Below are 57671 nucleotides of genomic sequence, written 5' to 3'. Positions count from 1 at the left end.
CCCCGCTGACCCTGGTGAAGCCGACCGCGGAGCTGAAGGTGCCCCGCCTGGAAACATATTGGCAGTCGCTCTCCGCAGAGGCGCATGGGGAATGGACGCTGCACCCGCTGTGGCGCCCGTCGAAATCCTTCGGTATGACCATAGGCTGGCTCAAAGCTGTCTTCGCCGGGCACCGGCAGGTCTACCAGGGGCTGGACCTCGACGTACCCGTGCTGGTGCTGCTGTCGACCAAAACCGTCTACCGCGCTCAGTGGACCCCGGAGCATCAGGAGGCCGACAGCGTGCTGGATGTGGAGCTGCTGGCCCGCCGTGCCGTCAAGCTCAGCCGACGTGTGACGGTGGTTCGGGTGGCCGGGGCGATGCATGACGTCTTTGCCTCCGCGGAGGCGGTGCGCACTGCCGCGTTCGAGGAGGCCATGCGGTGGCTACGCGCCTATGGTGAGCCGCTGACCGAGTCCACTGCTCCGCCGAACCGGCGGTCACGCTTAGCGTAGATCTCGATAGCCTCCCACAGGGTGGTCCGGTCGACGTCGGGCCAGAGGGTGTCCATAAAGACGAACTCCGCGTAGGCGGACTGCCAGAGCAGAAAGTTGCTCAGCCGCTGCTCTCCTGAGGAGCGCAGGAAGAGATCGACATCCGGCACATCGGGCTGCTGCAGGTGTGCTCCGATCGTGGACTCGCGGATGCGCCGGGGATCGATGTCTCCGTGTGCGGCCTTCTCCGCGATCCTGCGTACCGCGTCGGCGATCTCAGCGCGGCCCCCGTAGTTGACGCACATGGTCAGCGTGGCCCGGGTATTGTGCCTGGTCAGTGCCTCGGCAGCCTGCAGCTCCTTGATGACTGAGCGCCAGAGCCTCGGCGTCCGGCCGTTCCAACGGATCCGCACCCCCCAGGAGTGGAGCACATCGCGCTGGCGGCGGAGCACATTGCGCGAATAGCTCATGATGAACCGCACCTCCTCTGGGGAGCGCTTCCAGTTCTCCGTGGAGAACCCGTAGACGCTGACATGTTCGACGCCGGCCTCTATCGCCCCGGCCATGACTTCCATCAGACTGCGCTCACCTGCGCGGTGACCCTCGGTGCGCGGCAGGCCACGCTGATTGGCCCAGCGCCCATTGCCGTCCATCACCACAGCCACATGCCGGGGGACGAACTCGGCCGGAAGCTCGGGTGCGGTGGCACCCTCGGGGTGCGGCCAGGGGTCCTGGTACTCGGATGCACGGGAGGTCACGGTGCTCATTGTGCCAGTGGTGACAGCTTCAGTGTGCGTAGGCCCGCAGAGAGGTGAGTCTGCGTTCCAAGTGGTGCTGGGCGTAGTCGGTGATCACCGCCAGTGCCTCGTGGCGGATGTCGGCGGCGGCGTCGGTGGACTCCCACTGACCGTGCTGCAGGGCGTGCAGGAACTCTGCGGTGCCGGACGGGAGGCTCCGGGTGCCGGGGGGCCTGCAGTCGGGGCAGACCGGCCCCCCGGCGGAGGCGTGGAACCCGGTGTGCGGACCCGGCTCACCGCAGCTGACACATACCGACCAGGTCACCGCCCAGCCCGCTGAGCTCATGGCCCGCAGCAGATAAGAGCCCAGCACCAGGTCCGGAGCGTGCACCCCCCTGGCCAGCGCTGAGCACGCCCCGTGCAGCAGGTCGAAGCTGCTGCGGTCGGCGGTGTCCCCGGTGTCGGTGAGCCGCTCAGCGGTCTCTGCCATGGCGGAGGCCGCGGTGTACTTCTCGTAGTCGGCGGCGATCATGGTCCCGTAGGCGCTGCGCCCCTGGGCCTGGGTGATGATGTCCAGGCTGCGGCCGTGGACGAACTGCATATCGGCCACCATGAAGGGCTCCAGGGTGGCGCCGAACTTCGAGCTGGTCCGGCGCACACCCTTGGCCACGGCCCGCACCAGCCCGTGGAAGGCGGTGAGCACGGTGATGATCCGGTCTGCCTCGCCCAGCTTCTGGGTGCGCAGCACAATCCCGATGTCACGGTAGCTGCGGGAGGAGAAAGTGGATCCGGCCATGGACCAAGGCTACTCCCAGAGGTGGGTGGGCACCGTGAGGCTCAGGCGGAGCGCTGCCGGGTGAGGAGCGCAGCGACGACTGTAGGCGTGATGTCGGGCAAGGCCTTGCCCGCCGAGAGCGGCCGGGACATGCGCCCGGCCGCGGAACTAGCGAATGGCGCGGTTGACCGCCGAGATCACCGCCTGCAGGGAGGCCAGGGTGGTGTTGTGGTCGATGCCCACCCCCCACAGGACGCGTTCGCCGATGGCCAGTTCCACGAAGCTGGCGGCCTGGGCGTCGCCGCCTGCGCTCATGGCGTGCTCAGTGTAGTCCAGCAGACGCACATCCACACCTTCGGCGGCCAGAATCCTCAGCAGCGCGTCGATCGGGCCGTTGCCGGCTCCGGTGAGCCGGCGGAGCTGGCCGTCCGCGTGCAGCTCAAGGTCCATGGAAAAGTCGCCCTCGGCGGTGGAGGAGGTCTCCACGGTGCCCAGCCGGTAGTGCCCCCACTTCCGGCCGTTCTCCTCTGCCGGGAGATACTCGTCCTGGAACAGCTGCCAGATTTCATTCGGGGAGACTTCCCCGCCCTGGGTGTCGGCCCGGCGCTGAATCACGCCGGAGAATTCGATCTGCGCCCGGCGGGGGAGGTCGATGCCGCGCTCAGCCTTGAGCACATAGGACACGCCGCCTTTGCCGGACTGAGAGTTGACCCTGATCACGGCCTCGTAGCTGCGCCCGATGTCCTTGGGATCGATCGGCAGATAGGGCACGGCCCAGGTGATCTCATCACGCGAGGCCCCTTCATCCTCGGCGCGGGCGTCCATATGGCTGAAGCCTTTGTTGATGGCGTCCTGGTGGGATCCGGAGAAAGCGGTGAAGACCAGGTCCCCGCCGTAGGGCGAGCGCTCCGGCACCGGCATCTGGTTGCAGTATTCGACGGTGCGGCGGATCTGGTCCATATCCCGGAAGTCGATCTGCGGGTCCACGCCCTGGCTGAACAGGTTCATGCCCAGAGTCACCAGGTCCACATTTCCAGTGCGCTCACCATTGCCGAACAGGCAGCCCTCGATGCGGTCCGCCCCGGCCTTGTAACCCAGCTCCGCGGCGGCCACACCGGTGCCACGGTCATTATGCGGGTGCAGCGAGAGGATGATCGCCTCCCGCGGGTGCAGGTTGCGGTGCATCCACTCAATGGAGTCGGCGTAGACATCCGGGGTGGCCATCTCCACGGTGGCCGGGAGGTTGACGATGACCGGCTTCTGCGGGCTCGCGCCGAAGATCTCGACCACCTCGTTGGAGATGTGGGCGGCGAAGTCCAGCTCGGTGCCGGTGAAGGACTCGGGGCTGTACTGGTAGACGATCTCGGTCTCCGGCTGCTCGGCCAGCAGCTGCTCCTCGAACTTCTTGCACAGCCGGGCGCCGGTGGTGGCGATGTCCACGATCCCGGCCCTGTCCTGTTTGAAGACCACCTCACGCTGCAGCACTGAGGTGGAGTTGTACAGGTGGACGATGGCTCGCGGGGCCCCGGCGATGGCCTCGAAGGTCCGTTCGATCAGGTGTTCTCTGGCCTGTGTGAGCACCTGGATGTACACGTCGTCGGGAATTTTTCCCTGCTCAATGAGCTGGCGGACAAAGTCGAAGTCGGTCTGGGAGGCTGCGGGGAACCCCACCTCGATCTCCTTGTAGCCCATGGACACCAGCAGATCGAACATGCGGTGCTTGCGCTCGGGGCTCATCGGGTCGATGAGCGCCTGGTTGCCGTCGCGCAGGTCGACCGCGCACCAGCGGGGGGCTTGGGAGATGGTCTGGTCGGGCCAGGTGCGGTCCGGCAGCGAGACAGTGATCTGGTCCTGGAACGGGATGTACCGGTTGAACGGCATCGGTGAGGGTTTCTGCAGAGTGCGCATGATGAATTTCCTTTGAGTCAGGGCGGCTGTGCGAAAGGCCGAAGGGGCCGGATCAGATACCGGTGAGACTCCGCAGCGGGGATTCGGCCTTGGGAAACTCTTGCGCTGTGTCAGGCGCGCAGGAGCTCTTCCCCGCTGCGGCGGAGAAGTAGTAGCTCTAGCTGCGCGTATATGACGATGTCCTGCACATCACCGAACCTAGCACAGATCACGACGCCGCCGGGACCTGTGCGGCGAAGCTGGATATGATCGGGCTGCTCGCGCTCCGCGGCTTCAGGCGTGAAGCCCGGCGCAAGCCGGACGAGAGTGGCCGCCACATGTGCGCGGCCACGGGACAAACTCAGAAGCCGAGCCGGTTGAGCTTCTTGGGATCGCGCTGCCATTCCTTGGTGACTTTGACGTGCAGGTCCAGATAGACCGGGGTGCCCAGCAGCTTCTTGATACCGGTGCGGGAGGCGCTGCCGATCTGTTTGAGCCGTGAACCGCCGCGGCCGATGATGATTGCCTTCTGCGAATCGCGCTCCACATGGATGGTCGCGTGGACATCCAACAGGGGTTTGTCCTCGGCGCGGCCCTCACGCGGGAGCATCTCCTCCACCGTCACCGCGATCGAATGCGGAAGCTCGTCGCGCACATCCTCCAGCGCTGCCTCACGGATCAGCTCCGCGACCATGACCTGCTCGGGCTCATCGGTCAGCTCTCCGGTGGGATACAGCGGTGGAGACGCAGGCATCATGGCGATGAGCTCGTCGGCGACGACGTCGACCTGTTCACCGGAGACCGCCGAGACCGGGATGATCGCGGCGAACCCCTCGGCCTGCTGTCCCTCACCTGCCAGGTGATTCTGGCCCAGCTGGTCGACCGCGATCAGCTGCTGGGCCAGATCGGCCCGGGAAATCTTGTCGGTCTTGGTGACCAGAGCGACCACCGGCTTGTGCGGCAGTTTGGTCAGCTGTCCGGCGATGAACTTATCACCGGGTCCGATCTTCTCATCGGCCGGTAGGCAGAGCCCCACCACATCGACCTCACTGAGGGTGTCGATCACCAGATCGTTGAGCCGGGAGCCCAGCAGCGTCCTGGGCCGGTGCAGACCGGGAGTGTCCACCAGCACCAGCTGGGCACCGGGAGAGTCCTGAGTCTGTTCCCGGTGCACGATTCCACGTATCGTGTGCCGTGTGGTCTGCGGCTTGGAACTGGTGATCGCCACCTTCTCCCCCACCAGCGCATTGGTCAGGGTGGACTTGCCGGCGTTGGGGCGTCCCACAAAAGAGGTGAATCCTGCCCGGTAGTTCTCGTCATGGTCGGGGAACTGCGGCAGGTCTGGGAGATGCTGGATCATGGCCCGAGCCTACACAGGATCACAGGTGCGCTCTTCGCTGTTCGGGCATGAGATCGGCCCCAGGGGCCAACAACAGACCGCCTATCTGCGAGCATCGGCGGGCTCGAACTCATTGAGCTCACGGGTCGCCTCGTCCTCGTCCTCGGTGCCGACGCCGCCGCGAGCACCCCGCCGCTCCTCCGACTCCCAGGCCAAGACGTGGGAGACCCGGTTGCGGCGTCCGCCGAGCCGGTCAGCATGGAGCACGACACCGTCGATCTCCACCTCGGAGCCGGCGATCGGCACCCGGCCCAGCATCTTGGCCAGCAGACCCCCCACCGTGTCGACCTCCTCCTCATCATCGAGGTCGAGTCCGAACAACTCGGCGAAGTCGCCCACGTTCATTCTGGCAGAGAGCCTCAAGCGGCCGTCGTCGAGTTCTTCGATCTCAGCGTCCTCACGGTCGTACTCATCGACGATCTCCCCGACCAGCTCCTCGATGAGATCCTCCATGGTCACCAGACCCGCGGTGCCGCCGTACTCGTCGATCACGATGGCCACATGGGTGGACTCCCGCTGCAGTTCGGAGAGGAACTCGCCGACGGTCTTAGACTCGGGCACATAGCGAACGTCGCGCTGCAGCTCCTCCACCCGGATAGCCGAAGAGGTCCGCCCGGTGAACTCAGCGGGCACGCGCCCTATCCGCAGCATATGCTCCAGGTAGGCAATGTCCTTCAAATACACCATACCGGTGATCTCATCGGCCGATCCACGGGTCACCGGCATCCGGGAATGTCCCGAGTTCAGGAAAAGCGTCATCGCACCGTCGAGATCGGAATCGGCTTCGACGGTGACCATATCGGTGCGTGGGACCATCACGGCGCGCACCCGGGTGGTTGACATATCCAGCACCGATTCGATCAGCTCGGCCTCGGAGTCCTCGATCACATCGGACTCGTTGGCACGTGCGATGTACTCCAGAAGCTCGTCATCGTCGAAGAACCCTTGGTCCCCGGCGGTGCCCGGGAGGATCCTCCCGCCCACCGCCGAAAGCCCCGCAGGCACCGGTCCCAGCGAGATCCGCAGGCCGCGCACCATACGAGCGGTGGCCGAGGCGATCGGCAGATGATGCGCACGGCCGATTTTCCGCGGTGAGACTGCCGCCGAGAGCACGCCGATCACAGTCAGCGCCGCGGCAGCTGTCAGGGCGCCGAGCTCCACGTCTCCGGTGAGGCCGATAGCGGAGACAGTGATCAGCACGATGGACACAGTGGTCAGCACCCAGCGCCAGATCTGCAGCGCCAGAGTATGCGGGACCGGTTGCCGCAGGATGCGCTCCACTGCTTGGGAACCGTGCCTGGCGGCGATCTCCTCGGCCTCCTTGCGGGTCAGCCGGAGGAATGCCGCCTCAGCGGTGGCCAGCAGAAAGGCCAGGAGCCCAGCCGCCGCGCCGGCGCTGATCAGCAATGCGGTGGTCATGCCTCAGTCTCCGTAGGCACCGGTGCCGGCCTGCCCAAATAGGCCGAGAGCAGCTGGGACTGCAGGCCGAACATCTCTGCACGGCCGGCGTCGTCGTGATGGTCGTAACCCAGCAGGTGAAGCAGTCCGTGGGTGGTGAGCAGGAACAGCTCATCGAGCAGCCGATGCCCCGCGGCCTTCGCCTGGGCAGCCGCCACTGCCGGGCAGAGGACGACGTCGCCCAGCGTCCCTTGGTCTGTGGGGGCCGCTGCGGTGCCGGGGCTCAGCTCGTCCATGGGGAAGCTGAGCACATCGGTGGGCCCGGGCAGGTCCATCCATTCCCGGTGCAGGCGTTCCATCTCGGACTCATCGACCAGGGTCACCACAAGCTCCACCTCAGAGCCCAGATGCAATCCGGCGTAGAGGGAGGCCACCAGGTCGGTCAGCTCTGCGAGGTGCTCGGCGGTGATGAGCGGACTGGCTGAGGCCTCGTCGAGGGTGAGGGTCATCGCCGCTTCCTGCTCTGGTGCCTCTCGTAGGCGTCCACGATCCGGCCGACGAGCTCGTGACGAACCACATCTTCGGAGCCGAAGCGGGAGATGGAGATGTCCTCGACGCCTTCCAGGATCTCCAGCACAGTGCGCAGCCCGGAGTCAGTCCCCCGCGGCAGATCCACCTGGGTGATGTCTCCGGTGACCACGATTTTAGAGTTGAAGCCCAGCCGGGTCAGGAACATCTTCATCTGCTCGGCGGTGGTGTTCTGCGCCTCGTCCAGGATGATGAACGAGTCGTTCAGCGTCCGGCCGCGCATATAGGCCAGTGGGGCCACCTCAATGGTGCCGGCGGCCATCAGCTGCGGGATCGATTCGGGTTCGATCATGTCATGCAGGGCGTCGTAGAGCGGCCGCAGGTAGGGGTCGATCTTCTCGTGGAGCGAACCGGGCAGGTAGCCCAGCTTCTCACCGGCCTCCACCGCGGGGCGGGTGAGAATGATCCGGTTGATCTCTTTGGCCTGCAGAGCCTGAACCGCCTTGGCCATTGCCAGGTAGGTCTTGCCGGTGCCAGCCGGGCCGATGCCGAAGATGACGGTGGACTCATCGATGGTGTCCACGTAGGCCTGCTGGTTGGCTGTCTTGGGCCGGATGGAGCGTCCGCGGTGGGAGAGGATGTTGGTGGCTACCATCCGTGCGCTGGTAGGCGCGTCCTGAGCACGGACCATGGTGGCGATCTGCGCGACGACGTCCTCTGTGGCGGTAGTGCCCGAGGCCGCCAGGGTCTTCAGCTGAGTCAGAATCTCCACGATCTGATTGGCGTCCTCGGCCGCACCTGAGACGGTGACCAGCTTCTCCCGCAGCCCGATGGAGGCCTCCGGGTAGAGCCCGGCGAGGATACGCAGCGCCATGTCCTGGACGCCGAGGGTGCGGAACATGGTCTCGGCGTCGGCGAAGTGGACTTCGCGCTCAACAAAGGTCGGAGTAACAGTCTCGGTAATCAGATGCCTCACTTGCTCGGGTAATCGGTGGTACTAGGATACGTTGCTTCTGCGGAGATTGGCACGGACCCCTTGCCCGCACGCCTTTTCATGCACCTGTTGGGGTATCAGGCAGCTATAGGGTCGTGAAAACCCAACAGCCCCATGAGGTTCGGCGGGATCAGCCTGAGCTGAGCGCTCCCCAGTCTCCGCGCAGCAGCTGGATGGCCGCGATGGCCGCCGGGCCGGCGGTGGATGAGCGCAGCACGTTCTTGCCCAGCAGGGCCGGCTTGGCCCCGGCCTGAGCCAGCTGATCAATCTCCTGGTCACTGATGCCGCCTTCGGGCCCGACCATAATGTGCAGCTCCTGGACCTCCTGCTCAGCAGACCACTGGTGGTCGCTGTCCATCAGCCCCAGGTCCCAGCACAGCACATCACGCAGGCTGCGCTGCCCCCGCTCGTGCAGCACCAGGACAGCGATGCGCGGCGGATGCTGGCCGAAGCTGGTGAGGCCCTCATTCGCCGCCAGAACCTCCTGGCAGTACTGCACTGTGGTGTGCAGCGGGCGGACCTCGGGGATGGCAGTGCGTCGGGTCTGTTTGGCTGCAGTGCGCGCCGTGTTAACCCACTCGGCGTGCTTCTTGGCCTCGCGCCCGGGTTTCCACCTGGCCACCGACCTCTCAGCGTTCCAGGGAATGATCTGGTCGACCCCCAGCTCTGTGACCGACTCCACAGCCTGCAGGTCACGTTTGTCCTTGGCCAGAGCCTGCACCAGCACCAGTCGGGGCAGGGCCTCGGGCTCGTCCTCCGCCCAGTGCACCTCAATGCTGAGCTGACCGGGCTCGGCAGTACGCACCACACCGCCGACCCGCCTGCGCCTGGTATCGGAGAGCTGGATCTCCTCCCCGGCCCCCAGCCGCAGCACCGTGGCCGCGTGGTGCCCTTCAGCGCCGTCCAGCTGCATCTCCTGGCCTGGGGCGGCGTCGTCGAGTGCTCCCGGAGCAAGGTGGAACAGCGGTGCGGTCACACTGATTCCCAAGCCTCTCGGAGCTTGGCGAAAACGCCCTTATGCTCCGTGCTGGATTCGTTCGGCGCTTCGCCGCGCTCCTCGGCCAGCAGGCGCAGCAGCTCCTTCTGCTTGTCCGTGAGCCTGGTGGGGGTCTCCACCTTGAGATGGGCCTTGAGGTCACCGCGGCCCATGCCGCGCAGATGCGCCACCCCCTTGCCGCGCAGGGTGATGACCTCACCGGACTGGGTCCCGGGCTTGACCTCGATCTTCTCCTGGCCGTCGAAGGACTCCAGAGTCACCGTGGTACCCAGCGCCGCTGCAGTCATGGGAACGGTGATGGTGGCGTGGAGGTCATTGCCCCGCCGGGTGAACACACTGTGCGGGCGAATGTCGACTTCGATGAACAGATCACCGGCCGGCCCCCCGGCGATACCGGCTTCGCCCTGCCCGGCCAGATGGATGCGGTTTCCGCGGTCCACCCCGGCAGGAATCTTGACCTTCAGCGTCTTGCGTTCGCGGACCCGGCCCTGTCCGTCGCACTCCTGGCAGGGATCCTCGATGATGTTTCCGAAGCCCGCGCAGCGTGCACAGGTCTGGGTCTGGATGACAGTGCCCAGGATGGACCGCATGGGCCGCTGGGTCTGTCCCGCACCGTGGCAGTCCGGGCATGTGGTCGGCCTGCTGCCGGGCCGCATGCAGGTCCCCTCACAGTCAGAACAGGTCACCGCTGTTTCGACCTCCACCTCTTTGGTGATGCCGAAGACGGCATCGCGCAGGTCGATCCGCACCCGGATCAGTGAGTCCTGGCCGCGGCGGGTGCGTGAGGCCGGCCCACCGGCCCCTCCCCCGCCGAAGAAGGTCTCGAAGATGTCGCTAAACCCTCCGAAGCTGCCTCCGCCTGCGCCGCCGAAGCCGGCGGGCCGCCCATCCGGGTCTCCGGTGGCGTCGTAGTTCTGCCGCTTCTGGGGATCAGCGAGCACCTCATAGGCGCGGCCGAGCTGCTTGAACTGCTCCTCGGCGTCCGCTGCCTCGTTCACATCCGGGTGGAGTCTTCGGGCCTTCTTGCGGTAGGCCTTCTTGATCTCCTCCGTTGATGCGCTGCGGTCTACACCCAGTGCCTCGTAATAGTCAGTTGCCATCTGGTGGGGTTCTCATCCTTCGGACAGTATGCGGGACAGATAACGTGCCATGGCGCGCACAGCAGACATGGTGGAGCCGTAGTCCATGCGGGTCGGGCCGACCACACCGAGCTTGGCGCCGTCACCGCCGGAGGTCACCGGGGCGTACTCGGCGGCCACCACAGAGGTCTCCTGCAGCGACTCGTGGGAGGTCTCCTGGCCGATCCGCACCGAGAGCCCCCGCCGGTCCTGCTGCATCTCATGCAGCAGTCTCAGCAGCACCACCTGCTCCTCAAGCGCTTCGAGGATCGGCCCGATCGACGGTCCCAGGTCACCGCCCGACCTGGCGAGGTTAGCAGTACCGGCCATGATGATGCGATCCACACGCCCAGCCTCCAGGACGGTGGCCACCGCATTGGCGATGACGGCCATGGTAGGCCGCAGGGTCGGTTCGACCGCTGAGATCAGCGCATCCACGGGGATCGGCAGGGCGGAGGCAGACCTGCTGTGCAGATGCTCGGAGAGCTTGGTCCCCAACCGGTGCAGGTCCTCTTCGTCCACCGGCTCAGCCAGGGTGAGCATCCGCTGCTCGACCTTGCCGGTGGAGAGGATGACGATCACCAGTGCCTTCTGCGGGGTCATCGGCACCACGTCGATGTGCCGGATTCTGGCGGAGGTCTGCTGCGGGTGCTGGATGACGGCGACCTGATTGGTCAGCATGGCCAGCAGCCGCACCGTCTGCTCCAGCATGGCCTCATGGTCATCGGCGGTCTCTGCCAGAATATCCATGGCGCGGCGCTCGGCCTTCGACAGCGGGCGGACCGCACTGATCCGGTCCACGAACAGCCGGTAACCGCGGTCGGTGGGGATGCGTCCGGCGGAAGTGTGCGGAGCGGCGATCAGCCCCTCCTCCTCCAGCTGGGCCATGTCATTGCGAATAGTGGCCGGGGAGACCTCAAGATTGTGCCGTTCGACCAGCGCTTTGGACCCGACCGGCTCGCGGGTCTGGACATAGTCCTCCACGATGGCGCGCAGCACTTGCAACCGCCTGGTACTGGTATCGGACACGGCACCTCCTTAGCACTCTCGAAACTCGACTGCTAATTGTATCGAAATGTTAGGCTCTCAACCGCTATGAGCGCATACTTCCCCACCGACTGGAGCTCTTGGGGCGGCCAAGACCTCACAGAACGACGACGCCAGCAGCACCGCTCGCTGCCCCAGGTGCCTGCCGCGATCGGCACCGAGGTGGAGGAGCGGGCCTCCGGCTGGGTGGGTGTCATCGTCGGCGTTGAGGCCTCCGGCGGGATCCGGCTGGTGCGGCTGCGCGACTATGACGGCAAGGAGCGCTCCTTCCCGCTGGGCTTCGGGTTTCTGGTCGACGGGCAGCCGGTGGAGCTGGTCGTCCCGGTCACCGCCCCCGAGCGCGCCGGGCCCAGGCGCACCGCCTCAGGGTCTTTCGCCGCGGATCAGCCGCGGCGGGCACGTACTGCTCGTGCTTCTCGGATATGGGTGGAAGGCACCCATGATGCCGAACTGGTGGAGAAGGTCTGGGGCGATGATCTGCGCGGTGAGGGAATCGTGGTCGAACCGCTGCACGGCGCCGATGACTTGGCGGCTGCGGTCCACGACTTCCAGCCGGGACCGCAGCGGCGGCTCGGGGTGCTGCTGGATCATCTGGTCACCGGGTCCAAGGAGTCGCGGATCGCCGCAGAGACCATGGACCTCACCGGGGCCGCCGGTAATGTGCTGGTGCTGGGCCACCCCTATGTGGATGTGTGGCAGGCTGTGAAGCCAGAACGCCTGGGCCTGCGAGCATGGCCGCAGGTGCCCCGCGGCACTGATATCAAGGTCGGCACACTGCGGGCACTGGGCTGGCCGCATGCCGACCAGCGGGACATCGCGCAGGGCTGGAAGCAGATCTTAGGACGGGTGCGCAGCTATGCGGACCTCGAGCCGAGCCTGCTGGGCCGGGTCGAAGAGCTGATTGATTTCGTGACGTGACGTGCTGGTCCCGCCGGCGGGCGGAGCCCGCTCGGCTCTCGGCACGCTGACGCGCGCCATCACGCCTGAAGAGCCCCGCTGGTCCCGCCGGCGGGCAGAGCCCGCTCGGTTCGCACCTTGATGGTGATCGAACACGCCCTGGCTGTGTCAGCTGGCATCAAGGTCGGCAACATAGAATTAACGTACGACTGAGCCGTCGAGAAACCGCCAGACCCACTAGATAGGACACGAGAACGTCAGTGACCACGCAGAACGGCAAGCCGAGGACCTCCTCCGGCGGCACCCGCCCCGCCCCTTCAGCTTCTATGCTGACCCGTGAGGAGGACACTCGCTGGGCGATGATCTCGCACTTCGGCGCTGTCGCCGGGTGCGTCCCCTCACTGATCATTCATCTGCTGTTCCGCGAACGTGGGCCCTTCACCGCCCAGGAGTCCAAGGAAGCGCTGAACTTCACCTGGCCGCTGACAGTGATCATGCTGGTGTTCTACGGTCTGGCGTTCATCCCTTCGATCGCCGCTATCGCCGGCATCGGCGGTGTGGTGGTCTGGGCCTATATGGCGGTCTCCGGCGTCATCGGCGGAGCTGAGTGCAATAAGGGCCGGCCCTACCGCTATCCGGTCAATCTCCGCCTGATCCGCTGATCAGGCCGCGAAGCTTCGGATGTCGACGCCGGCATCGGTAAGGGCTTCCCGCACTGCCCGGGCCATGGCCACCGCCCCGGGACTGTCGCCGTGGGTACAGATGCTCTCGGCCTCCGTCTCGATGCGGGTGCCGTCGTGGGCCATGAGCACACCGTCCTGGGTCAGGCGCAGCATGTTCTCTACCACTTCTGAGGGATCATGCAGCAGGGCTCCGGGTTCGCGGCGGGACATCAAGGTGCCATCGGGATTGTAAGCGCGGTCCGCGAAGGCTTCCGAGACCCCGCGCAGGCCCTGGGCCCGGACGTACTCCAAGGCGTATCCGCCGGGCAGCAGCAGGATCGGCAGCTGGGCGTTGTACTCGGCGATGGTGTCGACAACCGCCTTGGCCTGGTCCTTGTGGGTGGTGATGGCGTTGTACATCGCCCCATGGGGCTTGACATAGCTGATCCGCGATCCTGCGGCGGCGGCCATGGCCTCCAGCGCGCCGAGCTGGAACAGCACTTCTGCGGCGAGCTCATCGAGATCGTAGTCGATGAACCGGCGGCCGAAGCCGGCCAGATCACGGTAGCCGATGTGGGCACCGATGGCGACCCCGCTCGACGCCGCGGTGGCAGCGGTTCTGCGGATGGTCAGCGGATCTCCCGCGTGGGATCCGCAGGCGATGTTCGCACTGGAGACCACATCCAGCATCTGCTCATCGGAGAGCCGCCAGGTGCCCCAGGACTCCCCCACATCGCTGTTGAGATCGATTGTGCTCGCCACAGTTGACCACTTTACGGTTCCCTGAGGGTGCGACGCCAGGAGCATGCACCCAAGGGCGCACCCACTACGGCCCTCAGCGCGCCAGGAAAGCCAGCAGCGCGGCGTTGAACTCTGAGGCGTGGCTGACATTGAGCCCGTGGGGCGCCCCCTCGATCACCACCAGCTCGGAGTCCCCAAGGATCTGGTGTGTGCGCTGCCCGGAGCCCTCCACCGGGACGGTGGCGTCACTGTCGCCGTGGATCACCAGGGCGGGCACGGTGATGTTCTCCAGGTCGGCCCTGAAGTCGGTGGTGCCCCACGCATCCATACATCCCAACGCTGCGGTCTGGTCGGACTGGTGTGCCAGTCGCAGTGCCTGCTGCCGATGGTCCTCGCTGACCTTAAGCTGATCACCGGCGGAGAAGAACCCTGTGGTGAACTCTTCGAAGAAGCTCTCCCGGTCCTGCGCGAGGCCGTCGCGGAGGCCCTGGAACGTTTCGCTGTCCAGCGGACCCTCGGGGTTGTCCTCGCTCTTGAGCAGGTACGGGGGAACTGCAGCGGCGAAGACCACCGAATGCAGGAGCCCGGTGCCGTGGCGCGTGACGTATCGGGCGACCTCGCCGCCTCCCATGGAGAAGCCCACCAGTGTCACCTCCTGCAGGTCCAGGGAGCTGAGGACACGGTGCAGGTCGTCTGCCAGCGTGTCGTAGTCGAAACCGCCCACCGGCTTTTCCGAGCGGCCGAAACCGCGGCGGTCATAGGCGATCACCCGGTAGCCGGCCGCGCTGAGCACCTCTGTCTGTTCAGCCCATGATTCCGCTGAGAGGGGCCAGCCGTGGATCAGCACCACGGGGCGGCCGGAACCGCCGGTGTCATCGATATGCAGATCGACTGTGTGAGTGGCCATGGTCATCTCTCGCTTTCCCGTTCTGCCCTATTCCGACAACGCCGCACTCGCCGCGGCGGTACCTCACCACCGTAGTGATGTTTCCCGGACGTGGGGTGAACGCCCAGCGGTCAACGCTGGAGAAGATCGGAGGCTGACGCTCCAGGTGTGCTGACGGTGACCTGAGAGCCCCACGGATCCTTTGCCGTGATCGAGGTGGTGTTGTCGGCGAAGCTGATGTCTCCCCTGCGGAGTCGCTGCCGCAGACCCTCGAGGTCGTCTACCCCGGGTACGGTGATGGCCACGTTGCCGAGCCCCAGGCGGGCGGCCCGTGGCCCGGCACCGGCGCTGTTCCAGGTGTTCATCGCCACATGGTGGTGATAGCCCCCGGCAGAGGCAAAGAGCGCACCGGGGTAGCTGCGCACAGTGGTTTCGAATCCAAGGATGTCGACGTAGAACTCACGGGCTTGGTCAATATTGCCGACCTGAAGGTGCACGTGGCCCACCTTTCCCGGCAGGGCAGGGCCTGCCTCGACGGTGCTCTCGGTGAGGTGGCGGCGCAGGTATGCCTGGGGGTCGAGGTACTCGGTGGCCATCTGCAGTTCTCCGTCTGCGGCGTAGCTCCATTGTGAGCGGTCGCGATCTGTGTAGAGCTCTATGCCGTTTCCCTCGGGGTCGGTGAAGTAGAAGGCCTCGCTGACCAAATGGTCGGCGGAGCCGGCGAACCGGCTGCGGTCATCCTGTGCGGCGCGGTAGACGGTGGCTGCCAGGCTCGCGGCGTCGTCGAACAGGAACGCGGTATGGAACAGGCCAGCTTCCCCCGGGTTGATCGCTGGGAGGCCCGGGGTGGACGTCAACCGGATCATCGGGGTGTCCCCCCTGCCCAGGACCCGGTGAACTTCTTGGCCCTGCGCGCGTTCCTCCACCGGCTCCAGAGCCAGGGCGTCGCTGTAGTAGGAGCTCATCAGATCCAGGTCCCCGACCCTCAGGGTGACGGCGTCCATTCCGGTCGCGGCCGAGAGAGTGCGCTCAGGGTCGAGGGTGTGGGTGGGCAATGTGGTCCGGTCGCTCATCGGGGGAACCTCCTGGGTGATGTCTGTGGGCAGTTATCTGCGGAGACAATTGCCGCTCTTCAAAATTTTAACTATCTAGGTCCGCCATCTATTTCCCGTACACTCACCGCTTCACCCGCCGGCCCAGTCGCATGCTCAGAGCGCTGTCCAGAGGAGTCCTGCGCAGAGGATCGCCATGGTCCAGCTGACGAAGCTACCCACCAGGAAGTATTCAGCTTTGTTGCCCTCTGCCCTATCCTCCTGCATCTCAGGGAACCTCACGATGCCTTTGGCCGCGATCAGCCCCGCAGCCACCGGGTATGCTCCGGCCACCAGCAGTCCGGTCAGCGCGATCCGCTCCAACGGACCGATCCAGCGTCCACCTTTGAGCTGGGGCCTCTCGACCAGCAGCGCATCCTGGCCATTGCGCCCCGTCCGCTGCCTGCTGCCTCGCCCCTCAGCACGCAGGGCCAGACGCACCAGGGCGTTGGCGCTGACACCGTGAAACAGGCCGATGCCGACGGCCAGAACGGCGAACTCCGGACTGAAGGGCCAACGCTCGGGGAAGCTGAGACGATCTGTGGGCTCGGCGAGCTCTTCGCCCAGCACCGTCAGCACCGCAGCTAGCAGCAGGAATCCAAGAACTCTGGGACCGGCTGTACGGATTGACCGACCCGGAGCGTCTTCGGCCACCGGCACCGAGAGGAACCAGATCAGCACCGGCAGCAGGCACAGAGCAGTCAGCCACCAGGGCGAGCCAGACATCAGGAACGCCCCCCACAGCACGATGAGCGCAAGCGAGGCGAGTCCCGCCACTCCGGCCGCTGTGGGGACCCGCCCCCGCAGCAGCACCCGGAGGGCGTCTCCGGCTCCGACGATGGTCAGGATCGCAGCGAGCAGCAGCATTGCTGGTCCTCCTTCCGCTGTGGCTCAGGAGAACATCCTGAACCCTTCGACGACGGCATGGGCACCGGAGTCCCGCAGAAGTTTGGAGACTGCCGGCTGGGAGACTCCGTATTCGGCAGCCACTGTCTTTTGGCTGTCCCCCTGGGCCACACCACGAGCATAGTCCCGGGCACGGACACTGAGCCCTGCCATCAGCTGATCTCTGGTCAGCAGGTAGGCGTTGACCGGGGTGTCCTGCCGGGGCGCTGCACTGACGTACCAGCTGCGCAGGAAGGGGAAGCGGCTCTGCTGGTCCTCAACCTTCTCGATCGCCTCACGCGCATGCCACCATCCAGGGCCGTCCTGAATATCTGGGGATGTGGCACTGGGCACCGGACCAACCTCCCCCTCCCCCAGGCCGAAGCGCAGCAGATCCCCGTGCTGGGGAAGCAGCCCGGCGAACAGTGTGGCCCGCAACGCCTCATTGCGGGTGGCGTAGACCGCCTGAAATTCATCGCCCACTGTGGCGCGGAAGGGCGCTGTGGGCGGGACGGCCTCTGCTATCCGGTCCAGTGCGGCCTCGACCCCGCGCTGAAGTTCAGCGCGATCAGCCTGCTGTCTGGACCCGATGACATCAGCAATGAGAGCGACCGGAGCATCTTGATCCATGAGATAACCATATCAGGTTATAATCTGAAAATATAACCCTTTGAGGTTATCAAAGCCCGATGAAGCGCCGAGTGACAGCATCAGCCAACAGCCGTCCGCTCAGGGTCAGCACTGCACGACCTTCAGAGTAGGCGACCGAAGGGTCCGCCGCATCAGGGTCAATGAGTCCTTCCGCAGCAAGCCGGCTCAGCTGATCCCGCGAAACAGGGGCGCCTCCGCCCGCCGTCAGCCCGGGCAGAGCGTTGAATTCGGCGATGTCCAGGCCCTCGGCGATCCGCAGCCGCAGCATCAGGTGCTCCAGAACAGTGGCTTCGGCCTCCAGCAGCTCCCGTCCGTGTCCAGGTGAGAGCCCCTGGTGCAGCCGTTGGGCGTAGGCGGCAGGGTGCTTGACATTCCACCAGCGCATACCGGCCAGATGTGAGTGGGCGCCGGGACCGGCGCCCCACCAGTCAGAGTCCAGCCAGTAGTTCAGATTGTGCTGGGAGCGGGTGCCCTGACTGCGCGAGAAGTTCGAGACCTCATACCACTGATACCCGGCGCCGGCGAGCAGCTCATCAGCCAGCAGGTATTTATCCGCGTGGTCATCGGAGTCGATATCGGGAAGTTCACCGCGGCGGATCTTCGCCGCCATCGCTGTGCCCTCTTCGACAATCAGCGAGTAGGCGCTGATGTGATCAGGTTCCAGCGCCACCGCGGCCTCCAGAGTGCTGCGCCAATCCTGAAGGGACTCTCCGGGAGTGCCGTAGATCAGGTCAAGGGAGGTCTCCAAGCCAGCGTCCCTGGCCGCACGGTGCGCGGTAGGGACATTCTCCGGCTGATGAGTGCGGTCAAGTGTGCTGAGCACCTGTGGGACCACCGACTGCATACCCAGGCTCAGCCGGGTGAAGCCGGCCTCCGCCAGGACGTGGGCAGTCTGCGCAGTGACCGTGTCCGGGTTGGCCTCGGTGGTGACCTCAGCGCCGTCCCTGAGGCCGAACAGGTCAATCGCCCGGGCCAGGATCCGGGCGAGGTCCTCAGCCGGCAGCAGCGTGGGGGTGCCGCCGCCGAAGAAGATGGTCGACAGGGCACGCTCTGGTGCGCCGGCGGCGTCGAGCGCTCTGCGGGCGAACTCCAGCTCAGCGATCAGCGTGTCCGGATAGGACTGCCGGGAGGCGCCGGGACCCAGATCGGCAGCGGTGTACGTGTTGAAGTCGCAGTAGCCGCAGCGCACCGAGCAGAACGGGATGTGGACATAAAGTCCCAGAGGCTTCTCGGCACGGCCCGGCAGAGCGGTGAGCACCCGCTCAGGGAAAGTCCCGTCAGCCGGAACCGGGTCACCAAGGGGCAGTGCAGAGGGCATGGTCCTCCATGACGCCGTTTCTCCCTACCGTGTTGGCGTATCCCACACCCATGGAGGTGGGATACGCCAACAGGAGTATGACCGGGGACCCGATGATCGGACTCACTTCTTCGCCTTCTCCTTGGCGTTGCCCTCATCGGAGCTCAGCGCGGCGATGAACGCCTCCTGGGGCACCTCGACGGTGCCGACCATCTTCATCCGCTTCTTGCCCTCCTTCTGCTTCTCCAGCAGCTTGCGCTTACGGCTGATATCGCCGCCGTAGCATTTGGAGAGCACATCCTTGCGGATGGCACGGATGTTCTCGCGGGCGATGATGCGCGACCCGATGGCCGCCTGGATGGGCACCTCGAACTGCTGGCGCGGGATGAGCTCCCTGAGCTTGGAGGCCATCTTCACCCCGTAGGCGTAGGAATGATCACGGTGGGTGATCGCACTGAAGGCATCCACCTTGTCGCCCTGGAGCAGGATGTCCACCTTCACCAGGTCTGCCTCCTGGTCCCCCGAGGCCTGCCAGTTCAGCGAGGCATATCCCTTGGTGCGGGACTTCAGCTGGTCGAAGAAGTCGAAGACGATCTCGGCCAGCGGCAGACGGTAGCGGATCTCCACCCGCTCCTCAGAGAGGTAGTCCATCCCCTCCATGGACCCGCGGCGGCCCTGGCAGAGCTCCATGACCGCGCCGATGTACTCAGCGGGCACAATGATGGTCGCATCCACCACAGGCTCCCGGATCTCGGAGATCTTCCCTTCGGGGAACTCTGAGGGGTTGGTCACCTGATGTTCCTCGCCCGACTCATCGGTGACCTGATAGACCACGTTCGGGGCGGTGGAGATCAGATCCAGGTTGTACTCCTGCTCCAGCCGCTCGCGGGTGATCTCCAGGTGCAGCAGTCCCAGGAAACCCACGCGGAACCCGAAGCCGAGAGCGGTGGAGGTCTCCGGCTCGAAGTTCAGGGCGGCGTCGTTGAGCTGCAGCTTCTCCAACGCCTCACGCAGCACCGGGAAGTCCGAGCCGTCGATGGGGAACAGCCCGGAGAACACCATGGGCTTGGGCTCCTCATAGCCGCCCACGATCGCTGAGGCGGGCTTATTCGCCGAAGTGACCGTGTCGCCCACCTTCGACTGCCGGACGTCCTTGACCCCGGTAATCAGGTAGCCGACCTCCCCGACGCCGAGTCCCTTGGCCGCCTCCGGCTCGGGGCTGGAGACCCCGATCTCCAGCAGCTCATGAGTCACCCCGGTGGACATCATCTGGATCTTCTCCCGGTGGCTGAGCTGGCCGTCGACCACCCGGACGAACGTCACCACTCCGCGGTAGGTGTCGTAGACCGAGTCGAAAATCATCGCCCGGGCCGGCGCCGCGGCCTCGCCCTCGGGCGCAGGGACCTCCTCGACGATCCGGTCCAGCAGCGCCTCCACACCTTCGCCGGTCTTTCCCGAGACCCGCAGCACATCGTCTGGTTCGCACCCGATCAGATGGGCGATCTCCTCGGCGTATTTGTCCGGCTGGGCCGCAGGCAGATCGATCTTGTTCAGCACCGGGATGATCGCCAGGTCATGCTCGATAGCCAGGTAGAGGTTGGCCAGGGTCTGGGCCTCGATGCCCTGAGCGGCGTCCACCAGCAGCACCGCACCCTCACAGGCGGCCAGGGACCGGGACACCTCATAGCTGAAATCCACATGGCCGGGGGTGTCGATCATGTGGAAGGCCAAGGTCTCACCGGCATACTCCCAGGGCATCCGCACCGCCTGGGACTTGATGGTGATCCCTCGTTCGCGCTCGATGTCCATCCGGTCCAGGTACTGGGCCTTCATGTCACGCGGCTGCACCACGCCGGTCAGCTGCAGCATCCGGTCGGCCAAGGTCGACTTGCCGTGGTCGATATGGGCGATGATGCAGAAGTTGCGGATCGCGCCGGGGGCAGTCTGAGCGGGCACCAGTGCACTGCTGGCCTTCGGACTCACGTGTTCAATCCGTCCTTCGCATAGGGGTCATTCTAGAGCGAGGGCCCCGCACGACACAGTGACGTGCGAGGCCCCGCTGCAGGATGAGAAGTCAGACGCTCTGCACCATGTGAGCGAGGCCGGACTTGCGGTTGGCAGCCTGGTTCTTGTGGATCACGCCTTTGGAGACGGCCTTGTCGAGCTTGCGGGAAGCTTCCCGCTGGGCGGCCGCAGCGGCGTCCCTGTCGCCGGAGGCTGCGGCCTTGCGGACCTTCTTGATGGCAGTCTTCAGCTCGGACTTCACCGCCTGGTTCCGCAGGCGGGCCTTCTCGTTGGTGAGGATGCGCTTCTTCTGGGACTTGATATTTGCCACAGGTGTGTTTCCTTAGCTTCTTGTGTTTGTCATGACGAGCACTGCCTGTATCCACCGCACGGCGGACGTCACGACGGCGGAAGTTTTCAGTGGTGTGGGGCACCTTGGCGATTCACGCTGGACTCTTCAGGTAGAGGGGCCCATGAGCTCAGCGTGCTGATTGCCGTCGTCAGGCAGCGCAGGACCCTGAACCGGACCCTAGACACTAGCCATGAATCTTACCAGAGATTGCCCCGATGGCCTTCTCCACGGCGTATTCGGGAGTCCGTGAGACGCCTTTGACCTCAGCATCGGCTTGAGCCACCGCCTCGACCGCATCGGCGGCCGCGCGCGGGGACCACCGCCGCGCGGTCTCAGAGGCCTGCTTGAGCTGCCACGGCGCCATCTTCAGAGTCTTGGCCAACTCCCCCTGCGCTCCGCGGTGGTCCACCAGGGCGGCGACCTGCCTGGCCTTCATCGCCAGTGCTGCGGTCACAGCCACCGGCGAGACTCCGGTGGCCACGGCATGGCGGTACAGGCGCAGCGCGGCCTCTCCCCGCCCGGCGAAGGCCGCATCGGCAACTTTGAAGGCCGAGGCCTCCACCCTGCCCCCGAAGTACTTCTCCACATGCTCAGCGGTGATATCCGTGGGCACATCACGCATCAGCTGACTCGCCGCGCTGCCGAGGTCGGAGAGGGTTGAGCCGGCGGCGGCCACCAGAGCCCTCGCCGCTTCGGGGTGGATGCTGCGAGCCTGGTCCCGGAACTCCTGACGCACGAAGTCGAGCTTGTCGCCGTCGCTCTTCACAGGGGAGCAGTCGACGACGACGCCTTGGGAACTCACCGCGTCGAGCAGCTTCTTACCGCGGTTGCCACCGCTGTGCCGCAGGACCAGGGTGACCTCCGGGTCTGCCGGTTCCTCCAGGAAGCGCAGCGCATCTTCCAGAAAGGTCTCGTTCATCTCCGCGAGATCCTCGGCCAGGATCAGCCGGGGCTCGCCGAAGAGCGAGGGCGAAGCTAGGGTGGCGAGTTCTCCGGCAGTGGCTGCCGAGACATCGAGGCGGGTGTACTCCAGGGCAGCGTGCTGAGCCTTCAGCCCCGCTTTGACACGGTCCAGGGCCCGGGCGGCGACGTAGTCCTCGGAGCCCTTCAGGAGGATCAGCGGGGCAGGCTCAACGGCCCGGAAGTCGGTTCCTGCTGAGGCTGTTCGGCCCGCTGGACCGCGTCGGCCTGATCTGGGTGGCACGTTCTACATCCTCAGCGCGCCGAGCACCTGGTCCAGGTCCCGGGCGTGGTCGTGGGCGGCGGAGACCCTGTGCCGCACCGTGAGCTCAGCATCGAGCACAAAGGTCTCCCGGGCCGGGAATCCCTGCCGCTGGTCAAAAGCGCCATAGTCATCAGAGACCGCGCCATGGGGCCAGAAGTCGCTCAGCAGGTCGAAGGGCACACCGCCCAGCTCGTCGGCGAAGGCCCTCAGAGTGTGCACTGAGTCGCAGGAGACCGCCAGCAGCCTGGCACGGAGTTCGGCGAATTCCGCCCAGCGCCCCATGATCTCCGACAGCTCGGCGCCGCAGACCCGGCTGAAGGCCAAAGGGAAGAACATCACCACCGCCGGTGCCCCTGCCAGTGCTGCCAGCTCAACGGATTCACCGTGTTGGTTGCGCAGCACAAACCAGGGCGCGGGCTGCCCGGGCACGGGGCGCCGTCGTGCGGTGTCCACCGGGTGCCAGCCTATGACCAGGACTTGCGGTGGACCAGGCGGTTGGCCGACCAGTCCGCACTCACCCCTGCGGAGGAGGTGCCGTGCAGTCCTGCATCAGTGGCCGAGACCTGGATCTCCACCGGAGGAACGTAGCCGGGCCTGCCGGAGCGCGGAGTCATCAGCCAGACCACCCCGTCCTCATCCAACGTGGTCAGGGCATCCACTAAGGCATCGGTGAGATCATCGTCCCCATCGCGGAACCACAGCAGCACCGCGTCGACGACCTCCTGCTCGTCCTCGTCAATGAGCGGCTCGTCGAGAAGATCGTCCAGCGCATCGCGCAAGGCATGGTCAACGTCGCTGTCAGCACCGATCTCCTGCACCAGCGAATCGGGCTGCAAGCCGAGTTCGTCCAGCAGACTCTTCTGGTCTACAACGTTCGTGGCGGCATCGTAATTCTGTCCCACGGAGTCCACGTTACGCGGAATTCGCGCTCAGCGGTAAGTACGACACATTATGAAACCGGTAGAGTTGCCCACAACACCGGGTCTGCCCGCCACCTGCACGGGCCAGGCCAAGACCTCGAACAGCCCTGCACATCAGCGGGGCAGGTACGACAACCTCAGAAAGGTGCCCATTGTGAGCGCTGGTGAAGAGACATCCCACATCCGCAGCGGCCTGACTGACAGGCTTCCGGACATGGACCCTGAGGAGACCGGCGAATGGATCGAATCCTTCGATCAGCTGGTCGAGACCCATGGCACCGAACGCGCCGAATACATCATCCGCTCTCTGCTGCAGCGGGCAGGTGCCAAGTCCATCGGCGTCCCGATGGTCACCACCACTGACTACGTCAACACCATTCCGGTGGACCAGGAGCCTGACTTTCCCGGTGACGAGGACCTCGAGCGCAAGTACCGTCGGCTGCTGCGCTGGAACGCCGCGATCATGGTGCACCGCGCCCAGCATGAGGACATCTCGGTAGGCGGGCACATCTCCAGCTACGCCGGCGTCGCCACCCTCTACGAGGTGGGGCACAACCACTTCTTCCGCGGGGCGGACCACCCCGGCGGTGGGGATCAGATCTTCTTCCAGGGACATTCCTCCCCCGGCAACTACGCCAGGGCCTTCCTGGAGGGCCGGCTGAGCGAGAAGCACCTGGACGGATTCCGGCAGGAGGTCTCCAAAGCGCCCTACGGGCTGAGCTCCTACCCGCATCCGCGGCTGATGCCGGAGTTCTGGCAGTTCCCCACAGTGTCCATGGGCCTGGGGCCGATGAACGCCATCTACCAGGCGCAGTTCAACCGGTACCTGCACCACCGAGGCATCAAGGACACCTCGGACCAGAACGTCTGGGCCTTCCTGGGCGACGGCGAGATGGACGAACCCGAGTCCCGCGGCCTGCTACAGCTGGCCGCCAATGAGAAGCTGGACAATCTGCACTTCGTGGTCAACTGCAATCTGCAGCGCCTGGACGGCCCAGTGCGGGGCAACGGCAAGATCGTCCAAGAGCTGGAGGCGTTCTTCCGCGGCGCGGGCTGGAACGTGATCAAGGTCCTCTGGGGCAGAGAGTGGGACCAGCTTCTGGAGAAGGACGACGACGGCGCCCTGGTCCAGATCATGAACGAAACGCTTGACGGCGACTACCAGACGTATAAGGCCGAGTCCGGCGAGTTCGTCCGTGAGCACTTCTTCGGCCGCTCGGCCAAGACCAAGGAGATGGTCGCCGAGATGTCCGATGATGAGATCTGGGGGCTCAAGCGCGGCGGCCATGACTACCAGAAAGTCTACGCCGCGTATAAGGCCGCCGTGGAGGCCAAGGAGAAGCCGACGGTCATCCTGGCCCAGACGGTGAAGGGCTACGGGCTCGGCCCGAGCTTCGAGGGGCGCAATGCCACCCACCAGATGAAGAAGCTCACTGTGGACGACCTCAAGCGCTTCCGCGACACCCTACGCATTCCGATCAGTGACGAGCAGATCGAAGCGGACCCCTATCAGGTGCCCTATTTCCACCCCGGAGAGGATGCCGAGGAAGTCGCCTACCTGCGGGAGCGCCGCGAGGAGCTCGGCGGCGCCCTGCCGGAGCGCCGGGTGCCTGCCAATACGCTTCAGCTGCCCGGGGAAAAGGTCTACTCCGGGGCCAAGAAGGGCTCCGGCAAGCAGAAGGCCGCCACCACGATGGCCTTCGTCCGGCTGCTCAAGGACCTCATGCGGGACAAGGAGTTCGGCCAGCGGATCGTGCCGATCGTGCCGGATGAGGCCCGCACCTTCGGCATGGACTCGTTCTTCCCCACCGCCAAGATCTACAACCCCAAGGGTCAGAACTACATCTCGGTGGACCGTGAGCTGATGCTGGCCTACAAGGAGTCGCCTCAGGGGGTGATGCTGCACCCCGGCATCAACGAAGCCGGCGCCACCGCGGCCTTCACCGCGGCCGGCACCAGCTACGCCACCCACGGCGAACCGATGGTCCCGTTCTACATCTTCTATTCGATGTTCGGATTCCAGCGCACCGGAGACTCCTTTTGGGCAGCAGCCGACCAGATGACCCGCGGGTTCATCATCGGCGCCACCGCCGGGCGCACCACGCTGACCGGTGAGGGCCTGCAGCACGCGGACGGCCACTCCCCCGTTCTTGCCGGCACCAACCCTGCGGTGAAGCACTTCGACCCGGCCTTCGGCTACGAGATCGCCCACATCATCGAGAACGGCCTCTACGAGATGTACGGCGAGCACGACGGCGACCACAACGTCATGTACTACCTCACCGTGTACAACGAGCCGGTCACCCACCTTCCCGAACCCGAGGACCTGGACGTCGAAGGCGTCAAGCGCGGCATATACAAGCTCAAGCCCGGCGAGGGCGAGGGTGAGAAGGTGCAGCTGCTGGCCTCGGGGGTCTCGGTGCCGTGGGCCCTTGAGGCTCAACAGATCCTCGCCGATGACTGGGGTGTCTGCGCTGATGTCTGGAGCGTGACCAGCTGGAACGAACTGCGCCGTCAGGCCCTGGAGGTGCAGCAGGCTGCGATGCTCGATCCCGAGCGCGAGCCCGAGGCCCCCTTCGTCACCCAGCAGCTCGAAGCGGCGGAGGGACCCATCATCGCCTCCACCGACTACACCTCGTCGGTGCCGGACCAGATCCGTCAGTTCCTGCCCCATGATTTCGCCAGTCTCGGTGCCGACGGCTTCGGGTTCTCCGACACCCGCGCCGCGGCCCGGCGGCACTTCACCATCGACTCCCACTCCATGGTGGTCCGCGCGCTCCAGATGCTGGGCAAGAACAAGAAGGCCGCCCAGGCCATCGAGAAGTATGATCTGACCAATGCCGGTGCCGGCACCTCCGGCACCGCCGGAGGAGACGCCTGAGCCGGTCCCGCGGACGGGGAAACTCCGCCACGCGCTCGGCCGTGTTTCCGCGGGCCTCCCGTCCACAGAGGGCAATCGGTAGTTTGTAGAGATTCGACAACGTAAGCTCAGTCGATATGAGTGTTGACACAGGACGGCTTCCTGAGACGGTTCGGGTCTCCGAGGAGGCCCTGGAGGTGCTGCGCAGCAATATTGGACTGCTGACCACTGAGGTGGGGCAGCACTTGGAGTCCCGGCTGAGCTGGTACAGCCAACTCTCCACCGAGGAGCGGGCCTCGCTGCGGCTGATCGCCCAGCGAGGGATAGCGGGTCTGGCCAACTGGCTGCAGGACCCTGCAGCCCGCTCACTCCCACTGGTCAATGAGCTGCTGGGACCCGCCCCCACAGACCTGATGCGCACCATCAGCCTGCAGCGCGCCCTGCAGCTGATCCGCACCATTGTGGAGGCTGTGGAGTCCAGGCTGCCAGGCCTGATGCCTGAGCAGGATCAGCCGCCCATGCTGGAAGCGGTGCTGCGCTACTCTCGCGAAGTGGCCTTCGCCATCGCAGACGTCTACGCTCGCGCCGCCGAATCCAGAGGCGCCTGGGACTCCCGTCTCGAAGCACTGCTGGTGGACGCGGTGCTCAGGGCGGAGCCGGTGGAGCAGGTCGCCTCCCGAGCTGCCGCCGTGGGCTGGCAGTCCGGCGCCGGCGTCGTCGTGGTGGTCGGTGCCGCACCTGATCAGAGCGACGCCGTGTTCCTGTCCCATCTGCGCCGGCAGTGCGTGCGCTTCGCCACCGATGCCGTGGTCGGGGTACAGGGCGACCGACTGATCCTTCTGCTGGGAGGGGTCACCAGCCTGGATGAGGGGCTGAACCGCGTGCTCCCGCACTTCGGTGAAGGCCCGGTGGTCTACTCCGAGCACGAGGGCCCCATCTCCGGAGCCTCCCGGAGTGCACAGTCGGCCTTCGCCGGGTACTCCGCCGTGCCGGCCTGGAGCCGGGCCCCCAGACCGGCAGCCGCCGAGGAGCTGCTGCCTGAACGCGCCCTGGCCGGCGACCCTCATGCGAAAGACTCACTGACCACCAGAATCTACACTCCGCTGGATGCTGCCGGTCACGGGCTGCTGGAAACGGTGGACAGCTATGTCAACGCCGGGCACTCACTGGAGGCCACCGCCCGTGAACTGTTCGTCCACACCAATACAGTGCGCTACCGGCTCAAGCGCGTCACTGAAGTCACCGGCTGGGATCCGATGGAACCACGGGACGCCTATGTGCTCCAGACTGCGCTCTCCCTGGGCCGGTTGTAGGGTATATACAAGTTCACTCCGCGGACATGGTCTCCCTGAACAGGGATGTTCACACCCGGGTAATGGAAAGGTGGAGGCTGTGCTAGCGATCGTATGCCCGGGACAGGGCTCCCAGACCCCCGGCCTGCTGACTGAGTGGCTTGAAGACCAGGAAGCCGCCGACCTCCTGGTGGAGTTCTCAGAGTATGCAGGCACAGACCTCACCGCGCACGGCACCGCCTCCGACGAAGACACCATCCGCGACACTGCCGTGGCTCAGCCGCTGATTGTCGCAGCCTCGCTGCTGTCAGCGCAGTCATTGGGCCTGACACCGCAGCGCCTGGCCGATATGGGCGACAAAGTGCTGGTCTCCGGCCACTCGGTGGGCGAGATCCCCGCGGCCACACTGGCCGGGGCGCTGAGTCCCCGTCAGGCTCTGGAGCTGATCGCGGTACGTGCCCGTGCGATGGCCGAGGCCGCGGCCGCCGCTCCCTCTGGGATGGCCGCCGTGCTCGGCGGTGTGGAGGATGAGGTGCTCGCCAGCATCGAAGCTTCCGGGCTGACCCCGGCCAATGTCAACGGGGGCGGGCAGATCGTGGCCGCCGGCGCCCAAGCCAGCATCGATCAGCTGGCAGAGAATCCTCCAACCAGGACACGGGTCATCCCGCTGAAAGTCGCGGGGGCTTTCCACACCGAATACATGGCGCCTGCCCAAGAGGTGCTCGCGGCTGCCTCCGAGTCGGTGCGAGCCGCTGACACCTCTGCGGCCCTGCTCTCCAACCGGGATGGGGCACAGGTCCATGCCGGCCCAGAGGTGCTCAGCCGGATCGTCGACCAGGTCACCCGCCCAGTTCGCTGGGATCAGTGCATGGAAGCGATGCGCACCGCCGGGGTGACCGGGGTCCTGGAACTGCTGCCCGGGGGCACGCTGAGCGGACTTGCCAAACGCGGGTTGAAAGGCACCAAGACCCTCGCGGTGAAATCACCTGCCGATCTCAGCGCCGCCGCAGACTTCATCGCCGAACACAGCGCTTGACGACCACGACCGCCTGAACACCTCCGAGCCGAAGAGACGCACAGTGACCACACCAGCGACCATCACTCTGACACCGACCACACCCGTCGACGCCACCGCAGTGCTCGGCCTGGGCATCCACCGCCCTGAGCTTCTGATCGACAACGAACAGATCTGCCAATGGATCGATTCTTCCGATGAGTGGATCCGCCAGCGCACCGGCATTGTCACCCGACACCGGGCGCCGGCGGAGGTCTCGGTGGTAGATATGGCCGAGAAAGCCGCTGCCGAAGCCCTGGAGGACGCCGGAATCGAGGGCTCTCAGGTGGACACCGTACTGGTCTCCACGGTGACCCACCCCTACCAGACGCCTTCGGCCGCGGCGGAGCTGGCGGACCGGATCGGTGCCACACCGGCAGCTGCCTACGACATCTCCGCAGCCTGCGCAGGGTACTGCTACGGCATCGCCCAGGCCGACGCGCTGGTCCGCTCCGGCCACGCCGAGCATGTCCTGGTAGTCGGCGTGGAGAAGCTCTCAGACTTCATCGACAACTATGAGCGTTCCATCAGCTTCCTACTCGGTGACGGCGCGGGCGCAGTGGTCGTCGGACCCTCCGACAGTCCGGGAATCTCCGCCTCAGTGATCGGCTCCAACGGTGAGAAGTGGACGGCGGTCTCCATGGACAACTCCCTGCTGCGGCTGCGCGATGCGCTGTTCGACGCTCAAACCACAGGCGATGCGGCAACGCTGCTGGACCGTGAGCAGAAATTCTGGCCCACCCTGCGCCAGGACGGGCAGACCGTGTTCCGCTGGGCGGTCTGGGAGATGGCCAAAGTGGCCAAGCAGGCTCTGGAGGAAGCAGGTATCGCCGCTTCGGACCTGACGGCTTTCGTTCCGCATCAGGCCAATATCCGGATCATCGACGAACTCGCCAAACAGCTGAAGCTTCCTCACCATGTCCTGGTGGGACGGGACATCGTTGATGCCGGCAACACTTCGGCGGCCTCCATCCCGCTGGCGCTGCACCGGCTGCGCGCGGAGAACCCGGAGATCTCCGGAGGCTTGGCGCTGCAGATCGGGTTCGGCGCGGGGCTGGTCTACGGGGCCCAAGTCATCCGAATCCCGTAAGTTTAGACATGCACGATTTTGCACCACACAATCCGCAACATATGAGAGGAGCCCACAGTGGCTGACAAGAATGCAATCCTCGCCGGACTCGCTGAGATCGTGGAGGAGGAGACCGGCTTGGAGACCGAAGAGGTCCAGCTGGAGAAGTCCTTCACCGAGGACCTGGACATCGACTCCATCTCCATGATGACCATTGTGGTCAACGCTGAGGAGAAGTTCGACGTCAAGATCCCCGATGAGGAGGTCAAGAATCTGACCACCGTGGGCGACGCCGTCGAGTACATCGCCAACGCCCAGGGCTAAGTTTCCAGCCCGCTGACCGACCCGCTGCCCGCGACCTTTACGAGGTAATCCCATGTCACGCCGTCTAGTCATCACCGGACTCGGTGCCACCACTCCTCTCGGGGGTGATGTGCCGAGCACCTGGGACGCCGCCTTGGCCGGGACCGCCGGCGCCAAGACCCTTCAGCAGGACTGGGTGGAGAAGTATCAGCTGCCGGTGACCTTCGCCGCAGAGGTCGCCGTGGAGCCTGCCGAGGTGCTCGCTCGTCCGGAGACCCGGCGGATGGACCGCTCGACCCAGCTCGGCATGGTCGCCGCCCGAGAAGCCTGGGCCGATGCAGGTCTCCAGGGTGCGGAGCTCGATGGGGAGCGGGTCGGTGTCAGCTTCGCCACGGGTATCGGTGGGGTCTGGACTCTGCTGGACTCCTGGGACACCCTGCGCGAAAAGGGCCCCCGCAGGGTGTTGCCGATGACTGTCCCGATGCTGATGCCCAACGGCGCTTCCGGAGCGATCAGCTTGGAGCTGGGAGCCAAAGCCGGGGCGCGCACAGCAGTATCGGCCTGTGCCTCAGGTGTGGAGGCTCTGATCATGGCCCTGGACATGCTTAGCACCGGTGATGTGGACGTGGTGATGGCCGGCGGCACCGAAGCCGCCATCCACCCACTGCCGCTGGCTGCCTTCGCCAATATGCAGGCGCTCTCCCGCCGCAATGACGACCCGGGTGCGGCCTCCCGCCCCTATGACGTGGACCGCGACGGTTTCGTCATGGGCGAAGGTGCTGGTGCGCTGGTCATCGAGACCGAAGAGCACGCCAGGGCCCGCGGTGCCACCATCTACGCCGAACTGGCCGGCGGCGCGGTCACCTCCGATGCCCACCACATCACTGCGCCTGACCCGGACGGACTCGGCGCGACCCGCGCCCTGCGCCGGGCACTGGCCTCAGCGTCAGCCTCTGTGCAGGATGTGACCCATGTCAACGCGCACGCCACCTCCACCCCGCTGGGCGATGTGCCGGAGTACACCGCCATGAAGGCCGTCTTCGGCAACCATCTCGACGAGGTGTGCGTCTCTGCCACCAAATCACAGACCGGTCACCTCTTGGGCGCCGCTGGAGCGGTCGAGTCCGTGCTGACGGTCAAGGCGCTGGCCGAGCGAAAAGCCCCGGTGACCATCAATCTGGACAATCAGGATCCGGAGATCCCGCTCGATGTGGTCGCTGGCAGCGCACGCGATCTGGACCCAGGTGAGCAGATCGGAATCTGCTCCAGCTTCGGCTTCGGCGGTCACAATGCGGTGGCCGCGTTCAGGACTGTGTAGTCCATCCCGCGGGCGGGGAAACCCCGCCACGCTCTCGGCGAGTTGGCGCTGGCCTTCACTCCTACCTGAGGCAGTCCCGGCGGCGGAAAATCAACCGACGTGGGAAAGCCAGCGGACCGGAGCTCCTTCGGCAGCATGGCGGAACGGTTCCAGTTCTTCGTCCCAGGCTTCGCCGAGCGCCAGCGAAAGCTCCTGGTACATCACGGTGGGATCCCCGGCCCCGAGCTCGTAGGCATAGCGGATGCGGTCTTCAGACACCATAATGTTCCCGGCAGTGTCGACAGTCGCGTGGAAGATGCCAAGGTCAGGGGTGTGCGACCACCGGGAGCCGTCACAGCCCGGCGTGGGCCCCTCAGTGACCTCAAAGCGCAGATGCCCCAATGAACGCAGCGCGGAGGCGAGCTTGGCACCGAGACCCTGGGCACCTTGCCAGCTCAGCTCTGTACGGTGGGTTCCGGGCGCAGCAGGCTGCTCTGTCCAGGTGAAATCAACCCGGGCATCAACAACGGACGCCACTGCCCATTCGGCATGGGGGCAGAGCGCGCTGGGTGCCGAGTGGATGTGCAGGACACCCCTGGCCACGTATTCAGACATTTCCATCCTCCACTTGTGCGTCTCGGTACGTCTTCCCCTACGACCGGGACCTGCACATCCGTGGATGGAGTTCACGACAATCTTAACAGACGGTGGAGGATATGCGCTCACGCGCGGGGATGGGCCTGGGCATAGGCCTTGGTCAGGCGGTCCACAGAGATATGCGTATAGACCTGCGTAGTGGACAGGGAGGAATGTCCCAGCATCTCTTGAACGGCTCGCAGGTCTGCGCCGCCGTCGAGCAGATGTGTGGCTGCGGTGTGTCTGAGCGCATGCGGGCCCCTGGCCGAGGTGGTGCCGAGTGCTGACAGAGCCTCATCGACCACTCTGCGCACCACGCGAACATCGATGCGTGACCCGCGTTGGCCCAGGAACAGGGCGACGCCGCTGGTGGGACCTACCAGCGCAGCCCGGGACTGCTGGACCCATCTCTCTAGGGCGCGCCGCGCAGGATTGCCGAACGGAACCATCCGTTCCTTTCGGCCCTTGCCGAGCACTCGGAGCATTCTGCGCTCTGTGACCACCGCGTCGAGGTTCAGGCCGACCAGCTCAGAGACGCGGATGCCTGTGGCATAGAGCAGCTCGATCATCGCCTCATCCCGGACGGCCACCGCCCACCCCACCGGGTCTTGGTCCTGTATCCGCGCGTAGGCTTCGCGCATGGCTCGAACAGAGTCGGTGAGCTCCTCGACATGTCCAGCCTGCAGCACATCAGGCAGGTGAGTACCCCGTGGCGCAGATCTGAGACGCACTGCGGGGTCTTCCTTCAGGTGACCGCGCTGGTAGGCCCAGGCGGTGAAGGCGCGGACCGAGGCTGTCTTGCGGTTCAGCGTGTTGCGGGACAGCCCGGCTGAGTGCACGTCGGCCAACCAGGTGCGCAGGACCGTCAGCCGGAGGTTCTGCAGTCCCCCGCAGTGCTCGCTGAGCTGAGAGAGATCACTGGTGTATCCGCGCACCGTGTGACCGGATAGCCGCCGCTCATCACGCAGATGAGCAGCGAACTGCTCGATCAAGGGGTCACCGCCTATCTCTGCCATACCGGCAGTCTAGGCCCGGCTGGCTATGCTTTGGTGGAGGCCCGCGCCCAGCTGCCGCCGTCAGCCCTGGCAAGGTGCCTTCGGTGAAGCCGGGTGAGGCCGCTGAGGACCTGCGGGACGGGCAGCCCTGCAACTTCGGAGAGCTTGCCCACTGGGGTGAACCTACGGACCGGAAGTGCGTCATAGATCCTGCGCTCCAGATCGCTGAGTCCGTCAACTTCTAACCTCGGATTCTCGGCCTGAGCAGGACCAGGCAGCATCGGGTGATCGATCTCCTGGCGCACCGTGTCCGCCACCTCATCGGCGACCAGCTGCATCACCTCAGCAGCGTCGGTGACCAGCTGTGCCGGGGTCTGCCGCAGCAGCTGATGACAGCCGGTGGAGCTGGCAGAGTAGATGCTCCCTGGCACCGCTCCAACGGGCCGGCCGATCTCCAAAGCATGATGGGCGGTGGCGAGCGCCCCGGAGCGCGCCCGAGCCTCCACCACCACGGTGGCTGCGCTCAGCGCCGCGATGATCCTATTGCGCTGCAGGAACCGGTGCCGAGTGGGAGCCGATCCTGGTGCCATTTCGCTCAGGATCATTCCGGCTTCCATCACCTGCTTCAGAAGACGTTCGTTCCCGGCGGGGTAGAGTCGGTCTACCCCACCTGCCAGGATGGCCAGCGTCGACGCCTCCGCTTCCTGCCCTGATGCGAGGGCACCACGGTGGGCGGCGGCGTCGACCCCGTATGCGCCCCCGGAGACCACACAGACGCCGTGTGCGGCCAGTTCGCTCGCCGTCTCCCAAGCAGCTCTGCCGCCGTAGTCCGTCATCTCCCGGGAACCGACCAGTGCGATGCTGCGGCCTGGACGCGGCAGACGGAGTGCGGCTTCTTCATAGGGCTCCTTGTCCTGCGCCGCCACGCGGAACCACACGGCAATCGGCTCAGCGGCACCGAGATCATGCAACGGCTCCGGCCAGACCTGGTCCTCGGGCACGATGACTCCGCCACCTCTGCGGTACAGGGCGTCGAGCATCATGGGTCCGCCCAGCTGGGACAGACGAGTCCTCCACCGGTCGAGGGCATCAGCCAGGTTTCGCTGCCGGGGACCCAGCCCGGCGGCCTCTGCCGCCTCGCCCACGGTCTGCTGCTGGGCGTGTGTGGCCCGTTGTCCGGAGCGGATCAGGTGCTCTGCCTGCTGAACGCCCAGCGAACGGATGGTCACCGTCCCGAGCAGATCCCCCGGCTCAATCAGACGGCACAGAGCCGCCCGAGACTCGCGGATATCCTTCTGCGCCCAGACTTGTCCTCCGGCCATATCAGCTCACTCCCTATCTGCTCGTCCCGACCAGGCGCAGCTGCATCGCCGCATCAATCTCGTCCTCATCCGGATGGTCTTTGTGGAAGATGTCTGACAGAGTCCATGCCAGGCGCAGCACCCTGACATAGCCCCGCAAGGAGAGCTGAGCACGGTCCAGCGCCGTGTCCAGGGCTCTCAGGCAGGATCTGGGAAGCCGAAGCTCGTTGGCAAGCAGATGCAGCGGGACCTGAGAGTTCAGGCGCAGTCCGTAGGGGGCCAGTCGATCGGCCTGCTGAGCCCGGGCCTGTTGCACCCGCTGGGCTACTGTCGCGGAGCCTTCACCCGTCTCGGCCGGTGCCAGCTCAGCTGAGTGTGGGCGCTCCACCTGGATCTGTAGGTCGATGCGGTCCAGCAGCGGTCCAGAGAGTCTGCTGAGGTAGTTTCGCCGCTGTGCGACCGAGCAGCTGCACTGGGAGCCGTCCTTCACGTTCATACCGCACGGGCAGGGGTTTGCAGCCAGCACCAGCTGGAAGTCAGCCGGATAGGTGACGTGCCCGGCTGAGCGGTGCAGAGTGATGGTGGCAGTTTCCAGCGGCTGACGCAGAGAGTCGAGCACGTTGCGTTGGAACTCAGGGGCCTCGTCCAGAAAGAGCACGCCCAGATGCGCCCGGGTGACTGCCCCGGGAGCAGGGACTCTGCTGCCTCCGCCGAGGATCGATGCGGCTGTGGCGCTGTGATGCGGGGACTCAAAAGGACGGCGGCGCTGCAGGCGCGTTACGCTGGTGGCGCCGGAACTGATCGAGGAGATGGCTGTGGCAGCCATGGCCTCCTGCTCATCCAGCAGGGGCAGTATCGAGGGCAGCCGTTCGGCCAGCATGGTCTTCCCCGCTCCCGGGGCACCGATGAGCATCATGTGGTGTCCGCCTGCAGCAGCCACCTCCAGGGTGAACCGCGCGTGGAGCTGGCCACGCACCTCAGCCAAGTCTCTGCTCTCTGGCGGGTCGGGGGCGTCGTCGTGATGCGCCAGGCCTCCGGTGAGGCGCTGAAGCCCCTGAACATGGCTGATGGGCGCTTCGCCGGCTTTGGCAGTCCGGAAGTGGGCCGCCACCTGCAGTACGTGGTCGGCCGCCAGCACCTGAACCCCGGGCACCAGCGCGGCCTCGGCGGCATTCAGTGAGGACACGACTACGGTGCCCACCCCGGCTTCGGCTGCTGCGGCCACCGCCGGCAGCACCCCTTTGACCGGCCGGAGTCTGCCGTCAAGTCCCAGCTCAGCGAGAAAGACCACCTCGGAGGTGCCCTCCACCTGTCCATCCGCTGCCCAGGCACTCATCAGGATTGCCAGATCGAGACCGGAGCCGGACTTGGGCAGGGAGGCGGGAAAGAGGTTGACGGTCAGTCTGCGCCGCGGAAGCTCGACCCCGGCGTTCTTCGCCGCTGACCGCACGCGGTCCTGGCTTTCACGCAGCGCCGCATCGGGCAGTCCGAGCAGGACAAAGGCCGGCAGAGTCTGGCCAATGTCGGCCTCGACCTCAATCATCCGGCCCTCCATTCCGATCAGCACCACTGAGCGTGCCCTGCCCATACTCATGACAGGTCCTTGAGGTGTTCCAGCACTGCTTCAGGCTCTGTACTGCGATGATTGCGCTGCAGAATCACCGCCACCGCGTCGATCCGCCGCCTGGTGAGCCGCATACGGTGCTCCGCGGCATATTCATTGAGCAGCCGTCGCAGACGCAGCAGCTTCTGCTCGGTGATCGCTTCGAAAGGATGACCGTAGCCGATGCCGCGGCGGGTCTTGACCTCCACCGCCACCAGCTCACGCCCGTCCACCGTGATCAGATCCAACTCACCTGCCCTGGTCCGCCAGCGCCGCTCCAGTATGCGGTGGCCCTGCTGCACAAGATGCTCGGCAGCCTTTTCCTCGCCCAGCAGCCCGGTCCGGTCCTTGGCCCGCATGGTGCTCCTCTCCGCTGTCCGTGATGAGCACCAGCATGGGCCCAGCAGGCGCGGTTGCGTCAGGAGAATGAGTATCCTGTGGAGAGCCCGGCGTGTTGCAGGGGTTCTTGCCGAGGATGGGGAAAACCCCACCGGCCAGACCAAGACCCGCCGCTCGGCAGCCTCCTACGACCGCGCTTTGACCCGCTTCCTGCCGGAACTGTCGTCACAACCTGTCATCGCAAAGGGCCACCGAACCTCAGCGGGAAAACAGCGGGACTGCTTTAGCTGTGAAGGCGAGCGCCAGTTGGCCGAGGGGAGCCGCGACGTCAGGGACCCGTAGAAACGCGCTGGCGTTTGTGCGGGCCACGTCGGGGACTGAGCGGGTCCCTGACCTGGCCCACACAAGCACTCCGCGTTCGTATGAGTCCCAGAGATCAGGGGTCCGCCTGCCCGCCAGCGGGACCACTTCAGGCGCGAAGGCCAGCGTCAGCTGGCCGAGAGCTGAGCTGGCTCTGCCCGCCAGCGGGACCAGCTCAGAGACCGGGCAGTGGCTCCGACCCCAGATTCCAGGACCTGCGGTGATACGGGCTGGGTCCGGAGGAACGGATCGCCTCCCGGTGGGCCGCGGAGCCGTATCCTTTGTTGGAGTCCCAGCCGAATTCCGGATGCTCGCCGGCCAGCTGGATCATCAGCGAGTCGCGCTCCACCTTCGCCAGCACTGAGGCGCAGGCCACACTGAGCGCCATGGTGTCCGCCTTGGCCATGGTCCGCACCGGAATGCCCGCCCGCAGCCAGTCGTGCACACCGTCCAGCAGCACAAGGTCTACCCCGGGGCTCCCAGCCGCTGCCAACTGCCCCTGGACCGCCTCCAGCCCGGACCTCCCGGCCGCCCCCATGGCCGCGGTAATCCCCACAGCATCGATCTGCTCGGCAGGCGAGTGCTGGACGCTGAAAGCCCTGACCTGTTCGCAGATGGCAGGCTGCCACCTCCTGCGCGCCTGCGCGGAGAGCAGCTTGGAGTCCCGCACACCCTCCAGCGGCGGCCATACGCCGGTGGTGGGGGAAAGCTCCTCATCACCGAGCATGGTCAGATCGATGACGACGACGCCCACTGTCACCGGACCGGCCAAAGCGCCCCGGCCTACCTCGTCGATACCAGCGATACGCCGGGCGCCGGTTTCAGCCGCCAGCGCCAATTCAGGCAGCAGGGTGGCGTTGGCAGCTGGGCTCATTCGGAGTCGGGCACCTGCTCGAAGGGCTCCCGGTCTGTTCCTCCCCCGCCCCACCGGTCTATCGGCCAGACGATGCTCAGGGTCCGGCCGATGATGTCCTCCTCCGGCACTGCACCCTGGTCAGGTTCGTCCACGTGGGACCGGGAGTCGGCGGAGGCAGAGCGGTGGTCTCCCAGCAGCCAGACGTGGTCTTCGGGCACAGTCACCTCGAAACCGGCCGTGGAGGGCTCATTTCCTGGGTAGAGATAGGGCTCTTCAACTGGTTGGCCGTTGACCGTGATGAGTCCTGACTCGTCGCAGCACTCCACCTGGTCACCGCCGAGGCCGACCACGCGTTTGACCACGTAGTGGCTGGAGGTGTCCGGCGCCAGGCCGATGAAGATCAGGGCTTCCTGCACTGCGTTGGTCTCCGGGGTGGGGCCTCCCCACCAGTTGCGGGTGTCCTCGAAGACCACCACATCGCCGCGTTGGACGTCCATCACACCTGGTGCCAGCAGATTGACCACTATCCGATCGTTGACCTCCAGGGTGGGCTGCATCGACTCTGAGGGGATGTAGAAGGCCCGCAGGAAGAAGGTCTTGATGATGAAGGAGATCACGATCGCCAGCCCGACGATCACGATCAGCTCGATGAGGAAGGACACCGCCCAGTGCCGCTTCCGCTTCGGGGCCTGCTCCGGGTCGGAGGCGGCTGCCTGATCCTGTGCAGCGTTCACTGCCTGCCTCCTTGAAGTTCGCGCCGCTCCGCCCAAGGCCAGAGGACGGAGGTGGCCTGACCGATGATGCGGTCCTGGCTGATCATACCGCCGCCGGGGGCACCGAGCAGATCCCGGGAGTCCACGGAGTCGTCCCGGTTGTCCCCCATCACCCAGATCCGGCCCTCGGGCACTAACGCTTCGAAGCCGAGTTCAGAGGCTGGATTCTCCGCGCTGGGCGGCGCGGCCAGGTACGGCTCCTCATCGGGTTCACCGTTGACGCTGAGCCGTCCGGTCTCATCGCAGCAGACCACCAGGTCACCATCAGCGCCGATGACTCGCTTGACATAGACATCCGGTGCGGTGCCCAGCCCGAGCCACTGGCCCAAGGTCTCGACGCTTCTGGAGAGGCTGGGGCCGCCCTGATACGGGCTGAAAGACCCTTCGCCGTCGAAGACGACGATGTCACCTCGCTGCACACCGTCGCTTCCCGGGTAGTCCTTGGCCACCACAATGCGTTCCCCGTCGCGCAGGGTCGGATCCATGGAGTTCTGGTCCACCGCGTAGATGTCCACCGCGAAGAGACGCACCAGAGTGCTCACCAGCACTCCCAGCACCACCACGACGCCCCCCGCCAGCAGCCACCGCTTCATACGCCCGCCATCGGAACTTTAGGCATGACGGCCGCGGCCTCCGCACGCGACCGAAAGGCGGCACCATATGTATGCGCGACCGGAACAACACCTCCCCGGGACACCGAGCCGTGCTCGGTCACCTTGAAACTCTGGGGCACGTGGTGCGTTCGGGCGGCGTCGTAGTAGTGAGGAATCAGGCCTCGACGGTTTCCTCAACGTCCTGACCCTGAGCACGTGCCACCTGGGACTCGCGCTTCTCACGGATACGGGCGGCCTTGCCGTGGCGATCCCGCATGTAGTACAGCTTTGCGCGGCGCACATCGCCGCGGGCGACGACCTCGATCTTCTCAATCACCGGGGTGTGCACCGGGAAGGTGCGCTCCACGCCGACGCCGAAGGACACCTTGCGCACGGTGAATGTCTCGCCGATGCCGGAGCCCTGGCGGCCGAGCACATAGCCCTTGAACACCTGGACACGGGTGGTCTTGCCCTCCACGATGTTCACATGGACGTTGACGGTATCGCCCGGGGCGAAATCCGGGATATCGCTGCGCAGGCTGGCTGCGTCGACAAAATCAAGCTTCTGCATTGGTTCTCCTCCAGAGCACTGCCGCAGGTCAGCGCCCTGATGTCAGGGACCCGGACCGCGGCGCATCAGGCGCACGGCGCTGGTCATATAAGGCGTGAAGTCCACCGGACGAGGAATGGTCGCTCCGGTGGGGCCCATCTGTCCGGCACCTATCCCCTGCGGCAGAGTCGGCGCCCAGTAGGCACAGCCCTCTATTATGCCACACCTCGCGTGCTGGGCTGAACTCCCGTAGCGTGGACATCAGCGGCAGCTGCCGCCTGTTGACGTACACCACGAGTTGAGACCTGAGAGTGACTGATGATGACTGATACACCGACTGATACTGTCCCTGAGCTGAAGCAAGCCTTGATCGAGGCCGCTGACAACCGGACGGAGCAGGGCTTCGTCCAGGAGGACGTGACCAAAGTCCTCAACTCTTTCCTCAACAGTCCGGTGTTCGTGGCCAGTTCAGCGGATCCTCAGGGCGAGCAGGGGGCGAACCTGCTGATGGTCCAGGACAACGACGGAAATGCCCTGCCGGTGCTCTTCACCACCGAAGAGGCCGCCGGCGAGCATCAGGAGCAGGCTCCCTACGTGGTGCAGACCAACGGGATCTCCCTGGTGCAGTCCCTTGACGGGGTGGGTGTGGTGCTGGACCCGATGAGCGAGCATCAGTTCCTCATTCCCGCCGAGCAGATGGGCGCTATGCGCAGTTTTGTGGAGCAGAAGCTCGGCGAGGCCGGCACTGACCCGGACACGAGCGCTGATCAGGAAGACTGATACCGCTGCCAGAGGTCGGGGCGGATACTCTTAGTCCGTTCCTCGGCCTGGGCGCGACGCCACTGTGCGGTCTTGGCGTGGTTGCCGGAGAGGACCACCTCGGGGATGTCCAGTCCGCGCCAGTGGGCAGGCTTGGTGTAGACCGGGTACTCCAGCAGGCCCTCGCTGTGCGACTCCTCCTGTAGGGAGGCCTCATTGCCGATCACTCCGGGGATGAGCCGGGTGACGGCCTCCACTATGACCACTGAGGCCGCCTCTCCCCCGTTGAGAACATAGTCGCCGATGCTCAGCCGGAGGACCTCGAAGTGCTCAGCGGCCCAGGCGGTAAGCCGTTCGTCGATGCCCTCGAACCTCCCCGGCGCGAAGACCAGATGAGGCTGCTCGGCCAGCCGTGTGGCCGCGTCCTGGGTGAAAAGCTCGCCTGATGGCGTGGGGATGACCAGCGTGGGTCGCAGCGCGGGGTTCGTGTCCGCCAGGACCACTTCTAAGGCCCTGGCCCAGGGCTCTGGCTTCATGACCATGCCCGCGCCGCCGCCGGCCGGCGGGGAGTCCACGCTGCGGTGCTTGTCCTCGGTGTGGTCACGCAGGTTGTGCCGGTGGATCTGCAGCACCCCATCCTGCTGTGCACGGCCGATCAACGAGAGGTCCAGCACGTCGAAGTACTCGGGGAAGATCGAGATCAGGTCGATACGCATATCAGTAGCCCCTAGTTTTCGTAGGGTTATCGAATCTGCGTAGGCCTACAGCCCCACGACAACTCGAAAGCCCTACGATTTCTGGCTCCGGGCTCACGGGAAGAGACCTTCGGGCGGAGTGAGGGTGATCTGGCCGGCCACGGCGTCGATCTCCGGAACGATCTCCTCGACGAAGGGCACCATGACCTCATCACCTGCTTGAGTTCTGACCAGCAGCAGATCCTGGGCGGGCCCGGTGACCAGTTCGAGGACGACGCCGAGCTGATCCCCTTCCGGAGTCAGGCAACTGAGTCCCTCCAGCTCGTGGGAGTACCAGCCCTCGTCCTCGTCGTGATGGCTTGCCACATCGGCCAGGAGCACGGAGCCGCGCAACGCCTCGGCGGCATTGCGGTCGGGGATCTCTTCGAACCCGAGAAGGCAGATCTTCTTGTTCCAGCGCTGGGTGGCGACTGTCAGTGTGGAAGTAGTCCTGTCGGCGGTGTCCTTGCCGGCCTCGCAGATGAGGACCGACCCTGGAGCGAGCCGGTCCTCGGGCTGATCGGTGAAGAGCTGGACGGTCACCTCACCACGGATGCCGTGGGGCTTGCCGACGCGGGCAACCCGCAGACGTTCAGAGCCTTCTTCCACCTCAGCGGCGGCGGTCAGTGTCGACGACGTCGACCCGGACGTCGGTGCCGCCGGGCAACGCTGCGACCACCGTGCGCAGAGCCTTGGCCGTTCGGCCCGCCCGGCCGATCACCCGACCCAGGTCTTCGGGATCGACCCGGACCTGGAGAGTGTCGTAGCGGCGTCCGCCCTTGCGGCGGACATCGACCTCATCGGGTGAGTCGACGATTCCGCGGACCAGGTGCTCCAGTGCGTCGGTGAGCGCAGCGTCGGTGCTCATGCCTCGGCCTTCTCCTCAGCAGGAGCCTCAGTCTCTGCGGGGGTCTCCTCAGCAGCGGGCTTCTCAGCCTTCTCGGTGATCACCGAACCCTTGGAGGGGGCAACAAACTCCTCTTTGGGAGCTTTGGTCTGCAGAGTGCCCTCGGCACCGTCGAGGCCCTTGAACTTCTGCCAGTCGCCGGTAACGGTCAGCAGCTGCTTGACCTGATCGGTGGGCTGGGCGCCCACTGAGAGCCAGTACTGGGCCCGCTCGGACTCGATCTCGATGAATGAGGGGTGCTCGGTGGGGTGGTACTTGCCGATCTCCTCGATGTTCTTGCCGTCACGCTTGGCGCGGGAATCGGCGACGACAACGCGGTACTGGGGGGCGAACTTCTTGCCCATTCGCTTCAGACGAATCTTGACTGCCACTTGTGTGGTTTCTCCTGTATGTCTTGGGGCGCGCACTGAGGCACCTGCTGCGTGGGGTGATGCAAACAGCGTCTGCCGTGCGCTAGAACGTTGTTCGGGCCGGCGAGAGTAGAGGGTGCTCACCGAACCTGAGCAAAGTACCTGATCATTCTGCCAGATCTGGCGGAGAATCGCATGTTGCGGTGCTACTTGAGATATTTCTCGAATCCTTTGGGAAGACTCAGGTCCTCAGCGTTGAAGTCCTCGGCGCCTGCGCCGAAGCTGGACCCGTCCATCTGACGGCTCACCCGGCGCTGCTCGGCCTCGCGGGCCTGCTGGGCTGCCTTGGCCGGGTTGCCGGAGACGCCCTTCTTCTTCTTTGCCTTGCTCTTCTGCTTCTTCTTTCCGCCACCAGCGCCTGCACCTGGCATCCCGGGCATCGCCCCACCGGGCATTCCAGGCATCCCGGGCATACCTGAGCCGGACGCCATCTTCTTCATCATCTTGGCCGCCTGGCCGAAACGCTCCAGGAGCTGATTGACCTCAGAGACGTGCACCCCGGAGCCTGCGGCGATGCGGGCCCGGCGCGAACCGTTGATGATCTTCGGTGCGTTGCGCTCATGCGGGGTCATCGAGTTGATGATCGCCTCGACCCGGTCCAGCTGGGAGTCGTCGAACTGCTCCAGCTGCTGCCGCATACCAGCGGCACCGGGCATCATGCCCAGCAGCTTCTTCATCGAGCCCATCTTCTTGATCTGCTGCATCTGAGCCCGGAAGTCCTCCAGGGTGAAGTCCTCCTGGTCGGCGAACTTCTTAGCCATTTTGGCGGCCTCAGCCTTGTCCCAGCTGGCCTCGGCCTGCTCGATGAGGCTGAGGATATCCCCCATGTCCAGGATGCGGCGGGCCATCCGGTCGGGGTGGAAGACCTCGAAGTCCTTCAGCCCCTCACCAGTGGAGGCATACATCACCGGCTTGCCGGTGACTCGCGCCACAGAAAGGGCCGCGCCGCCACGGGCATCACCGTCGAGCTTGGTGAGCACCACGCCGGTGAAGTCCACACCCTCATTGAACGCCTGGGCAGTGTTGACCGCGTCCTGACCGATCATCGCGTCAATCACGAACAGGGTCTCGTGCGCACCCACGGCGGCCTTGATGTTAGCCGCCTGGCGCATCAGCTCCTCGTCGACGCCCAACCGGCCGGCGGTGTCGATGATCACCACATCGTGCAGCTTCTCCCTGGCCTGGGCGACGCCGTCACGAGCCACGGCCACCGGGTCTCCGGTGGGTGCCTCGGCCTCTGAGCTGACGCCGGGGTGCGGGGCGTAGACCGGCACCGAAGCACGCTCACCGCCGACCTGGAGCTGCTTGACCGCATTGGGCCGCTGCAGGTCACAGGCCACCAGGATCGGGGTGTGCCCCTGGTTCTTGAGGTTGAACGCCAGCTTGCCGGCCAAAGTGGTCTTACCCGCACCCTGGAGGCCGGCCAGCATGATGATGGTGGGAGGCTGTTTGGCGAACTGAAGCTGACGGGTCTGTCCACCGAGGATGCCGACCAGCTCCTCGTTGACGATCTTGACCACCTGCTGGCCGGGGTTCAGCGCCTCCGAGACCTCCGCACCCAGCGCACGGGCCTTGATCCGGGCGATGAACTCGCGCACCACCGGCACGGCCACATCGGCATCCAGCAGGGCGCGTCTGATCTCACGGGCGGTGCCGTCGATATCGGCCTCGGTCAGCTTGCCCTTGCCGCGGAGGTTCTTGAAGGTCGCTGTCAGGCGATCGGAGAGCGAATTGAACACGTCGGGTGCGTTTCCTTACAGACTCATGGTGGCGGCGTCGTCCCCGTTCAGCCCCAACTTGAAGCTGGAGCCGGACGGCGATCTTTCAAACCTCTAGGGTAGCAATGTGAGCCAAAAGCAGGATGCCCAGGTGATTAAGTCCGCGCTGGACACTCATCTGGCCTACCTGCGCGCGGCTGCCTCTGTGCACCGCACAGCGGGCCGGGCTCTCTCCCGGCATCCTGAGCTTCCAGACCTGCTTCGATCACGTCAGAGCCCGATCGCTGTCTCCGCGGCCCACCGGGCACGGGGCGCTTCTTTCGGCCAGCGGGCCGAGTTCGTGGAGCAGCTGCTTGACTTTCCGGTGGCGGGGCTGCCGGCGCTCGGCCCCAGCGATATGCGCACCTTGCAGGTGTCGGCCCACATCGGTGCAGCTGCCCTGCCAGAAGATGTGGCCCGGGCCATCACCGAACGGGAGGTCGCCTCCCGCCTGCACTCGGCGCAGCCGGTTGCCCGGCCGTCTGCCGAACAGCCCTCGGTCACACCTCCGGCGGCGGATCCCGCAGATTCCGCCGCTGAGAGCTCCGATCCTGCACCGCAGAGGAAGAGGCGGGCCTGGCACAGGCGCAGCTTCGAGGACATTCTGCGCGGCCGCAAGTAGGATCAGCCGTGTCAGTTGAGAGCATGCACCACAGAGCCGACGAGGGATAGACACAGGCATGACAGAGCACACCGGGCCGCAGCCAGCAGACCTTCCACGGCCGGATTCAGAGGACGATGTGGAGCCCGAAGCTGCTGATCCGACCCCGGAGCAAGAACCCGACGGCGCTGGTATCGAGGAGGAGATCCTCCCTCCGGAGGATATCGGGACCAACGCCCAGCAGGTCGTCTCCGCACTGCTCGGGCATCAGCGTGACCTTGTCGCAGAGCTGCACAGCGTCTATGAACGTCTGGAGCAGGTTCGTGCCGTGGACTATTCCGCCCTGGAGTCCCGGGTCACCGAGGCAGAGGCAACCGTCTCAGCTGCCCCCTCGGCCGCTGAGCTGCATGAGCTACTGGGCCTGCTAGAGGATGTCTCCTCCTCCTTGCAGGACCAACAGGCCAAACAGGCGGAGCTGGAACAGTCGCTGAAAGAGGCCGCAGAGTCCCAGGCCATGCAGTTGGCCGAGCGGGATGCCCGGATCGCTGCACAGAACGCCCGGATCGAACAGCTGGAGTCCGCGATCATCGCTGCGGCCGAGTCTGCCGACTCCGCGCATGAGAAGTTCCAGGCCCTGGCCAAGGAGGTCGAGTCCAGCCTCATCCATCGGGTCGGTGAGCGTGTCTCCCCCGCGGCCCAGCAGGCCAGAAACGCTCTACACAACCTCCGGAGCCGCTTCAGGAGGTAGCCGCCTGTGGGAGACTGGTCGGCGTGGAAACCTCAGTCTTCATCACATCCATTGTCCTCGGCGTCATCCTAGTCGGCCTGCTCGGGCTGTTCCTGGTCAGGGGCCGCCCGCTTTCGCGTTCAGCAACGCGCTCTCGATTCCCCGAGGCCCGGGATCCTGACGATCTGCCGCCCGGAGCCCCGGAGGAGCCCGACGGAGCGACTCTGGTGGCCGACCGTCCAGAGGGCACCCCCGCTGATCTCGACCTTGAGGTGCCAGAGACCGCCGTCGAGCCCGGGCTCGATACTCCAGAGGCGCTGGGCACCCGGTTGGTTAGACTGCGCGCCCGGCTGGTGAAGTCCAACAACATCTTCAGCAAGTCCCTATTGGCGCTGCTGAGTGCTGATGAGATCGACGACGACGTCTGGGATGAGATCGAGGAGACTCTGCTCTCTGCCGACCTCGGCGCCGATCCGACCGCGGACCTGGTGGATACCCTGCGTGAACGGGTGAAGGTGGAGGGCTCCAAGGACCCTCAGCAGGTCAAAGCGATGCTGCGCGAGGAGCTGATCCGGCTGGTCGACCCGGAATTCGACCGCAGCCTCGCCTCGGAGGCCGTCGGCCGGCCGGCGGTGGTCATGGTGGTGGGCGTCAACGGGGTCGGCAAGACCACTACGGTGGGCAAACTGGCGCGGGTGATGGTCGCCGAGGACAAGGATGTCGTCCTGGGCGCGGCCGACACCTTCCGCGCTGCGGCTGCCGAGCAGCTGACCACCTGGGGCGCCCGGGTCGGGGTGCCGACAGTCTCCTCTGACGTGGAGGGCGCGGACCCGGCATCGGTGGCCTATGAAGCCGTGGACAAGGCCGCTGAGCTGGAGTCCGACGTGGTCATGGTCGACACGGCCGGCAGGCTGCAGAACAAGGCCAACCTCATGGACGAGCTGGGCAAGGTCAAGCGTGTCATCGAAAAGAAGTCCGACGTCGATGAGGTGCTTCTGGTGCTCGATGCCACCACCGGGCAGAACGGGCTGAACCAGGCAAAGGTCTTCTCCGAGGTGGTGGACGTCACCGGGATCGTCCTGACCAAGCTGGATGGGACTGCACGCGGCGGCATCGTGGTGGCGATCCAGAAGCAGCTAGGTGTGCCGGTGAAGCTGATCGGCCTGGGTGAAGGCCCTGATGACCTGGCACCGTTTGAGACGGAATCTTTTGTTGACGCGCTCCTAGAGGAGTGATGATTGAGGGATAAATTCCTTTTCCCCGGAAAGATTTAACAGTCCTGAAACATAAGGGCACTCAGGGTGAAACACGTCAAGGCGACCATGGAGTACAGCTCGCACCGGTGATGGTCATCGGTGAGTGATGTTTCCTGGAGGGACACATGGAGATACCTGATGTTGTATGGGTGATCGTGGCCGGTGCGCTGGTGCTGTTCATGACACCCGGACTCGCACTGTTCTACGGCGGTCTGACACAGACCAAATCTGCTGTGAACATGATGATGATGAGCTTTGCGGCGATGGGCCTGGTGGCCCTGACCTGGGCCCTGTGGGGCAACGCGATTTCCGGCGCTGACGCCGTTGCCGGCGGTCTGTTCGGCAACCCGGCGGCTGATTTCGCCCTGTTTGAGTCTTTCGCCGAGCAGGAGAGCCTGCTCGATGTCGGTTTCGGCGCGACCTTTGCCATCATCACCACCGCGCTGATCTCCGGTGCGATCGCTGACCGTGCCAAGTTCTCCGCCTGGATGATCTTCGTGCCGATCTGGATGACCCTGGTCTACGCCCCGCTGGCCTTCTGGGTCTGGGGCGACGGCGGTCTGCTCACTGATGGCTTCATCGGTTCCGCAGTGGGCGAGGCAGTGGACTTCGCCGGCGGCCTGGTGGTCCACATGTGCGCCGGCCTGGCGGCCCTGGCCCTGGTGCTGGTGATCGGCCCGCGCTCGAACTTCGCCCCCACCAAGCCGCATAACGTTCCGTTCGTGCTGCTGGGGGCTTCCATCCTGTGGTTCGGCTGGTTCGGCTTCAACGTCGGCGAGGCCGGCGACGCCGCTCAGGCGGGCATCAACTGGATCAACACGATGCTGGCACCGGCCGCTGCTCTGGTGGCATGGCTGATCACCGAGTGGGCGCGCGGCAAGAAGCCGACCCCGGTGGGTGCAGCCTCCGGCATTGTGGCCGGCCTGGTGGCCATCACCCCGGCCTGTGCCTACGTCAACCCGCTGGGTGCGATCATCCTCGGCCTGATCTCCGGTGTCATCTGCTGCTTCGCCGTGGACTTCAAGTACGGCAAGTACGACGACACCCTCGATGTGGTCGGCCTGCACTTCGTGGCCGGCCTGTGGGGCACTATCGCGATCGGCCTGTTCGGCAGCGAGGCCCTGATCCAGGTCGACTTCCCCGAGCACTCCGGCGGCCTGCTGCTCGGCGGCGGCTTCGAACTGCTCTGGGCCCAGATCGTAGCCTGCGTGGTGACCCTGGTGTTCACCTTCGTGGCCACTTACATCATCGGTCTGGCCATCCACAAGACCATCGGCTTCCGCGTGGAGGAAGAGGTCGAAGAGGGCGGCATCGACTCCGTAGCTCACCAGACCACGGCCTACGGCGCCGAGGTTCCTACCGCGAAGTAATACTTCAAACCTCTCAGTGACACGAGGGCCGGGACACAGCCACACAGCTGTGTCCCGGCCCTTTCCTTGTGCGTGTCTACTGTGGGACGGGCTTCCTTCCAGAGACGCTCCTCGCAGACATAACACTCCGGAAGACCCGCCTAGGACATATCGCGATCATCATGATTACGCCAGTCAGCGCCGGAGGCCCCCGCAGAGCCGTGATTGTCAGCCGGAAGGTCGGCCACGAATCTCCGGCGGTAGTTTCACGGTGCCAGAAACGTCGTGGCGGGGGCAGTAGAGAATTACGCCTATACTGTCGGGGCAATGAATATGCCACCCACGGACTTCGACCCCACGGCCAAAGCAACAACATGTGAGGGATTGAGTCGGGCACAGGAACCGAAAGGGGCCAACCGGCGATGAACAGCGAGAACGAGCCTCACACCGAGGTGGGCGGGGTCCCATTGCCAACACGGCTCCTCGACGGTTATCAGGTCCACCGCGCAGCTCTCGCACGCGATCTGAATACGCTCGCACTGCCCCGCCAGGTGCTTCTGGCCGGAACTGTCAGCGCTGTGCCCTCCGAACTCTCCTACACCCATGGTGTGCCCGAGGCATCAGGACTGTCAGCGGTGACCTTCGCCCAGGACCACAGGCTGAAGCGAGCGCTCCTGGACAGGGCTAAGCTTCCCACCCCCACAGGGGCGTCCTTCTCCTGGAAGAGCATCTCCGAGGCAGAGAAGTGGGCGGAGAAGATTGGCTACCCTGTGATTCTGCGAGAAGGAGTCGGCGAGAACCCCGTACGCGCAATCGGCAATATCACCTCTGGTGAGCAGCTTCGCGCAGCGTTCAACGAACTGCGCCGACGCGATAAGGCGGACAGGACACCGGGCAGCAATCCGCACACCGCCGGCTACGCCACCACTCGCCTCACCTTCACCTTTGACGAAGAAGGCAACGAGGTAGCTCCCTTACGCTCCCGAATGCTGGTGGAGAAGCAGATGCCTGGGCGAACCGTCCGTGCCTTTGTTATCGGCGATGAATTAGTCGCTGCGGTGGAGTTGGATACCGACGACTCCACCGGTGTTCGCAGCGTGAAGCACGAGCTGAGCGCTGAGGATGTGGCTTTGTTCACCCAAACGGCGGCTGCAGTGCCTGGACTCGCCTGTGCCACCGTTGATGCTGTACAAAACCCCGAGTCCCCGCAGCAGGGATCCTTCCCTTTGCTGATCACCGGCATCTCGGAACGCCCTCGGATCGAAACCTACGCTTCTGCCGACGCCGGGCTGGGCGATGTCATCGGTGACGCGCTTCTGAATTTCCAGGCTGGTGAGGCTCAGGTTGATCTCCCAGCGGCTGTGAGCACGATCTTTCGCCGGATTGAGGTAGAGGGCCTACGTCATGCAGACCAAGTAGCTAAGGAGCTCCCGAGCATCGCCGAGTCCTACGGGGCGCGCATCAGTGTCGAGCACTCAGACGCCGTCTCAGGCGACGTTGTGGGAACGGCAAGCGGCACCCCCGAAGTCCTTGCCGCGCTCGTGGAACTTCTGATGGCTGGCTGCCTCGTTGATGACAGAGCAGCTGCCGTGAACTACTCGAAGGGATCCTCAGTTGCCTGAAGTCACACCCCGCGGAAACGTCCTCCGTACCGAGGACACCGGTCAGACAGGCCCGATCTTCCTCGTACGCCTCATCCGACTCCGACGCGATGAAGAGATGGCACGGCCTAGCAGGATCTATGCGCAAGTCGTGGGACATCGCGCCGACCAGGAGATCTCGACCGTCGGCCAGGCTGAACTCATCGACGGTGGCGAGGATCTTCTTATGCCCGCTGCCGCCTGGGAAGTCGGTGAAAAGCTCCTTAAAGGCCTACTGTTCAAGGATGTTCCCTTGGGCGACGCCGGTCAGGCACAAGCTTTCATCGATGCGATGACCCTCTCCGAAGCATCTGAGATCGCGGAGCTGCAGGAGAGCCCCGGCAGAGAAGCCTTCGAACGCATCAGGGATGCCGTCAAAGAAGCATTCGTGATGTTCAGCGCCCATGACGCACCGTCCAGGGACGATCTGGGCAGGATGCTTGAGACGAAGCTTCCGCAGGTGAACCGTTACTTCGTCGCCCCCGAACCAACGGCCCCTCACTTTCAAGGGGAACCTGCCAACGTCTTCGAGGACGCCCCTTTTATCGAACCGCTGCCTAAGGACGGCACAAAGGGGCACCTGCTGGAGCGTGAGGCCCTGCGTTACGGCATGGCCAGCACTCGTTATCCCAACGGCGCGTTCGTCGTCACTGATCTCAACAGTCAGAAGCAGCTTGGTTTCAAATGGGGCCGTTCACCCCTTGCCAGCGGTGTGGCGCTGTCAATCTGCAGCTACAAAGAGGCGACGCGCCGCCTGCTCAAGCGCATTGATGTGCCGGTGCCCCACGGCCGTGTCTTCTCCACAGCAGACCGTGACCTCGCCGTGCAGTACGCGGACCGCATCGGCTACCCCGTGGTCTGCAAACCGGTCGCAGGCCTGCGCGGTATTGGCGTGGTGGCGAACATTCAGAACCGGGAGGAGCTGGAAGACGCGCTCACTCTCTACCAGCAGAGCCAGCTGGGCGATGATGACTTCGTCATCGAGGAACATGTTCCCGGCGAGGACTACCGCATCGTCGTCATCGGGGATGAGGTCGTCGCCTCTGTGGTCAGATCCGCAGCCTCTGTCACGGGCGACGGAATGCACACAGTGGCCGACCTCATCGAGTACAAGAACCGTGCCCGCCAGGAGAACCCACATCTCAGCTCCCGCCCGATCACACTCAGCGAATCACTGCAGTATCAACTCAAGCTAGCAGGCTTGACGTTCTCCTCCATACCCGAGGCGGGCCAGACCGTTCTGCTGGCCAACTCCGCGAATCTCTCGCAGGGTGGCGACAGTTTTGAGATCGCCGATGAGATGCACCCCTCCATCAAGGAGCTAGCAGTCAAGGCTGTTCAGGCCGTGCCCGGGCTGGGTTTCTGCGGCCTGGATATGCTGATCGAGGATCACCGCAAGCCGGTATGGGAACAGAGATGCACGGTGATCGAACTCAACGCCCACGCCGCCATCGGCAGCGCTCAGTATCCCATGTGGGGAACCCCCGCGCCTGTCGCCAAGAAATTCTTCGAGGCCACTGCGGCTGCCTCGGAGATCACGCTTCCGGAGCATCAGAGTAAGAGACTCACACTCCGATTCGACATCCGGGGGCGTGTGACCGGCGTCGGCTACCGTAAATGGTTCGGCAAGCGAGCCCGGCGCTTCGGCCTCACCGGATATGTGAAGAACGCGAGCCGGAAGCGCGTCGAAGCAGTAGTCTCAGGTCCGGCTGACGCTGTCTCCGCGCTCGGCTACTTGGCCACGACGGGGACCACTAAGGCGGTCATCACCTCGGTGGTGATGACGCCGGTCGAAGACCCTCTGATGGAGCAGTTCCAGGTGATGAAGACGCCGACCCTCCGTGGCCTCCTGCGCAGAGTCAAGCGCCAGGTTTCTCAGCTATTTTGAGCAGCCCACACATCCTGTGTGCCCGACAATAACAAATGGCGGATTATTATGAGCTTCTCAGATCATTTTCCGGATATCGTCACCGATGAGCCGAATCTCTACGACGACGACGATTCACAGTCAGTCGTTGCCCAACAGATCGAACAGGGACGGAATATCGGCACTCTGGTCACCTCCCGCGCTGCTGAGCGAGACGGCGCCACTGTCCGCTGGTACGGCACCTACAGCGCCATCGCTGAGAAGGACGGTCAGCAGGTGCTCATCCGTGGCCACATGTGCACGGACACCGTCACCGGCGGACTGATCGTCAAGGACAAGTACCTGACGAAACAGCTGCTCCAAGACGCCGGCGTGCCCACCCCGCGAGGCCTGCTCGTCGCGTCTGCCGAAGACGCGGTGCGCCTCCAGAAACAGTTCGGAGCCTCCGTGGTGGTCAAGCCCCGATACGGCGGGCAGGGCAAAGGCGTCACCGTCAACGCCCATACGGCCGAGGAGATCACCCAAGCCTTCCATCATGCTAATAGGGATGGCCGTGGCGTGCTTGTCGAAGAGTATATCGAAGGCATCGAGTTTCGACTCGTCGCGACCCCGGACAAGTGCTTCGGAGCAATCCGACGACTCCTGCCCCATGTAGCAGGCGACGGACAGTCGACAGTCCTGGAACTCATCGAGGCTAAGAATGAGCTCAGGAGAAGGAACCCCAACAACTGCATGCTGATGATCCCTGTCGATCAGGCCACGGAGAAGCACTTGGGCAGGCAGGGGCTTACCCTCGGATCAGTGCTGCCCGAAGGGAAACGCATGACAGTTCGCAACGTCGGCGGTATCAGTAGCGGCGGAGAGGCCAGCGAGTGCCTGGACTTGCTTGACCCGGCAGTTCTGACCGTGGCGCGGGACGCTATCCGGGCGATCCCCACCATGGACTGGGGTGGGGCCGACATTCTGGTTGAGAAGGCAACCGGGAAACCGTACCTCCTCGAGCTGAACACCAACGCGGCCATCAGCAACTCCACGTATCCCGTCTACGGCACGCCCAAGGATGTGGGTGGTCCCGCATGGAAGCGGCTCCTTGAGCGTGCCTCTGCTGACGATGCGAAGCAGGCAGAGCTCCACCCTGTTGCCTCACCGACCAACATGGTGCAGAAGGTCCTCCCGGGAGGACCCGACAATGAAGCTTCTGCTTTGACCATTCGGACCCACGCTCTTGTTCGGCATCTGCAGGCGCAGGGCTGGACCACCGAGTACAAGGCCACCCGTCTCATTGTGGCCAACAAGGAGGGTGAGCCAGATAAATGGTTCAACGGGATGATGGATGAGCGTTTCTATGCAAGTGCGAGTTCACTCCTGCGCCGACACCACATTGCACAGCAGATTCTGCGCGATGCCGGCCTCACTGTTCCGCGCTCTGTCAAAGTTCAAAGCTTAGAGGAGATTAAGGCCTACCACGCACGGGCAGAGACCGATCTGTTCCTCATCTCTCGTCAGGCGGGGTGGTACGCCCGGAGGCCCTTCGACCCGGACAGCATCGAATATCCGGGAGAAGAAGGCAAAAACCTCACCGCTCAGCGTGCGCAGACCGGCCGTCGTTTCAGAGTCTGCGCATCCCGGACACAGTCTCTTGCCCTCCTGGGCGAAGAAGGTAGCACGCCTGTTTCCGCCACACTGTCTCACCGGATCAGTTCAACGGCTATCGATGCTGTGCATGGCATCCCCTCGCTCCCATGGGCGTTCGTAGATCTCCTGGTACGAGACTCCGCTAAGCAGTCGATCATCGTCGAAGGTGTCTCAGTCAAACCTGACCTGCGGGACTTTCCCACCCTTATGGCAGGCTCTGTCGAAGGAATGCTCGCCGAGATCGCCGGACTCTCAGTCCCTTAACCGCTGGGACACCACCCGTGTCGAGCCATCCTGCCGCATGGACACACCGTAGAGAGCATCGGCGATCTCCATGGTGCGCTTCTGGTGGGTGATGACGATCAGCTGAGAGCTCTCCCGGAGTTCCTCGAAGATCACCAACAGCCGGGACAGATTAGTGTCGTCCAGCGCAGCCTCCACCTCATCCATCACGTAGAACGGACTCGGCCTGGCCTTGAAGATCGCCACCAGCAGGGCCACCGCGGTCAGCGAGCGCTCGCCCCCGGAGAGCAGCGAGAGCCTGCGGATCCGCTTGCCCGGGGGCCTGGCGTGGACTTCGATGCCGGTGTTGAGCATGTCTTCGGGGTTGGTGAGCTCCAGCCGCCCCTCGCCGCCGGGGAAGAGCCGGGAGAAGACCCGTTCGAACTGAACCCTGGTGTCCTCCCAGGCCTCAGAGAACACCTGATGCACGGTGGCGTCCACCTCGGCGATGATGTCCAGCAGATCCTGCCGCGAAGTCTTCAGGTCGGTCAGCTGCCCCTGCAAATAGGCGTGCCGCTCTTCCAGGGCAGCGTGTTCCTCCAGAGCCAGCGGATTCACTTTGCCCAGTGCTCTCAGGTCTCTTCTGGCACGCGCCAGGCGCTGTTCCTGCTCAGCCCTCACGTAGGGCCGCTCAGACTGCTGGTCCTCCTCATCGGCCTCAGGGTCCGGGATCGGCTGGTCCGGGCCATAGTGCTCGATCAGGTATTCCGGGGTCAGGCTGAGTTCTTCTTCAGCCCGTGACTCCGCGGCCTCCAACGCCAGTCTGAGCTCAGTTCTCCTCAGTTCCGCTTGATGCAGACGCGCGGTGATCTCCTCGAGCTGGTCGGACTCGCCGGCCCGGCGCTCGGTCAGCTCGGCGACCTGGGACCTCCAGACCGCGTGCTGCTCCCGAGCAGCTGCTTGAGCAGCATCGATGGTGACGAGTTGGTCCTTAATGCCTTCCACGGCGGTCTGTGCTTGATACCCGATCTCCTCGGCCGCATCTGCCCGCCGGCTGCGTGCAGCGGCGGCGCGCTGCGCCTGTTCACGGCGGTGTTCCTCGGTCTGCGCCGAGCGTCGAAGTGAGGCTGCCCGGTCCAGGAGCTGCTTGTGCTGCTCCTCAGCGGCCCGTAAGGCCAGCCGAGCATCGACTTCATCGCGCCGTGTGGCAGAGGCTGCTTCGGCAAGCCGGTCACGCTCCTCGGTGGAGGGCTCCTCCACCAGGTCGTCGTTCTCAGCGGCCTCCAGCCTGGCGGTCACTTCGGAAAGCTGCTCGGCGGCATCCCGGGCAGCCGTCTCAGCATCCTCCATCTCCCGGACGAAACCGGTGATCCGCTCCTGAGAACGAGTGATCTCCTTCTTGAGCCGCCCCAGCTGCTCTTCTGCGCTTCTGATCGCCGAGGTGCTGGCCTGCAGCGCCTCTGATGCGTCATTGACCATCAGCTCGGCGGATGAGACGGCGGCCCGGCTCTGCTCAATGTCCTCGATGATTCCCCCGAGCTGCCGGTCTGCCTCGGCAGACTTCTCGGTGAGCTCCTGGATCTGGCTCTGCAGCTTCTGAACGGTGTTCTCTCCCGCGGTCTCTACCCATTCGCCCGCACGGATCACTGCTTGCCCCAGAGCCAGGGCGGCTGTGGCATCTCCCCGTGCCACCAGCCGCTGACCGAAGGTCTTGTCATCGACGACGACGACGCCCTCAAGTGCGGACTCCAGGTGACTCGCCACATCGCCGCCGGCCTGGACGAGTTCCAGCGGAAAGGCCGCACCTGGCTCATTGAGCTTGACATTCTCCTGGGCTGCCGCCAACGCTGCTTCGAGCCCGGAGATTCGTGCGCGGGATTCGCTGACGGTGATCTCCAGCCGCCGCTGTTCTGCGCTGAGACTGTCATGTGCAGCTTTGAGCTGTTCATACTCCTGCTGGGCTGAACGGTGGGCCTCCTCCAGCCCGGAGTCCCCTGTCTCCATGCTGCCGATGCGCTGTTCCAGATCGGTCAGTTCAGCCTGCGATGCCTCCAGGGTGATCTGCTCGGCTTCGCGCTGACCCTCGGCGCGGCGCCGCCGTGCCTGCGCTGCGTCCGCGCGGCCCTGGGCGGTCTCCACCCTGCCGTTGAGCGTCGCCACACCGGCTTTCCGGTCGGCCACAGCGCGCAGCTGTTCGGTGATGCGGGTCTCTTCGGCCTTCAGCGCCTCTTCTGCCTCAGCCCGGGCCTGACTGACCGTCTGCAGAGTCTCCTGCGCGGTCTTCACCGCCTCTTGTTGGGTCTCGGCCTCCGCGCTGACCTGTTCTGCCCGGGCGCGAAGCTGCTGCGGATCGCCTTCGGCGGAGAACTCCGCGGCAGGGCCGCTGCGGAGGCTGCGCGCCCGCTCTTCCGCCAAGGAGGCCACCGAGCGCAGCCGCTCCTGGACGTGGGAGAGACGGTGATGCCCGTCGGCCAGCTGGTCTGCCCGGGCGCGCTGGGCCTCAGCCTGGGCCGTCAGCTCCGCGATCCGGGCATCCTGCTGGGACAGCCGGTCCTTGAGCTCAGCGGCGGCGTGGTGGTCGGCCTGTTCCCCCTGGGAGGATGCGTGCAGAGCGGTGGCGGCGCTGAGGAGGTCATCAGCGATCAGGCGGGAGAGGGCATCGCGGACATCATGCTGGATCCGCTGAGCCTGCCGCGCCACCTTCGCCTGGCGCCCCAGCGGCGCCAGCTGGCGGGAGATCTCACCGATCAGGTCCTCCAGCCGCTCCAGGTTAGTCTGCATGGACTCCAGCTTGCGGACCGAGCGTTCCCGGCGGCGCCGGTGCTTGAGCACCCCTGCTGCTTCCTCGATGAAGCCTCGGCGCTGCTCAGGGGTGGCCTGCAGGATTTGGTCGAGCTGCCCCTGCCCCACGATCACATGCATCTCCCGGCCCAGGCCGGAGTCAGAGAGCAGCTCCTGGATGTCCAGCAGCCGACATGTGGTGCCGTTGATGGTGTACTCCGAGCCCCCGGAGCGGAACATGGTCCGGGAGATGGTGACCTCGGTGTAGTCGATCGGCAGGGCGCCGTCGGCATTGTCGATGGTCAGCGACACCGAGGCCCGGCCCAGCGGCTGCCGCTCGGTGGTTCCGGCGAAGATCACATCCTCCATGGACCCGCCACGCAGGGATTTTGCCCCCTGCTCCCCCATCACCCAGGCTAGGGCGTCGACCACATTGGACTTCCCCGATCCGTTGGGGCCGACCACTGCGGTGACACCGGGCTCGAACTCGAAAGTGGTGGCCGCGGCAAAGGATTTGAAGCCGCGGACGGTCAGCGTCTTCAGATGCACGGGGTCACCACCTCAGTTCACTGGTCAAGCGGGCAATGTCCACCATTCTGCCCCATCACCGGTAGCATCGCCTCATGTCTGAAACGCCCAGCAATCACGACGACGCCGATGAGTACCAGGACGCCGAGCAACCCGACGATCCCGACCTCAGCGATTCACCCAGCCGGAAGCACAGTGCGGGCTTCGTCACCCCCGGCTTCGCCAGGCGTGCCGCAGCCCGCACGCTGGAGAACCTGAAAGATCCCGCAGGCGTGCCCTCGCGTGCGGCGAAGACCTACCGCTACCGCCGGCGCCAGTTCGGTGCGGGCCGCCGTTTCCTGCGCAAGGAGTTTCGCTGGGAGACCGAGTGGTCCAACCGCAAACCCGACTGGTGGCGCAAGGGCTTCCTCTCACGATCAGTCACGCTCTACGGGTTGGAGGAGGGGAACGACCCCTCGCTCTACATCAATGACGTCCAGCGCTATTTCCGCACCAAACGTATGGTCAGTCCGCATCTGCAGGAGGTGCTGAACAATAAGTTCTCCTTCTTCCTGCTGGTCAAGAGCCTGGGGCTTGACTCGGATGTGGTGGACCTGCTGGGCCTGCACACCCGGGGCCACGTCCACCCCTTCCCGCAGAGCCGCCGCATCCCGCTGGAGGATTTCCTGGCTGAGGCGTTGGAGGAGCGCGGGCACATCTTCGTCAAACCGCTGCACGGTGCAGAGGCCAATGGTGTGCGCTCCATGAAGGTCACCGAGGATGGCTACCGCATGGACGGCAGGCCCAGCGGCATTGAAGAGATGGCCGACTGGGTGCGGGATTTCCCGCGCCCTGTGCTGTTCGAGGCCGCCATTGTTCAGCACCCCGAGCAGGCGGGGCTGAACCCGCACTCCACCAATACCATCCGGCTGCTGACCATGCCGGATGTCACTGGCGACCATTCCCCCTTCATCATCCGAGCCTCGCAGCGCATCGGCTCGGAACGGTCCGGGCATATCGACAACTGGACCAAAGGCGGGCTGTCGGCCAATGTGGAGCTGGAGACTGGAATATTGTCCGCCGCCGCCCAGCTGCCTGAGGGTGACGAGCTTCAGTGGTTCGCCGAGCATCCCGACTCCGGCGCCAGAATCCAGGGGCACCAGGTGCCGTTCTGGGAAGAGGCCAAAGAGCTGGTGTTGGAGGCCGCCCGCCGTCTGGCGTTCATGGAGTACATCGGCTGGGACATTGTGATCACCGAGTCCGGACCGGTGATCCTGGAGGCCAACATCAACTCCGGCATGAATGTGCTCCAGGTGCATGGGCCGCTGCTGGCCGACCCACGTGCGGCTGCCTACTACAAGGCCCGCGGAGTGGTCTGATTCTTCTCTGGTCCTATGTGGATCAGGAGCGGCGGCGGGTGATGGCGATACCGGCGGCACCGATTCCGATGACCAGTAAGGCCACCACACCAAGGGCCAGCATGCCCCGGTCAACACCAGTGGTCGCCAGATCGGAATCAGACTCTGCCTCATCCTCTTCGGTGGCAGCTTCAGTGTCCTGCGGAACCTCCGTCTCCTCCGGTGAGGGCTCCGTCTCCGTGGGAGCAGTGGTCGGGTCGGGGCTCTCTGTGGAGTCCGGAGATTCGGTGGGTTCCTGAGTAGGTTCCGGGGTCTC

54 protein-coding genes and 1 pseudogene (1 of these 55 running past the window's edge) are annotated in these 57671 nt (G+C 65.0%); 18 read left to right on the top strand and 37 right to left on the bottom strand.

Features of this window, described 5'->3' with window-relative positions:
* Positions 1 to 494 carry the final stretch of an alpha/beta hydrolase gene (locus DVO78_RS10110; RefSeq protein ID WP_120004782.1) on the top strand. It extends 556 nt beyond the left edge of the window, so only the last 494 of its 1050 coding nucleotides appear in the window; its start codon lies beyond the left edge, outside the window; it ends in the stop codon at positions 492 to 494.
* Here the strand turns inward: DVO78_RS10110 and DVO78_RS10105 are convergent.
* The 10 genes from DVO78_RS10105 to hrcA form a co-directional block, all read right to left on the bottom strand.
* Positions 434 to 1240, bottom strand: a complete 807-nt coding sequence (locus DVO78_RS10105) for an isoprenyl transferase (RefSeq protein ID WP_120004780.1) — start codon at positions 1238 to 1240, stop codon at positions 434 to 436. The two genes, DVO78_RS10110 and DVO78_RS10105, sit on opposite strands and share 61 nt — an antisense overlap.
* A 19-nt stretch (positions 1241 to 1259) precedes the next feature.
* The gene (gene recO, locus DVO78_RS10100; RefSeq protein ID WP_120004778.1) at positions 1260 to 2006 is read right to left on the bottom strand and encodes a DNA repair protein RecO; all 747 of its coding nucleotides are present in this window, start codon (positions 2004 to 2006) and stop codon (positions 1260 to 1262) included.
* A 147-nt stretch (positions 2007 to 2153) separates the two neighbouring features.
* Positions 2154 to 3893 carry a 2-isopropylmalate synthase gene (gene leuA, locus DVO78_RS10095; RefSeq protein WP_202912150.1) on the bottom strand — a complete coding sequence of 580 codons (1740 nt, stop codon included), beginning with the start codon at positions 3891 to 3893 and terminating at the stop codon, positions 2154 to 2156.
* Positions 3894 to 4233: 340 nt separating this feature from the next.
* Positions 4234 to 5232, bottom strand: coding sequence for a GTPase Era (era, locus tag DVO78_RS10085; protein ID WP_120004772.1), 999 nt, complete (start codon positions 5230 to 5232; stop codon positions 4234 to 4236).
* An 81-nt stretch (positions 5233 to 5313) separates the two neighbouring features.
* A complete protein-coding gene (locus tag DVO78_RS10080; RefSeq protein WP_120004770.1) occupies positions 5314 to 6690 on the bottom strand; it encodes a hemolysin family protein in 1377 nt (458 codons plus the stop codon).
* The gene (ybeY, locus tag DVO78_RS10075; RefSeq protein ID WP_120004768.1) at positions 6687 to 7178 is read right to left on the bottom strand and encodes an rRNA maturation RNase YbeY; all 492 of its coding nucleotides are present in this window, start codon (positions 7176 to 7178) and stop codon (positions 6687 to 6689) included. Before ybeY ends, DVO78_RS10080 begins: the two co-directional genes overlap by 4 nt.
* Positions 7175 to 8173, bottom strand: a complete 999-nt coding sequence (locus tag DVO78_RS10070) for a PhoH family protein (RefSeq protein WP_420799089.1) — start codon at positions 8171 to 8173, stop codon at positions 7175 to 7177. Before DVO78_RS10070 ends, ybeY begins: the two co-directional genes overlap by 4 nt.
* Before the next feature lie 148 nt (positions 8174 to 8321).
* Positions 8322 to 9167 carry a 16S rRNA (uracil(1498)-N(3))-methyltransferase gene (locus tag DVO78_RS10065; RefSeq protein WP_120004766.1) on the bottom strand — a complete coding sequence of 282 codons (846 nt, stop codon included), beginning with the start codon at positions 9165 to 9167 and terminating at the stop codon, positions 8322 to 8324.
* Entirely contained in the window at positions 9164 to 10288 is a 1125-nt protein-coding gene (gene dnaJ / locus DVO78_RS10060; RefSeq protein WP_120004764.1) for a molecular chaperone DnaJ, read from the bottom strand. The genes DVO78_RS10065 and dnaJ overlap by 4 nt, the downstream gene beginning before the upstream one ends.
* Positions 10289 to 10300: 12 nt before the next feature.
* The gene (gene hrcA, locus DVO78_RS10055; protein WP_120004762.1) at positions 10301 to 11335 is read right to left on the bottom strand and encodes a heat-inducible transcriptional repressor HrcA; all 1035 of its coding nucleotides are present in this window, start codon (positions 11333 to 11335) and stop codon (positions 10301 to 10303) included.
* A 66-nt stretch (positions 11336 to 11401) separates the two neighbouring features.
* Here hrcA and DVO78_RS10050 point away from each other — a divergent pair, with 66 nt between their 5' ends.
* On the top strand, positions 11402 to 12271 hold the full coding sequence (locus DVO78_RS10050; RefSeq protein ID WP_120004760.1) for a DUF3097 family protein: 870 nt from the start codon (positions 11402 to 11404) through the stop codon (positions 12269 to 12271).
* Between the two features lie 239 nt (positions 12272 to 12510).
* Positions 12511 to 12912 (top strand): DUF4870 domain-containing protein, encoded by a 402-nt coding sequence (locus tag DVO78_RS10045; protein ID WP_238385246.1) that lies wholly within the window; start codon positions 12511 to 12513, stop codon positions 12910 to 12912.
* Here the strand turns inward: DVO78_RS10045 and DVO78_RS10040 are convergent, their stop codons facing one another.
* The 11 genes from DVO78_RS10040 to DVO78_RS09990 form a co-directional block, all read right to left on the bottom strand.
* The gene (locus DVO78_RS10040; protein ID WP_238385245.1) at positions 12913 to 13674 is read right to left on the bottom strand and encodes a LamB/YcsF family protein; all 762 of its coding nucleotides are present in this window, start codon (positions 13672 to 13674) and stop codon (positions 12913 to 12915) included.
* Between the two features lie 73 nt (positions 13675 to 13747).
* Positions 13748 to 14560, bottom strand: coding sequence for an alpha/beta fold hydrolase (locus tag DVO78_RS10035; protein ID WP_120004927.1), 813 nt, complete (start codon positions 14558 to 14560; stop codon positions 13748 to 13750).
* Between the two features lie 110 nt (positions 14561 to 14670).
* On the bottom strand, positions 14671 to 15612 hold the full coding sequence (locus tag DVO78_RS10030; RefSeq protein WP_120004754.1) for a VOC family protein: 942 nt from the start codon (positions 15610 to 15612) through the stop codon (positions 14671 to 14673).
* A gap of 135 nt (positions 15613 to 15747) precedes the next feature.
* Positions 15748 to 16497 carry a hypothetical protein gene (locus DVO78_RS10025; RefSeq protein ID WP_120004752.1) on the bottom strand — a complete coding sequence of 250 codons (750 nt, stop codon included), beginning with the start codon at positions 16495 to 16497 and terminating at the stop codon, positions 15748 to 15750.
* 24 nt (positions 16498 to 16521) lie between these two features.
* Positions 16522 to 17145: a SatD family protein gene (locus DVO78_RS10020; protein ID WP_120004750.1), complete on the bottom strand. Its 624-nt coding sequence runs from the start codon at positions 17143 to 17145 to the stop codon at positions 16522 to 16524.
* Between the two features lie 49 nt (positions 17146 to 17194).
* Positions 17195 to 18484 carry a radical SAM family heme chaperone HemW gene (gene hemW / locus DVO78_RS10015; RefSeq protein ID WP_120004748.1) on the bottom strand — a complete coding sequence of 430 codons (1290 nt, stop codon included), beginning with the start codon at positions 18482 to 18484 and terminating at the stop codon, positions 17195 to 17197.
* A 102-nt stretch (positions 18485 to 18586) separates the two neighbouring features.
* Positions 18587 to 20446, bottom strand: a complete 1860-nt coding sequence (gene lepA / locus DVO78_RS10010) for a translation elongation factor 4 (RefSeq protein WP_120004746.1) — start codon at positions 20444 to 20446, stop codon at positions 18587 to 18589.
* A 91-nt stretch (positions 20447 to 20537) separates the two neighbouring features.
* Entirely contained in the window at positions 20538 to 20798 is a 261-nt protein-coding gene (gene rpsT, locus DVO78_RS10005) for a 30S ribosomal protein S20 (RefSeq protein ID WP_120004744.1), read from the bottom strand.
* A gap of 205 nt (positions 20799 to 21003) precedes the next feature.
* Positions 21004 to 22023 (bottom strand): DNA polymerase III subunit delta, encoded by a 1020-nt coding sequence (holA, locus tag DVO78_RS10000; RefSeq protein ID WP_120004742.1) that lies wholly within the window; start codon positions 22021 to 22023, stop codon positions 21004 to 21006.
* 3 nt (positions 22024 to 22026) lie between these two features.
* The gene (locus DVO78_RS09995; RefSeq protein ID WP_202912148.1) at positions 22027 to 22497 is read right to left on the bottom strand and encodes a redoxin domain-containing protein; all 471 of its coding nucleotides are present in this window, start codon (positions 22495 to 22497) and stop codon (positions 22027 to 22029) included.
* Positions 22498 to 22508: 11 nt separating this feature from the next.
* Entirely contained in the window at positions 22509 to 22946 is a 438-nt protein-coding gene (locus DVO78_RS09990; protein ID WP_120004926.1) for a DUF3052 domain-containing protein, read from the bottom strand.
* Between the two features lie 232 nt (positions 22947 to 23178).
* Here DVO78_RS09990 and aceE point away from each other — a divergent pair, with 232 nt between their 5' ends.
* The 6 genes from aceE (at position 23179) to fabF (ending at position 30860) form a co-directional block, all read left to right on the top strand.
* Positions 23179 to 25845 (top strand): pyruvate dehydrogenase (acetyl-transferring), homodimeric type, encoded by a 2667-nt coding sequence (gene aceE, locus DVO78_RS09985; RefSeq protein ID WP_120004925.1) that lies wholly within the window; start codon positions 23179 to 23181, stop codon positions 25843 to 25845.
* Positions 25846 to 25961: 116 nt separating this feature from the next.
* Complete coding sequence (locus DVO78_RS09980; RefSeq protein ID WP_120004739.1) at positions 25962 to 27137, top strand: PucR family transcriptional regulator; 1176 nt, start codon at positions 25962 to 25964, stop codon at positions 27135 to 27137.
* Positions 27138 to 27216: 79 nt separating this feature from the next.
* Positions 27217 to 28152, top strand: coding sequence for an ACP S-malonyltransferase (locus DVO78_RS09975; protein ID WP_162301586.1), 936 nt, complete (start codon positions 27217 to 27219; stop codon positions 28150 to 28152).
* 43 nt (positions 28153 to 28195) lie between these two features.
* Positions 28196 to 29260: a beta-ketoacyl-ACP synthase III gene (locus tag DVO78_RS09970; protein WP_238385244.1), complete on the top strand. Its 1065-nt coding sequence runs from the start codon at positions 28196 to 28198 to the stop codon at positions 29258 to 29260.
* 57 nt (positions 29261 to 29317) lie between these two features.
* The gene (locus DVO78_RS09965; RefSeq protein ID WP_120004737.1) at positions 29318 to 29563 is read left to right on the top strand and encodes an acyl carrier protein; all 246 of its coding nucleotides are present in this window, start codon (positions 29318 to 29320) and stop codon (positions 29561 to 29563) included.
* A gap of 52 nt (positions 29564 to 29615) precedes the next feature.
* Positions 29616 to 30860, top strand: coding sequence for a beta-ketoacyl-ACP synthase II (fabF, locus tag DVO78_RS09960; RefSeq protein WP_120004735.1), 1245 nt, complete (start codon positions 29616 to 29618; stop codon positions 30858 to 30860).
* A 90-nt stretch (positions 30861 to 30950) separates the two neighbouring features.
* On the opposite strand, the gene DVO78_RS09955 is transcribed toward fabF, so the two are convergent.
* The 9 genes from DVO78_RS09955 to rplS all read right to left on the bottom strand — a co-directional run bounded on the left by DVO78_RS09955 (position 30951) and on the right by rplS (position 38866).
* Positions 30951 to 31454: a DUF3145 domain-containing protein gene (locus tag DVO78_RS09955; protein ID WP_120004733.1), complete on the bottom strand. Its 504-nt coding sequence runs from the start codon at positions 31452 to 31454 to the stop codon at positions 30951 to 30953.
* 107 nt (positions 31455 to 31561) lie between these two features.
* Positions 31562 to 32491 (bottom strand): tyrosine recombinase XerC, encoded by a 930-nt coding sequence (locus DVO78_RS09950; protein WP_120004731.1) that lies wholly within the window; start codon positions 32489 to 32491, stop codon positions 31562 to 31564.
* 23 nt (positions 32492 to 32514) lie between these two features.
* Positions 32515 to 33792 (bottom strand): DNA-processing protein DprA, encoded by a 1278-nt coding sequence (locus DVO78_RS09945; protein ID WP_120004729.1) that lies wholly within the window; start codon positions 33790 to 33792, stop codon positions 32515 to 32517.
* 13 nt (positions 33793 to 33805) lie between these two features.
* Positions 33806 to 35365 (bottom strand): YifB family Mg chelatase-like AAA ATPase, encoded by a 1560-nt coding sequence (locus tag DVO78_RS09940; RefSeq protein ID WP_120004726.1) that lies wholly within the window; start codon positions 35363 to 35365, stop codon positions 33806 to 33808.
* Complete coding sequence (locus DVO78_RS09935) at positions 35362 to 35733, bottom strand: YraN family protein (RefSeq protein WP_120004724.1); 372 nt, start codon at positions 35731 to 35733, stop codon at positions 35362 to 35364. The genes DVO78_RS09940 and DVO78_RS09935 overlap by 4 nt, the downstream gene beginning before the upstream one ends.
* A 515-nt stretch (positions 35734 to 36248) precedes the next feature.
* Positions 36249 to 36947 carry a ribonuclease HII gene (locus DVO78_RS09925; protein WP_120004720.1) on the bottom strand — a complete coding sequence of 233 codons (699 nt, stop codon included), beginning with the start codon at positions 36945 to 36947 and terminating at the stop codon, positions 36249 to 36251.
* Complete coding sequence (gene lepB / locus DVO78_RS09920) at positions 36944 to 37663, bottom strand: signal peptidase I (RefSeq protein ID WP_238385243.1); 720 nt, start codon at positions 37661 to 37663, stop codon at positions 36944 to 36946. Before lepB (DVO78_RS09920) ends, DVO78_RS09925 begins: the two co-directional genes overlap by 4 nt.
* Positions 37660 to 38295, bottom strand: a complete 636-nt coding sequence (gene lepB, locus DVO78_RS09915; RefSeq protein WP_120004717.1) for a signal peptidase I — start codon at positions 38293 to 38295, stop codon at positions 37660 to 37662. The genes lepB (DVO78_RS09920) and lepB (DVO78_RS09915) overlap by 4 nt, the downstream gene beginning before the upstream one ends.
* Before the next feature lie 175 nt (positions 38296 to 38470).
* Positions 38471 to 38866 carry a 50S ribosomal protein L19 gene (rplS, locus tag DVO78_RS09910; protein ID WP_120004715.1) on the bottom strand — a complete coding sequence of 132 codons (396 nt, stop codon included), beginning with the start codon at positions 38864 to 38866 and terminating at the stop codon, positions 38471 to 38473.
* 297 nt (positions 38867 to 39163) lie between these two features.
* Here rplS and DVO78_RS09905 point away from each other — a divergent pair, with 297 nt between their 5' ends.
* Positions 39164 to 39625 carry an SseB family protein gene (locus DVO78_RS09905; protein ID WP_120004713.1) on the top strand — a complete coding sequence of 154 codons (462 nt, stop codon included), beginning with the start codon at positions 39164 to 39166 and terminating at the stop codon, positions 39623 to 39625.
* Here DVO78_RS09905 and trmD read toward each other — a convergent pair.
* The 5 genes from trmD to ffh form a co-directional block, all read right to left on the bottom strand.
* Positions 39613 to 40320, bottom strand: coding sequence for a tRNA (guanosine(37)-N1)-methyltransferase TrmD (gene trmD, locus DVO78_RS09900; RefSeq protein WP_120004711.1), 708 nt, complete (start codon positions 40318 to 40320; stop codon positions 39613 to 39615). The genes DVO78_RS09905 and trmD overlap by 13 nt on opposite strands.
* Positions 40321 to 40413: 93 nt before the next feature.
* The gene (gene rimM, locus DVO78_RS09895; RefSeq protein ID WP_120004709.1) at positions 40414 to 40947 is read right to left on the bottom strand and encodes a ribosome maturation factor RimM; all 534 of its coding nucleotides are present in this window, start codon (positions 40945 to 40947) and stop codon (positions 40414 to 40416) included.
* A 1-nt stretch (position 40948) separates the two neighbouring features.
* A complete protein-coding gene (locus DVO78_RS09890) occupies positions 40949 to 41206 on the bottom strand; it encodes an RNA-binding protein (protein WP_120004707.1) in 258 nt (85 codons plus the stop codon).
* Complete coding sequence (gene rpsP / locus DVO78_RS09885; RefSeq protein ID WP_120004706.1) at positions 41203 to 41616, bottom strand: 30S ribosomal protein S16; 414 nt, start codon at positions 41614 to 41616, stop codon at positions 41203 to 41205. Before rpsP ends, DVO78_RS09890 begins: the two co-directional genes overlap by 4 nt.
* A 185-nt stretch (positions 41617 to 41801) precedes the next feature.
* Positions 41802 to 43394, bottom strand: coding sequence for a signal recognition particle protein (gene ffh / locus DVO78_RS09880; RefSeq protein ID WP_120004704.1), 1593 nt, complete (start codon positions 43392 to 43394; stop codon positions 41802 to 41804).
* A gap of 106 nt (positions 43395 to 43500) precedes the next feature.
* Here ffh and DVO78_RS09875 point away from each other — a divergent pair, with 106 nt between their 5' ends.
* From DVO78_RS09875 to DVO78_RS09845, 7 genes are all read left to right on the top strand, one after another.
* Positions 43501 to 44034, top strand: coding sequence for a hypothetical protein (locus tag DVO78_RS09875; protein ID WP_157983985.1), 534 nt, complete (start codon positions 43501 to 43503; stop codon positions 44032 to 44034).
* Positions 44035 to 44092: 58 nt separating this feature from the next.
* Complete coding sequence (locus DVO78_RS09870; RefSeq protein WP_120004701.1) at positions 44093 to 44761, top strand: hypothetical protein; 669 nt, start codon at positions 44093 to 44095, stop codon at positions 44759 to 44761.
* Between the two features lie 23 nt (positions 44762 to 44784).
* The gene (gene ftsY / locus DVO78_RS09865; protein WP_238385242.1) at positions 44785 to 45975 is read left to right on the top strand and encodes a signal recognition particle-docking protein FtsY; all 1191 of its coding nucleotides are present in this window, start codon (positions 44785 to 44787) and stop codon (positions 45973 to 45975) included.
* 146 nt (positions 45976 to 46121) lie between these two features.
* On the top strand, positions 46122 to 47366 hold the full coding sequence (locus DVO78_RS09860; RefSeq protein ID WP_120004699.1) for an ammonium transporter: 1245 nt from the start codon (positions 46122 to 46124) through the stop codon (positions 47364 to 47366).
* A gap of 401 nt (positions 47367 to 47767) precedes the next feature.
* A complete protein-coding gene (locus DVO78_RS09855) occupies positions 47768 to 48967 on the top strand; it encodes a hypothetical protein (protein ID WP_120004697.1) in 1200 nt (399 codons plus the stop codon).
* A 130-nt stretch (positions 48968 to 49097) separates the two neighbouring features.
* Entirely contained in the window at positions 49098 to 50873 is a 1776-nt protein-coding gene (locus tag DVO78_RS09850) for an acylphosphatase (protein ID WP_162301585.1), read from the top strand.
* Between the two features lie 48 nt (positions 50874 to 50921).
* Positions 50922 to 52751 carry an ATP-grasp domain-containing protein gene (locus DVO78_RS09845; RefSeq protein WP_120004694.1) on the top strand — a complete coding sequence of 610 codons (1830 nt, stop codon included), beginning with the start codon at positions 50922 to 50924 and terminating at the stop codon, positions 52749 to 52751.
* On the opposite strand, the gene DVO78_RS09840 is transcribed toward DVO78_RS09845, so the two are convergent.
* A complete protein-coding gene (locus tag DVO78_RS09840) occupies positions 52740 to 56039 on the bottom strand; it encodes a chromosome segregation SMC family protein (protein ID WP_120004692.1) in 3300 nt (1099 codons plus the stop codon). The two genes, DVO78_RS09845 and DVO78_RS09840, sit on opposite strands and share 12 nt — an antisense overlap.
* Before the next feature lie 74 nt (positions 56040 to 56113).
* Between DVO78_RS09840 and DVO78_RS09835 the strand changes: the two genes are divergently transcribed.
* Positions 56114 to 57376 carry a sugar-transfer associated ATP-grasp domain-containing protein gene (locus DVO78_RS09835; protein ID WP_120004690.1) on the top strand — a complete coding sequence of 421 codons (1263 nt, stop codon included), beginning with the start codon at positions 56114 to 56116 and terminating at the stop codon, positions 57374 to 57376.
* Between the two features lie 22 nt (positions 57377 to 57398).
* Here the strand turns inward: DVO78_RS09835 and DVO78_RS09830 are convergent.
* A pseudogene (locus tag DVO78_RS09830) lies at positions 57399 to 57671 on the bottom strand (hypothetical protein); the annotation flags it as partial.

It is taken from the genome of Nesterenkonia muleiensis (genome assembly GCF_003600155.1).
Classification (GTDB): domain Bacteria; phylum Actinomycetota; class Actinomycetes; order Actinomycetales; family Micrococcaceae; genus Nesterenkonia; species Nesterenkonia muleiensis.
Note: the sequence above shows the minus strand (reverse complement) of the source record. Positions and strands in the feature narration are given on the sequence as shown.

Excerpts from the sequence above, each read along its gene's own strand:
- DVO78_RS09855 (WP_120004697.1), top strand. The coding sequence starts at position 47,768 with ATGAACAGCGAGAACGAGCCTCACACCGAGGTGGGCGGGGTCCCATTG.
- DVO78_RS09955 (WP_120004733.1), bottom strand. The coding sequence starts at position 31,454 with ATGTCTGAATACGTGGCCAGGGGTGTCCTGCACATCCACTCGGCACCC.
- DVO78_RS09835 (WP_120004690.1), top strand. The coding sequence starts at position 56,114 with ATGTCTGAAACGCCCAGCAATCACGACGACGCCGATGAGTACCAGGAC.
- trmD (WP_120004711.1), bottom strand. The coding sequence starts at position 40,320 with ATGCGTATCGACCTGATCTCGATCTTCCCCGAGTACTTCGACGTGCTG.
- DVO78_RS10025 (WP_120004752.1), bottom strand. The coding sequence starts at position 16,497 with ATGCTGCTGCTCGCTGCGATCCTGACCATCGTCGGAGCCGGAGACGCC.
- DVO78_RS09905 (WP_120004713.1), top strand. The coding sequence starts at position 39,164 with ATGATGACTGATACACCGACTGATACTGTCCCTGAGCTGAAGCAAGCC.
- dnaJ (WP_120004764.1), bottom strand. The coding sequence starts at position 10,288 with ATGGCAACTGACTATTACGAGGCACTGGGTGTAGACCGCAGCGCATCA.
- DVO78_RS09870 (WP_120004701.1), top strand. The coding sequence starts at position 44,093 with ATGACAGAGCACACCGGGCCGCAGCCAGCAGACCTTCCACGGCCGGAT.
- aceE (WP_120004925.1), top strand. The coding sequence starts at position 23,179 with ATGGACCCTGAGGAGACCGGCGAATGGATCGAATCCTTCGATCAGCTG.
- rplS (WP_120004715.1), bottom strand. The coding sequence starts at position 38,866 with ATGCAGAAGCTTGATTTTGTCGACGCAGCCAGCCTGCGCAGCGATATC.
- DVO78_RS10030 (WP_120004754.1), bottom strand. The coding sequence starts at position 15,612 with ATGAGCGACCGGACCACATTGCCCACCCACACCCTCGACCCTGAGCGC.
- ybeY (WP_120004768.1), bottom strand. The coding sequence starts at position 7,178 with ATGACCCTCACCCTCGACGAGGCCTCAGCCAGTCCGCTCATCACCGCC.
- DVO78_RS09845 (WP_120004694.1), top strand. The coding sequence starts at position 50,922 with ATGAGCTTCTCAGATCATTTTCCGGATATCGTCACCGATGAGCCGAAT.
- DVO78_RS09980 (WP_120004739.1), top strand. The coding sequence starts at position 25,962 with ATGAGTGTTGACACAGGACGGCTTCCTGAGACGGTTCGGGTCTCCGAG.
- hemW (WP_120004748.1), bottom strand. The coding sequence starts at position 18,484 with ATGCCCTCTGCACTGCCCCTTGGTGACCCGGTTCCGGCTGACGGGACT.
- leuA (WP_202912150.1), bottom strand. The coding sequence starts at position 3,893 with ATGCGCACTCTGCAGAAACCCTCACCGATGCCGTTCAACCGGTACATC.
- DVO78_RS09935 (WP_120004724.1), bottom strand. The coding sequence starts at position 35,733 with ATGCGGGCCAAGGACCGGACCGGGCTGCTGGGCGAGGAAAAGGCTGCC.
- DVO78_RS10080 (WP_120004770.1), bottom strand. The coding sequence starts at position 6,690 with ATGACCACCGCATTGCTGATCAGCGCCGGCGCGGCGGCTGGGCTCCTG.
- DVO78_RS09940 (WP_120004726.1), bottom strand. The coding sequence starts at position 35,365 with ATGAGTATGGGCAGGGCACGCTCAGTGGTGCTGATCGGAATGGAGGGC.
- DVO78_RS09950 (WP_120004731.1), bottom strand. The coding sequence starts at position 32,491 with ATGGCAGAGATAGGCGGTGACCCCTTGATCGAGCAGTTCGCTGCTCAT.
- fabF (WP_120004735.1), top strand. The coding sequence starts at position 29,616 with ATGTCACGCCGTCTAGTCATCACCGGACTCGGTGCCACCACTCCTCTC.
- DVO78_RS09890 (WP_120004707.1), bottom strand. The coding sequence starts at position 41,206 with ATGAGCACCGACGCTGCGCTCACCGACGCACTGGAGCACCTGGTCCGC.
- DVO78_RS10035 (WP_120004927.1), bottom strand. The coding sequence starts at position 14,560 with ATGGCCACTCACACAGTCGATCTGCATATCGATGACACCGGCGGTTCC.
- DVO78_RS09925 (WP_120004720.1), bottom strand. The coding sequence starts at position 36,947 with ATGAGCCCAGCTGCCAACGCCACCCTGCTGCCTGAATTGGCGCTGGCG.
- DVO78_RS10105 (WP_120004780.1), bottom strand. The coding sequence starts at position 1,240 with ATGAGCACCGTGACCTCCCGTGCATCCGAGTACCAGGACCCCTGGCCG.
- DVO78_RS10020 (WP_120004750.1), bottom strand. The coding sequence starts at position 17,145 with ATGGATCAAGATGCTCCGGTCGCTCTCATTGCTGATGTCATCGGGTCC.
- recO (WP_120004778.1), bottom strand. The coding sequence starts at position 2,006 with ATGGCCGGATCCACTTTCTCCTCCCGCAGCTACCGTGACATCGGGATT.
- DVO78_RS10050 (WP_120004760.1), top strand. The coding sequence starts at position 11,402 with ATGAGCGCATACTTCCCCACCGACTGGAGCTCTTGGGGCGGCCAAGAC.
- DVO78_RS09860 (WP_120004699.1), top strand. The coding sequence starts at position 46,122 with ATGGAGATACCTGATGTTGTATGGGTGATCGTGGCCGGTGCGCTGGTG.
- lepB (WP_120004717.1), bottom strand. The coding sequence starts at position 38,295 with ATGAAGCGGTGGCTGCTGGCGGGGGGCGTCGTGGTGGTGCTGGGAGTG.
- era (WP_120004772.1), bottom strand. The coding sequence starts at position 5,232 with ATGATCCAGCATCTCCCAGACCTGCCGCAGTTCCCCGACCATGACGAG.
- DVO78_RS09945 (WP_120004729.1), bottom strand. The coding sequence starts at position 33,792 with ATGGCCGGAGGACAAGTCTGGGCGCAGAAGGATATCCGCGAGTCTCGG.